This is a genomic window from Kitasatospora sp. NPDC033851 (genome assembly GCF_055576085.1).
This window is the reverse complement of the sequence record NZ_JBVIRL010000039.1, coordinates 1-56,644: the sequence shown is the minus strand read 5'-3', so window position 1 is coordinate 56,644 and position 56,644 is coordinate 1. Positions and strand designations below refer to the sequence as shown.

45 protein-coding genes and 1 rRNA gene are annotated in these 56,644 nt (G+C 74.0%); 36 read left to right on the top strand and 10 right to left on the bottom strand.

All coding sequences use genetic code 11. From position 1 onward, the window contains the following. From rrf to ACZ51D_RS39645, 10 genes are all read left to right on the top strand, one after another. Window positions 1–81, top strand: a 5S ribosomal RNA gene (gene rrf / locus ACZ51D_RS39690); the annotation flags it as partial. Between the two features lie 201 nt (window positions 82–282). After that, window positions 283–1,692, top strand: a complete 1,410-nt coding sequence (locus tag ACZ51D_RS39685) for a sensor histidine kinase (protein WP_465665114.1) — start codon at window positions 283–285, stop codon at window positions 1,690–1,692. After that, a complete protein-coding gene (locus ACZ51D_RS39680; RefSeq protein ID WP_465665112.1) occupies window positions 1,644–2,309 on the top strand; it encodes a response regulator transcription factor in 666 nt (221 codons plus the stop codon). The genes ACZ51D_RS39685 and ACZ51D_RS39680 overlap by 49 nt, the downstream gene beginning before the upstream one ends. A 220-nt stretch (window positions 2,310–2,529) precedes the next feature. Continuing rightward, the gene (locus ACZ51D_RS39675) at window positions 2,530–4,173 is read left to right on the top strand and encodes a DUF2637 domain-containing protein (protein WP_465665110.1); all 1,644 of its coding nucleotides are present in this window, start codon (window positions 2,530–2,532) and stop codon (window positions 4,171–4,173) included. A 113-nt stretch (window positions 4,174–4,286) separates the two neighbouring features. Next, window positions 4,287–5,576, top strand: coding sequence for a DUF6986 family protein (locus ACZ51D_RS39670; RefSeq protein ID WP_465665108.1), 1,290 nt, complete (start codon window positions 4,287–4,289; stop codon window positions 5,574–5,576). A gap of 188 nt (window positions 5,577–5,764) precedes the next feature. Then, window positions 5,765–6,421, top strand: a complete 657-nt coding sequence (locus tag ACZ51D_RS39665; RefSeq protein WP_360505340.1) for a YigZ family protein — start codon at window positions 5,765–5,767, stop codon at window positions 6,419–6,421. 216 nt (window positions 6,422–6,637) lie between these two features. Next, the gene (locus ACZ51D_RS39660; protein ID WP_396290261.1) at window positions 6,638–6,952 is read left to right on the top strand and encodes a cupin domain-containing protein; all 315 of its coding nucleotides are present in this window, start codon (window positions 6,638–6,640) and stop codon (window positions 6,950–6,952) included. A 255-nt stretch (window positions 6,953–7,207) separates the two neighbouring features. Next, window positions 7,208–9,097: a hypothetical protein gene (locus ACZ51D_RS39655; RefSeq protein ID WP_465665106.1), complete on the top strand. Its 1,890-nt coding sequence runs from the start codon at window positions 7,208–7,210 to the stop codon at window positions 9,095–9,097. A gap of 115 nt (window positions 9,098–9,212) precedes the next feature. After that, on the top strand, window positions 9,213–10,946 hold the full coding sequence (locus ACZ51D_RS39650; protein WP_465625263.1) for a restriction endonuclease: 1,734 nt from the start codon (window positions 9,213–9,215) through the stop codon (window positions 10,944–10,946). A gap of 249 nt (window positions 10,947–11,195) precedes the next feature. Continuing rightward, the gene (locus tag ACZ51D_RS39645) at window positions 11,196–11,963 is read left to right on the top strand and encodes a ZIP family metal transporter (RefSeq protein WP_360505334.1); all 768 of its coding nucleotides are present in this window, start codon (window positions 11,196–11,198) and stop codon (window positions 11,961–11,963) included. A gap of 58 nt (window positions 11,964–12,021) precedes the next feature. Here the strand turns inward: ACZ51D_RS39645 and ACZ51D_RS39640 are convergent, their stop codons facing one another. Further along, window positions 12,022–12,966: a LysR family transcriptional regulator gene (locus ACZ51D_RS39640; RefSeq protein ID WP_360505332.1), complete on the bottom strand. Its 945-nt coding sequence runs from the start codon at window positions 12,964–12,966 to the stop codon at window positions 12,022–12,024. A gap of 148 nt (window positions 12,967–13,114) precedes the next feature. Between ACZ51D_RS39640 and ACZ51D_RS39635 the strand changes: the two genes are divergently transcribed. Beyond that, on the top strand, window positions 13,115–14,056 hold the full coding sequence (locus ACZ51D_RS39635; RefSeq protein ID WP_465665120.1) for an EamA family transporter: 942 nt from the start codon (window positions 13,115–13,117) through the stop codon (window positions 14,054–14,056). Here the strand turns inward: ACZ51D_RS39635 and ACZ51D_RS39630 are convergent. Next, window positions 13,947–14,540, bottom strand: coding sequence for a MarR family winged helix-turn-helix transcriptional regulator (locus ACZ51D_RS39630; RefSeq protein WP_465665104.1), 594 nt, complete (start codon window positions 14,538–14,540; stop codon window positions 13,947–13,949). The two genes, ACZ51D_RS39635 and ACZ51D_RS39630, sit on opposite strands and share 110 nt — an antisense overlap. 166 nt (window positions 14,541–14,706) lie before the next feature. On the opposite strand from ACZ51D_RS39630, the gene ACZ51D_RS39625 reads away from it, so the two are divergent. Further along, entirely contained in the window at window positions 14,707–15,039 is a 333-nt protein-coding gene (locus ACZ51D_RS39625; RefSeq protein ID WP_360505328.1) for a DUF2218 domain-containing protein, read from the top strand. Here ACZ51D_RS39625 and ACZ51D_RS39620 read toward each other — a convergent pair. Beyond that, the gene (locus ACZ51D_RS39620) at window positions 15,012–15,683 is read right to left on the bottom strand and encodes a phosphatase PAP2 family protein (protein WP_465665102.1); all 672 of its coding nucleotides are present in this window, start codon (window positions 15,681–15,683) and stop codon (window positions 15,012–15,014) included. The two genes, ACZ51D_RS39625 and ACZ51D_RS39620, sit on opposite strands and share 28 nt — an antisense overlap. A gap of 547 nt (window positions 15,684–16,230) precedes the next feature. Beyond that, the gene (gabT, locus tag ACZ51D_RS39615; RefSeq protein WP_360505324.1) at window positions 16,231–17,586 is read right to left on the bottom strand and encodes a 4-aminobutyrate--2-oxoglutarate transaminase; all 1,356 of its coding nucleotides are present in this window, start codon (window positions 17,584–17,586) and stop codon (window positions 16,231–16,233) included. 241 nt (window positions 17,587–17,827) lie between these two features. On the opposite strand from gabT, the gene ACZ51D_RS39610 reads away from it, so the two are divergent. The 3 genes from ACZ51D_RS39610 (at window position 17,828) to ACZ51D_RS39600 (ending at window position 23,339) form a co-directional block, all read left to right on the top strand. Further along, window positions 17,828–19,900 (top strand): type IV secretory system conjugative DNA transfer family protein, encoded by a 2,073-nt coding sequence (locus tag ACZ51D_RS39610; RefSeq protein WP_465665100.1) that lies wholly within the window; start codon window positions 17,828–17,830, stop codon window positions 19,898–19,900. A gap of 186 nt (window positions 19,901–20,086) precedes the next feature. After that, window positions 20,087–21,655, top strand: coding sequence for a PucR family transcriptional regulator (locus ACZ51D_RS39605; protein ID WP_465665098.1), 1,569 nt, complete (start codon window positions 20,087–20,089; stop codon window positions 21,653–21,655). 241 nt (window positions 21,656–21,896) lie between these two features. Continuing rightward, entirely contained in the window at window positions 21,897–23,339 is a 1,443-nt protein-coding gene (locus ACZ51D_RS39600) for an aldehyde dehydrogenase family protein (protein ID WP_465625252.1), read from the top strand. Between the two features lie 93 nt (window positions 23,340–23,432). On the opposite strand, the gene ACZ51D_RS39595 is transcribed toward ACZ51D_RS39600, so the two are convergent. After that, window positions 23,433–24,101 carry an NAD(P)-binding oxidoreductase gene (locus tag ACZ51D_RS39595; protein ID WP_465665096.1) on the bottom strand — a complete coding sequence of 223 codons (669 nt, stop codon included), beginning with the start codon at window positions 24,099–24,101 and terminating at the stop codon, window positions 23,433–23,435. Window positions 24,102–24,186: 85 nt separating this feature from the next. Here ACZ51D_RS39595 and dxr point away from each other — a divergent pair, with 85 nt between their 5' ends. The 5 genes from dxr to ACZ51D_RS39570 all read left to right on the top strand — a co-directional run bounded on the left by dxr (window position 24,187) and on the right by ACZ51D_RS39570 (window position 29,772). Further along, window positions 24,187–25,431: a 1-deoxy-D-xylulose-5-phosphate reductoisomerase gene (gene dxr / locus ACZ51D_RS39590; protein ID WP_465665094.1), complete on the top strand. Its 1,245-nt coding sequence runs from the start codon at window positions 24,187–24,189 to the stop codon at window positions 25,429–25,431. Window positions 25,432–25,489: 58 nt separating this feature from the next. Further along, window positions 25,490–26,797 (top strand): M50 family metallopeptidase, encoded by a 1,308-nt coding sequence (locus ACZ51D_RS39585; protein WP_360505312.1) that lies wholly within the window; start codon window positions 25,490–25,492, stop codon window positions 26,795–26,797. 144 nt (window positions 26,798–26,941) lie between these two features. Next, window positions 26,942–28,102: a flavodoxin-dependent (E)-4-hydroxy-3-methylbut-2-enyl-diphosphate synthase gene (gene ispG / locus ACZ51D_RS39580; RefSeq protein WP_360505310.1), complete on the top strand. Its 1,161-nt coding sequence runs from the start codon at window positions 26,942–26,944 to the stop codon at window positions 28,100–28,102. A 169-nt stretch (window positions 28,103–28,271) separates the two neighbouring features. Further along, window positions 28,272–29,147: a GNAT family N-acetyltransferase gene (locus tag ACZ51D_RS39575; protein ID WP_465625276.1), complete on the top strand. Its 876-nt coding sequence runs from the start codon at window positions 28,272–28,274 to the stop codon at window positions 29,145–29,147. A gap of 76 nt (window positions 29,148–29,223) precedes the next feature. Beyond that, complete coding sequence (locus ACZ51D_RS39570) at window positions 29,224–29,772, top strand: GNAT family N-acetyltransferase (protein ID WP_465625247.1); 549 nt, start codon at window positions 29,224–29,226, stop codon at window positions 29,770–29,772. Between the two features lie 83 nt (window positions 29,773–29,855). Here ACZ51D_RS39570 and ACZ51D_RS39565 read toward each other — a convergent pair whose 3' ends face one another. Then, on the bottom strand, window positions 29,856–30,779 hold the full coding sequence (locus tag ACZ51D_RS39565) for an aminoglycoside phosphotransferase family protein (protein WP_465665092.1): 924 nt from the start codon (window positions 30,777–30,779) through the stop codon (window positions 29,856–29,858). A gap of 31 nt (window positions 30,780–30,810) precedes the next feature. Then, complete coding sequence (locus ACZ51D_RS39560; RefSeq protein WP_465665118.1) at window positions 30,811–31,800, bottom strand: ferritin-like domain-containing protein; 990 nt, start codon at window positions 31,798–31,800, stop codon at window positions 30,811–30,813. A 293-nt stretch (window positions 31,801–32,093) separates the two neighbouring features. Between ACZ51D_RS39560 and rimP the strand changes: the two genes are divergently transcribed. From rimP to ACZ51D_RS39510, 10 genes are all read left to right on the top strand, one after another. Next, window positions 32,094–32,633 (top strand): ribosome maturation factor RimP, encoded by a 540-nt coding sequence (rimP, locus tag ACZ51D_RS39555; RefSeq protein ID WP_360505304.1) that lies wholly within the window; start codon window positions 32,094–32,096, stop codon window positions 32,631–32,633. Window positions 32,634–32,687: 54 nt separating this feature from the next. Beyond that, the gene (nusA, locus tag ACZ51D_RS39550; RefSeq protein ID WP_360505302.1) at window positions 32,688–33,692 is read left to right on the top strand and encodes a transcription termination factor NusA; all 1,005 of its coding nucleotides are present in this window, start codon (window positions 32,688–32,690) and stop codon (window positions 33,690–33,692) included. Between the two features lie 104 nt (window positions 33,693–33,796). Then, on the top strand, window positions 33,797–34,090 hold the full coding sequence (locus ACZ51D_RS39545) for a YlxR family protein (protein ID WP_360505300.1): 294 nt from the start codon (window positions 33,797–33,799) through the stop codon (window positions 34,088–34,090). 230 nt (window positions 34,091–34,320) lie between these two features. After that, window positions 34,321–37,509, top strand: coding sequence for a translation initiation factor IF-2 (infB, locus tag ACZ51D_RS39540; RefSeq protein WP_465665090.1), 3,189 nt, complete (start codon window positions 34,321–34,323; stop codon window positions 37,507–37,509). 152 nt (window positions 37,510–37,661) lie between these two features. After that, complete coding sequence (locus ACZ51D_RS39535) at window positions 37,662–37,958, top strand: DUF503 domain-containing protein (RefSeq protein WP_360505296.1); 297 nt, start codon at window positions 37,662–37,664, stop codon at window positions 37,956–37,958. Between the two features lie 153 nt (window positions 37,959–38,111). Beyond that, window positions 38,112–38,555 carry a 30S ribosome-binding factor RbfA gene (rbfA, locus tag ACZ51D_RS39530; protein ID WP_360505294.1) on the top strand — a complete coding sequence of 148 codons (444 nt, stop codon included), beginning with the start codon at window positions 38,112–38,114 and terminating at the stop codon, window positions 38,553–38,555. Between the two features lie 2 nt (window positions 38,556–38,557). Next, complete coding sequence (locus ACZ51D_RS39525) at window positions 38,558–39,661, top strand: DHH family phosphoesterase (RefSeq protein WP_465625239.1); 1,104 nt, start codon at window positions 38,558–38,560, stop codon at window positions 39,659–39,661. A 57-nt stretch (window positions 39,662–39,718) separates the two neighbouring features. Beyond that, entirely contained in the window at window positions 39,719–40,648 is a 930-nt protein-coding gene (gene truB / locus ACZ51D_RS39520; RefSeq protein WP_465665088.1) for a tRNA pseudouridine(55) synthase TruB, read from the top strand. A 238-nt stretch (window positions 40,649–40,886) separates the two neighbouring features. After that, window positions 40,887–44,540: a serine protease gene (locus ACZ51D_RS39515; protein WP_465665086.1), complete on the top strand. Its 3,654-nt coding sequence runs from the start codon at window positions 40,887–40,889 to the stop codon at window positions 44,538–44,540. 65 nt (window positions 44,541–44,605) lie between these two features. Beyond that, window positions 44,606–45,550 (top strand): bifunctional riboflavin kinase/FAD synthetase, encoded by a 945-nt coding sequence (locus tag ACZ51D_RS39510; RefSeq protein ID WP_360505286.1) that lies wholly within the window; start codon window positions 44,606–44,608, stop codon window positions 45,548–45,550. A gap of 90 nt (window positions 45,551–45,640) precedes the next feature. Here the strand turns inward: ACZ51D_RS39510 and ACZ51D_RS39505 are convergent, their stop codons facing one another. The 3 genes from ACZ51D_RS39505 to eccE form a co-directional block, all read right to left on the bottom strand. Beyond that, on the bottom strand, window positions 45,641–47,764 hold the full coding sequence (locus tag ACZ51D_RS39505) for a MinD/ParA family ATP-binding protein (protein ID WP_465665116.1): 2,124 nt from the start codon (window positions 47,762–47,764) through the stop codon (window positions 45,641–45,643). Window positions 47,765–48,043: 279 nt separating this feature from the next. Further along, entirely contained in the window at window positions 48,044–48,811 is a 768-nt protein-coding gene (locus ACZ51D_RS39500) for a hypothetical protein (protein WP_360505282.1), read from the bottom strand. Continuing rightward, window positions 48,811–50,217, bottom strand: coding sequence for a type VII secretion protein EccE (gene eccE, locus ACZ51D_RS39495; protein WP_465625230.1), 1,407 nt, complete (start codon window positions 50,215–50,217; stop codon window positions 48,811–48,813). Before eccE ends, ACZ51D_RS39500 begins: the two co-directional genes overlap by 1 nt. 186 nt (window positions 50,218–50,403) lie before the next feature. On the opposite strand from eccE, the gene ACZ51D_RS39490 reads away from it, so the two are divergent. The 6 genes from ACZ51D_RS39490 (at window position 50,404) to ACZ51D_RS39465 (ending at window position 56,403) form a co-directional block, all read left to right on the top strand. Next, window positions 50,404–52,104, top strand: a complete 1,701-nt coding sequence (locus ACZ51D_RS39490; RefSeq protein WP_465625228.1) for a type VII secretion protein EccB — start codon at window positions 50,404–50,406, stop codon at window positions 52,102–52,104. A 203-nt stretch (window positions 52,105–52,307) separates the two neighbouring features. Then, window positions 52,308–52,592 (top strand): WXG100 family type VII secretion target, encoded by a 285-nt coding sequence (locus ACZ51D_RS39485; protein WP_360505276.1) that lies wholly within the window; start codon window positions 52,308–52,310, stop codon window positions 52,590–52,592. A gap of 102 nt (window positions 52,593–52,694) precedes the next feature. Continuing rightward, the gene (locus ACZ51D_RS39480) at window positions 52,695–52,985 is read left to right on the top strand and encodes a WXG100 family type VII secretion target (protein ID WP_465625226.1); all 291 of its coding nucleotides are present in this window, start codon (window positions 52,695–52,697) and stop codon (window positions 52,983–52,985) included. A gap of 101 nt (window positions 52,986–53,086) precedes the next feature. Beyond that, window positions 53,087–54,334: a type VII secretion-associated serine protease mycosin gene (mycP, locus tag ACZ51D_RS39475; protein ID WP_465625224.1), complete on the top strand. Its 1,248-nt coding sequence runs from the start codon at window positions 53,087–53,089 to the stop codon at window positions 54,332–54,334. A 176-nt stretch (window positions 54,335–54,510) separates the two neighbouring features. Further along, window positions 54,511–55,053, top strand: coding sequence for a SigE family RNA polymerase sigma factor (locus ACZ51D_RS39470; RefSeq protein WP_360505270.1), 543 nt, complete (start codon window positions 54,511–54,513; stop codon window positions 55,051–55,053). A 96-nt stretch (window positions 55,054–55,149) separates the two neighbouring features. After that, a complete protein-coding gene (locus tag ACZ51D_RS39465) occupies window positions 55,150–56,403 on the top strand; it encodes a hypothetical protein (RefSeq protein WP_465625222.1) in 1,254 nt (417 codons plus the stop codon). Window positions 56,404–56,644 lie beyond the last annotated feature (241 nt).

Genomic DNA, 56,644 nt, shown 5'->3' with positions numbered 1-56,644 from the left:
ATTCCGAACCCGGAAGCTAAGCCTTACAGCGCCGATGGTACTGCAGGGGGGACCCTGTGGGAGAGTAGGACGCCGCCGAACAATCTTTCAGAAGAGCCCCCATCCGGATCCCGGATGGGGGCTCTTCGCATTTTAAGGTAAGCCCAATGAACCGGGGTTGCTTCGACCACCGGCAGGTAGTCCTAGGTCCACCTCGAGATTGGGGTGCCATGGCCAATGTGCCTGGCGGGCGGTTCCTGAACACTGATGGAGGACGATCGGTACCGGCATCAGGAGCTTCCCGTGACAACAGTGAGTCGTACGAGCGGCACGTCCGTACGTGCTCGGGCCCAGGCGGCCTTCGCGGCCGGCGGTGAGGGGCTGGCGCGGCTCGTCGTGGTGGTGTTGGCCGCCGTGCCGGGGGCGGTGCTGCCGGTGGGCGCCGCGCTCTTCGCGGGGGTGGTGACGTCCCAGTTCCTGCAGGAGTACGACCTGGAGGTCTTCTTCGCCCTGCTGGTGGCAGCGGCTGTCGGCGTCGTCGTGGCGGCCGCCAACATCCGCCGCACCGCGAACCGTACGCGCGGGCAGCTGGAGCGCTGGTTCGGCGTACGCCTGCCGGCGGTGTACGAGCCGCGGCCGGGGCTGGAGTTGGACGATCGCGGGCACTGGTGGACGGGGTACTCGTATCACCGCTCGCGGACGGTGGCGAAGTACGCGCAGCTGGTCCACTGGGGCCTGCGGGACCGGACCACCCGTGGCGAGCTGGCCTGGCTGGCCGTGAACCCCTTCCTGACGCTGGCCCTGGCCGGGCCGGTGGTCGCCCTGCTCGTGCTGGGGGTGACCTTCATCCCGGCGGGGTCGGTGCCCACGCACGGGTTCGGCCTGCTGAGCCCGCGCATGGAGTCGATCCTGCTGAGGATCGTGTTCGGGGTCGCCATGATCGTCGTCGGGATACTCGCGGCACCGTTCGCGGTGCGCGCGTACGCGGAGGCGGCCCGCCGGGTGCTGGACCAGGACGGCCGGGCGACGAATGCCCAGCTGACCAGGCGGGTGGCTGAGCTGACCGAGACGCGGGCGGACGCGGTGGGCAACCAGGCAGCCGAACTGCGGAGGATCGAACGGGACCTGCACGACGGCGCGCAGGCGCGGCTGGTCGCGATCGGGATGACCCTGGGCACCATCGAGCACCTGATGGACACCGACCAGGCGGCCGCGCGGGAGCTCCTCGCCGAGGCCCGGCAGTCCTCGGCCCGGGCCCTGCAGGAGCTGCGGGACCTGGTCCGGGGCATCCACCCGCCCGTGCTCGCCGAGCGCGGACTGGGCGACGCCGTCCGGGCCCTGGCGCTGGACAGCGCGCTGCCGACCGAGGTGTTCGTCAGCCTGCCGGACCGGCCGCCGGCACCGGTGGAGGCAGCCGTGTACTTCAGCATCTGCGAGCTGCTGGCCAACGCGGCCAAGCACTCGGGGGCGGACCAGGTGTGGGTGGACATCCTGTACCGGGCCGGCTTGCTGCGGGTCACGGTGACGGACGACGGCGTGGGCGTGGCCGATCCCTCGCGGGGGACCGGACTGCGTGGAATCGAGAAGCGATTGGGTACCTTCGACGGTGTCCTCGCCATCGACAGCACGTCGGGCGGTCCCACCACCATCACCTTGGAGTTGCCGTGCGGGTTGTCCTCGCCGAGGACCTCTACCTCCTTCGCGAAGGCCTGATCAGGCTGTTGGAAGCGCACGGCTTCACCGTCGTCGCGGCGGTGGAGACGGGGCCCGAGCTGCTGGAGGCGCTGCTCACCCACCGCCCGGACGTGGCCGTGGTCGACGTCCGGCTGCCCCCGACGCTCACCGACGAGGGGCTGCAGGCGGCGCTCAAGGCCCGCCGGGAGATCCAGGGCTTGCCCGTCCTGGTGCTGTCGCAGCACGTCCAGCAGCTGTACGCGCGGGAGTTGCTGGCCGACGGCACCGGCGGGATCGGTTACCTGCTGAAGGACCGGGTGTTCAACGCGGGGCAGTTCATCGACGCGGTCCGCCGGGTGGCGGCGGGCGGGACGGCGATGGACCCGGACGTGATCGCCAAGCTGATGCAGACCACCTCGCGTCGGCCGGGTCCGCTGCTGCGGCTGTCCCCGCGCGAGCGCGAGGTGCTGGAGCTGATGGCCGAGGGCTGTTCCAATTCGGCGATCGCCGCCCGCCTTTCGGTGAGCGACGGCGCGGTGGCCAAGCACATCGCCAACATCTTCACCAAGCTCGAACTCGCCCCGGACGAGGACGCCAACCGCCGGGTCCTGGCCGTGCTGGCCTACCTCAACGGGACGGCGCGGCAGAGCAGCTGACGGTCCGGCCGGTCCGGAGGGGCAGGTCGACGCGGGCCGCGACTTCTGTTGTGCTGCCGCCCGTCACACCCCAGGCTGCGGGAACGCTTAAACAGGTGTACGAGTAAACTCCGGTGGGCCGAGCCCGGAGGTTGCTCAGCCGTCCGGCGGCCCGACCAGCGGGAACCGGCAGTCGAGGCAGCGTACGGCCGCAGCCGACATCCAGGGGTTGATAGACGTAATGGCACGCCCAACGCTCACCAAGGCCCATCGGGGCCTGCTCGGCCTGGTCGCGGCCGGCGCCTGCCTCATCTCGGGCATCGGTTTCGCGGGCTCGTACAACGCGGTGCGCGAGCTGGCCCTGGAGAAAGGTTTCGGCGCCTTCTCCTACGCCTTCCCGATCGGCGTCGACGCGGGCATCGTCGTGCTCCTCGCGCTCGACCTGGTGCTGACCTGGCTGCGGATCCCCTTCCCGATGCTGCGGCAGACCGCCTGGCTGCTGACCGTCGCCACCATCGCCTTCAACGCGGCCGCCTCCTGGGGCGACCCGCTCGGCATGGGGATGCACGCCGTCATCCCGGTGCTCTTCGTCGTCGTGGTCGAGGCCTCCCGCCACGCGGTCGGCCGGATCGCGGCGATCACGGCGGACCGCCACATGGAATCGGTCCGGGTGATGCGCTGGCTCCTGTCCCCGGTGCCGACCTTCCGGCTCTGGCGGCGGATGAAGCTCTGGGAGCTCCGCTCCTACGAGGAGGTCATCCGGCTGGAGCAGAACCGATTGGTCTACCGGGCGCAGCTGCGCTTCCGCTACGGCCGCGGCTGGCGCCGCTCGGCGCCGATCCAGGCGCTGCTGCCGCTCAAGCTCGCCAAGTTCGGCGTACCGCTGGACCCGGCGCTGCTCGACCGGCTGGACGACGAGGGCCGCGAGCGCGAGGCCAAGGAGGCCCTGACGGTGCAGGAGCCGCAGGGGCTCGCGTCCCAGGAGGGCCGCACCGCCGCCATCGCTCCGGCGGGAGCCGCCCCGGCCGGTCCGCCGCAGCAGCTGCAGCCCACGCTGCAGGCGCCGCACACTCAGCAGGTCCAGCAGGTCCAGCAGGTCCAGCAGGTCCAGCAGGTCCAGCAGGCCCAGCAGGCCTGGCAGGCCCCCGAGCCCCAGCAAGCCCAGCCCCAGCAGCCCCAGCCCCAGGCGGAAGCCCCCGCCGCCGTCGCACCGCTGCCCGCCGAGGTGGCCGCGCCCATGCTGGCGAAGCTGGCGGCGGTCCGCCTGCGTGCCGCGCAGGAGCCGGAGGAGGCGCCGGACGCGGCCCCGCAGCCGCGCCACGAGGAGCTGAACGTCTGGACCGAGCGCCCGGTCCGTACCACCGGTCACCCTGCCGACGCCGCCCCGGGCGGGCGGGTGCCCGGCCAGGCCTCGCCCTGGTTCAAGCCCCCGCGCCCGTCGGCGGAGGAGCCCGTCCCTGCCGCTGCCTCCCCTGCCGCTGTGCCCGCTGCCGCGTCCCAGCCGCAGGCCCAGCACCCGGCCGCGCCGCAGCAGGCGGGCCGACCCGTCGAGCCGCAGCAGCAGCACCAGCAGCCCCGCGAGGCCCGGCAGTCGGAGCATTCGGCCCAGCCGGACGCGCCGGTTCCGGCCGAGGAGCCCGTCCAAGCCGGGCAGTCCGAACCCCTCCCGGCGTCCTCGCGTCTCGACCCGGACCTCGCCTACGAGGCACTCGTCACGTACATGGACAACCACGGCCACCAGCCCGACCCGCAGCGCCTCGCCGACTGGCTGACCAGGGAGTACGGCGTCGCGGGCAAGGGCCCCGACGGCTCGGTCCACCCCAAGGAGGTCGCCGAGCTGTACCCGGAGCTGCGCGACCGCTACGCCGCCGCCGGGAGGGACTGACCGGAGCGGGGCCCGCCGTCCAGCGCTCGGTCGGCCATTGACGCCCGACCTCGCCGGAGCTACCTTCACCTCAACAAATTGTTGAAGTGCTGGTTCGGCGTGGAGGAGTGCGGATGTCGCAGGTCGAGGTCGACGGAAGCGGGCCGACGGACGGGGCCTCCTTCTCCGCTGCCGCCCGAGCCGCCGTGGAGGCGCTGCTCGCCCCGGTCGACGCCGACCTGGCGCGCCGCTACCCGGGCGACTCCGGGACCAGGCAGCCGGTGCACACCGTCTACGTTCCGGCCGATGCCTTCGCCGCCGACACCGTACGGGAGTGGGGCCGTCAGGCCCTGGCGACCTTCGACACCCACGCCGGCACCCCCGCCGAGCTGGCCCGCGCCCTCGGCGTCGCCGACGACGAACTGCTCGCCGACGTGCACGCCCGGGTCCGCGCCAAGCTGGAGCGCGAGCCGATCGAGGACCTGCGGATCGACTTCGAGGACGGCTACGGCCCCCGCCCCGACGCGGAGGAGGACGCGGCCGCCGTCCGGGCCGCCGGACTGGTCGCCGCGGCCGTGGCCGAGGGCAGCGCCCCGCCGTACATCGGCATCCGGATCAAGTGCATGGAGGCGGCGGTCCGCGCCCGCGGCATCCGCACCCTGGAGCTGTTCCTGGCCACCCTGCCGGCGGCCGGCGGCCTGCCGGAGGGCCTGGTCCTGACCCTGCCCAAGGTCACCTACGCCGAGCAGGTCACCGCGCTGGTCCGGCTGCTGGAGGACTTCGAGCGCCGGGCCGGGCTGCCCGCCGGCCGGATCGGCTTCGAGATCCAGATCGAGACCACCCAGGCCATCCTCGGCCCGGACGGCCGGGCCACCGTCGCCCGGATGATCGAGGCCGCCGAGGGCCGCGCCACCGGCCTGCACTACGGCACCTTCGACTACAGCGCGGCCTGCGGCGTCAGCGCCGCCCACCAGAGCATGGACCACCCGGTCGCCGACCACGCGAAGGCCGTCATGCAGGTGGCCGCGGCCGGCACCGGGGTCCGGCTCTCCGACGGTTCGACCAACGTCATCCCGACCGGCTCCACCGAGCAGGTGCACGCCGCCTGGAAGCTCCACCACGACCTGGTCCGCCGCTCACTGGCCCGCGCCTACTACCAGGGCTGGGACATGCACCCGGCGCACCTGCCGACCCGCTACGTCGCGGTGTACTCCTTCTACCGCGAGGGCCTGGCGGCCGCCGCCGCCCGGCTGACCGCCTACGTCGCCAAGGCGGGCGGCGACGTGATGGACGAGCCGGCCACCGCCCGGGCGCTCAGCGGCTACCTGCTGCGCGGCCTGGACTGCGGAGCCGTCGACCTCGCCGAGGTCACCGCGCTGACCGGCCTGGACCGCGAGCAACTGGACGCCCTGTCCGGCCGCTGAACCGAGGCCGCTGCCGCCGGGAACGACCGTTCCCGAGAACGACTGTTCCCCGGAACCGACGTTCCCGGGTCGCCGACCCCGCAGCCGCTGATCGCTGCGCCCGTGCGCCAACTAGGCTGGCGGTGCCGCCCCGGCAACCCGGGGCGCGCGCCGCCAGCCTTCGCCGTTCCCGGGAGAACCACCGCGCCATGTCCGCCACGCCGGAGCCCACCGCCAGGCCGTACCTCACCATCCGGCGGGCCGGCAGCCACGAGATCGAGATCAAGAAGTCCCGGTTCATCTGCCACCTCGCCCGGGTTACCGACGAGGAGGAGGCGCAGGCCTTCATCGCCGGCATCCGCAAGCAGTACTGGGACGCCCGGCACAACTGCACCGCGTTCGTGGTCGGCGACGAGCAGCGCCGCGAGCGCTCCAGCGACGACGGCGAGCCCGGCGGCACGGCCGGGGTGCCGATGCTGGAGGTGCTGCGCCGACGCGGCCTGACCGACACGGTCGCCGTGGTCACCAGGTACTTCGGCGGGATCAAGCTCGGTGCGGGCGGCCTGGTGCGGGCGTACGGGAACGCGGTGTCGGAAGCGGTGGACGGGATCGGCCTGCTGGAGCGACGGCCGGTCGCGCTGCTCGCGGTGACGGTGGACCACGTCCGGGCCGGGCGGGTGGAGAACGACCTGAGGGCGGCCGGGTACACGGTGAGCGACCTGGCGTACGAGGCAGCCGGGGTGCGGATCGAAGTGGGCGTGCCGGAACCCGAGGTGGCGGCCTTCCACACCTGGCTGGCCGAGGCGACCGGGGGCACCGCGACGGGGATCCCGGCCGGTCGCACCTACGTCGAGGTGCCGGTCTGACGGTCCCGCCCGGCAGCGCCGCCCGGCGGGGTCGGCGGGCGGGGTCGATGGGCGGGTCGGTGCGGTGGGCGCAGTCGGCGCGCCTGGATTGGGAGACACATCCGGCCACATCGCCGCCGGCCCGTTTGGGTGTCCCGAGGGGCCTGCCCTAGGCTGAACCGGCCGTCGGCCAGGCGCCGCCCGGCAACCTCAGGACGCCTCCAGGAAGCCGTCGCGATGCCCGTCGTCCAGACCATCACCCTGCCTCCGGGCGCCGACACCGGCTGGCACTACCACCCGGGCCGGGTCGACGTGGTGGTGCTCTCCGGGACGCTGACCCGGACCCTGCACGACGGCCGGGTCGAGGTCAGCCGTGCCGGTGACTCCCTGGTCGAGGAGGCGGGGCCGGTCCACATCCACCTCGGCCGCAACCTCGGGACCGAACCCGTGGTACTGATCGCGAACTACGCCGCCCCGGCGGGCTGTCCGCTGGCCGTACCGGTCACGGAACCCGCCTGGAGCCGCAGCTCAGCCGGGCCTGCCGGAGCCTGAGTGAGGTTCCGGAGGATCCGGACGGGACAGCCCGTACGCGTCGCCCGCGCCGCTCGCACGGGCGGCGTCGCGTAGCCCAGGCTCCGCGCCACGCGGAAGACGGCTTGAACAGATTCACCCGAACGTAGGGTCATGGCCCGGACTTGGAACTTCCGCTCCGGGCCGTGGCGTTTCCTGGGCAAGGATCCGGCAGAACCGGACGAAACCCATCGATGGAGGACACAGGACCCCACCCCGCACCACGGAGGTATGCGCATGACCTCAGACCGCTGGACTCCAGACCGTTCGACCTCGAACCGCTCCCGCTCGCACGCCGGTGCCGATCTCCCCGGCCCGCGCGGTCCCGCGACGCCCTACCGGATGACCGTCACCACGGCTCTCCCGCACGCCGAGGCGCTCGCCCTGGCCGACGAACAGCTCGCCTCCTGGCTGAAGCAGGAGGGTTGCGAGGAGCCCCCGCCGGCCGTTCACGCCCCCGCCGGCCGGCCCCTCACCGGCCAATCGTTTGCCGGACAACCCTTCGCCGGGCAACCCCCCGCCGCACCGGCGTTCGACGCACCGCCCCCCGAAGGCCCGGGGCTCGCCGAGCGCCTCCGCCTGGGCGAGCGCGTCCTGCTCGACCGTGACCACGGCCCGCTGCGCGGTGGCCCGGGCGCCGGCCGCTACGACCGCCGCCGCCTGCGCACCCCGGCCCCGCACGGCACCCGGCAGCTCACGCTCACCGTGGCCACCGGCGCCGACGGCCTCACCTGGGTCCGGCTGGAGGCCGAGACGCACAGCACCGGCAGCGGCGTGCGGACCCCGTGCCGGGTGCCGGTGCCCGAGCTGGCCCGCTCGCTGCTGCCGCTGCTCGACGCCACCGACGGCCCGGCCGCCGTCCACTCCGCACCCCGGGTGATCACGGCCGACGGGGTGGACGCCCTGATCGACGAGCTGTGCGACCCGGAACGCCGGCTGCCCACCGTGGTCGCCAGCGTCCCGGTGAACCTCCCGCTCGACCGCTGGGTGGAGGACGTGGTCGGCCCGCTCTGCCACCAGCTGCCCGGCCTCGCCACCGCCTACGTGCTGGATCCCGGCGCCCGCACCGGGTTCAACGTCGCGCTGGAGTACCACACCGTCTACGGCGGGGCGGTGCGCACCTACCTGCCCGAGGTCGACCCGGCCTCCCGGCAGGACGGCGCGCGGCATCCGGTGCTCGCCCGAGGCCGAATAGAAGAGGACCCGCGCCGCGCCGCCGGGCTGCTCGCCCGCGAACCGCGCCGCCTCGCCGCCGACCAGCCACTGCCGCCGCCGCTGGCGGCCGTCCCGGTGCTTCGCGTCCCGCCGCCGCTCCGCCCGGCCGCCGGGCAGGCCGTCGTCCGAGCCGAACTGGCCGACCTGGCCCACGAGGAGCAGCAGGACCGCGCCGATCAGCAGGCCAGGGCCGACGAGCTGGAGCAGGTCCGGCGCACCCTGCGCCTGGAGCGTCGTGACCGCCGTGACCGCCGAGAGGGGGGCGAGCGGGGGCAGAGCCGGGAGGGCCACGACACCCGGGACGCTCGGGAGGGCCGGCTCCGCCCCGGGGCCCGCTCCCTGACCGGCCGCCACTGCACCGCGTCGGGCACCGGCCAGGCCCTCGGGCAGCGCGCCGTCGCCCAGCCCGCCGAGCGCTGCGGAAAACCCGAGAGCTTCACCGAACTCATCGCCAGACTGGGCGAGTTCCCGCTGCTGAGCTTCACCGGGGACCAGAAGGCCGCACTCGCCCTGGACGAGCTCCAGCGCACCGGCGCCGGGTGGGCCCGGCTCGCCTGGGACGGCCTGACCGCCCTTCAGGAGTACGCCGAGGCGGCCGTGCGGGGCACGGCCGGCGGGGACTTCAAGCAGTGGTGCGAGCACACCCCGACGGGCTGCCACCGCTTCCCGCCCCGCAAGGCCGTGCGAGGGGAGTCCCGGACGGTGTTCAGCCACACCAAGTGGAAGCGCGAACGGATGCTGCCGGTGCCGGAATGCGTGGACGCCTCCCGGCGCGCGTTCATGGGCGCGCACCTGCGGATCGGCGGCGGCCGCACCGCGCCCCGGCTGCACTACCTGGACGACTGCTCCGGCAGTGGTCGGATCTACGTCGGCTACATCGGTCTGCACCTGACCAACACCCGGACCAACTGACCGGCTTGGCTGACCGCCGCGCCCGTTCGGTGGACAATGTCCGGCAGGGGGTGGGTCCGCGGGTTCGCCGACCGCCCCGGGCAGGCGCCGGACGAGCATGGGGGAACGACGACCGATGCAGCACTCAGCAGACGGCCGGTCCGACGGCACCACCACCGTCCGGGTCCCCCAACCGGGCTTCCTCGCCTCGGTCTTCCGCGACCTCGGTGTCGACGAGTCCCCGGCGCCGGACGGCGCCGCCACCGGTCGCCCCGGCGGGGGCCCGGCCGGTGACGGCCCGTCCGTCCCGGGCCCCGCCGGCGGCGCCGATCCCGACGCCGCCGACCCGGGCACGGCCGATCCCGGCACGGCCGACCCCGGCTCGGTCGATCCCGGCGCGGTCGACCCGGAAGAGGCCGTCGCGGCGCACGCCCGGGCCGCCGCCCTGACCCACCACCGCACGGTCACCGTGCGGGCCGAGCACGACCGGCTGACCGACCTGCTGCGGCGGGCCGCCCTGCCCGTCTCGGCCATGGACTTCGAGAGCCAGCTGCGCCACTACGAGGCCCGCCCCTACCCGGCCGACGGCCCCGGCGTCGCCGGCGTCCCGGAGCCCCGCTGGGAGGACTTCACGCCCGCCGAGCCTGCCTCGGCCGACCCCGAGCGCGGCCCGTCCCGCCGCCTGCTGGACTCCGGCTACCAGCGCGAACTGGCCCAGGCCCGGCTCTCCCACCAGCGCGCCCTGCGGGAGTGGCGCACCCGTCGGGCCGAGGCCGGCAGCCCGGCCGCCGACGAGTCCCGGCGCGCCCACGAGGCGGCCGAGGAGGCCCGCGCCCGCGCCGTGCGCGAGTACAACGAGAGCCTGGAGGAGTGCCGACGGGCCTACCGGCTGGCCGAGCCGGCCGCCGTGGAGTCACTGCTGGAGCGGGCGCTGGCCGCCGCCGAGACCGCGACCCAGGACCTGCCCGCCCCCTGCCGGGCGGTGTTCCGCCCGCTCACCCGCACCGCCGTGCTGGACCTCGACCTGCCGCCGCTCGACCTGGTGCCCTCGCTCACCGGCTACCGGCTCGCCCCGGACGGCGACATCGTCCCGGTGCCGCGACCGCCGGCCGACCGGGCCACCGACTACCTGCGACTGGTCGCCCGGCTCGCCCTGCGTGCCCTGCAGGCCGCCGACGCCGTCGACACCGACGAGATACTCGCCGGCGTCGTCCTCAACGGGTGGCTGCGCGAGCCCGGCGCGGCCGAGCCGCTCTGCCTGGTCAGCGTGGACGCCGACCGCGACGCGCTGGCCCGCACCCGGCTGCTGCCGCCGGAAACCGCGTACGAGGAGCGCGACGACGAGGGCGTCTACGCCGACTCCGAGCAGGACGAGGCCCTCGTCCGGCTGCGTCAGCTCGGCGCCGCCGTCACCCCGGACCCGTACGACCGGGCGGGCGTCCAGCCGGCCGCCCAGGCCGGGGCCACGGTGCCGGCCGCGCCCGACCTGTCCGCCAACGAGTTCGCCCAACTGGTGCGCGACCTGCTCACCCGGGGCGGGATCGCCGACTGGAGCGTCCGGCTGCGCGGACCGGCCGGGCTGGTGGCCACCGGCGCGGGCGCCCCCGGCAGCGCGCTGCCCGGCCGCTGGGTGGTCTGGGCCTCCCGGGGCCCCGAACCGGTCACCGCGGAGCAGATCACCACGCTGGCCGAGGCGGTCCGTGAGGAGTCCGCCGAGCGCGGCCTGCGGTTGACCACCGGCCGCTTCACCGACGAGGCCCTTGACCTCACCGCCGACGAGAGCCACCGTCACATCCACTTGGTCGACGGCGACGGAGTCCGCGAACTCGCCCGCACCCACCTCGGCCTGCCGCTCGCCGCCGGCCGCTGACCGTCCCCACCTGCCGGGACCACCCCGACGGCCCATCCGGCGGGCGCCCCACCAGGCCCGGACCGAGGCTGAGGAGCGGGCCCCGTCCGCGCCCGGCACCCCGGTCGACAACAGTCGAACGGCCGTCCGGTACGGTCGGCGGTCGGCCCGGTCACGGGCGGACCCCAGGGGGAGAGGAATGGGCAGAGCGCTCGGCAGACCACACGGCGGCACCGGCCAACCGGCCGCACCTGCGGCGGAGACGGCCCGATGACCGCCGTCCTGGTCGCCGCCGGGGCGTTCCTGATGACGCTGATCGGCGGCTTCGTCGCCCAGCGCACGGGCGACCGCCGCCACCTCGTGCTCGGCTTCGCGGCCGGCCTGATGCTCGGCGTGGTCGCCTTCGACCTGCTGCCCGAGGCGATCCACCAGGCGCCGGGCGAGGTGCACGGTGTGCCGCAGGCGCTGCTGATGTTCGCGGCCGGCTTCCTTGCCATCCACGTGGTCGAACGCGCGGTCGCCATCCACCGCGGCCACGAGGGCGAGTACGCCGAGCACACCCACGGCGGCCACCACCACGGACACGCCCACACCGCCGGGCACCAGGGCGTCGGGCTGACCGCCGCACTGGCCCTGGTCGGGCACAGCGTGATGGACGGCTTCGCGATCGGCGCCGCCTTCCAGGCCGGCACCACGGTCGGCACGGTCGTGGCCATCGCGGTCGTCGCACACGACTTCGCGGACGGCTTCAACACGTACACGATCACCCGGTTGTACGGGAACAACCGGCGGCGGGCGCTGACGCTGCTCGCGGCCGACGCGGTGGCCCCGGTGTCCGGTGCCGCGATCACCCTGGCGTTCACCATCCCGGAGCACATGCTCGGCCTCTACCTGGGCTTCTTCTCCGGCTTCCTGCTCTACCTGGCGACCTCCGACATCCTCCCCGAAGCCCACAGCCCGCACCCCTCGCGCAGCACCCTGCTGTGCACCGTCGCCGGGGTCGGCTTCATGTGGCTGGTGCTCGGCTTCGCCAAGTAGGACCGCTGAGGCGACCGGGGCCGCCGAGGGCCAGGGCCGGGGCCGGGGCTGCCGAGGGCTACCGCCGGCTCTGCCCCGTCCCCGTACGCCCCTGCTCCTGCTCCTGCAGCCGACCCCAGCACTTCCGCATCGAGGCCAGCGCCTCCGTGATGGCCGGCCGCCGGGAGGCCTGGGAGCGCCAGAGCGCGAAGACCCGGCGGCTCGGCTCCGGCGTCACCCGGCGGGCCGTCACCCCGGGCGGCAGCGGCCCCCGTCCGAGCCTCGGCACCAGGCCCATCCCGAGACCGGCCGCGACCAGCGCGATCTGGGTCTCGAACTCGCCGACCTGGTAGCGCACGTCCGGCTCCTCACCGGCCTCGCGCAGGGTGCGGACCAGCCAGTCGTGGCAGATGTTGCCCGGCGGCACGCTGATCCAGCGCTGCCCGCACAGCCGTTCCACCGGCACCGGGTCGAGCGCGGCCAGCTCGTCGCCGGCGGGCAGCAGCAGGTCCACCGGGTCCGTCCCGAGGTCCATCCGGGCGACCCCGTCCTGCACCGGCAGCGGCACGGTCGGCCAGTCCTGCACCAGAGCCAGATCCACCTCGCCCCGGGCCACCAGATCGGCCGCCGGGTACGGATCGCGCTCCAGCAGCCGCACGTCGAGCTCCGGGCAGCGCCGCCGCAGATCGGCGAGCACCCCGGGCATCAGCCCTCGCGCACCGGACGCGAACGCGGCCACCAGCAGCCGGCCGACCGCCTGGCCGCGCTGCTCCTCCAGCCGTACCTCGGCCTGCTCCACCAGCCCCAGCACGGTCTGCGCGGTGGCGGCCAGCTCGCGCGCCGCGTCGGTCAGCACCACGCCCCGGCCCTGCCGCTCCAGCAGCACCGTCCGGGTCTCCCGCTCCAGCTTGGCGATCTGCTGCGAGACCGCCGAGGGCGTGAACCCGAGCGCGGCCGCCGCCCCGCCGACCGAGCCGTGCACCGCCACCGCGTGTAGCGCCCGCAGGCGCCCCAGATCCATCATGCAGTGATCCTAAAGTGTCCTCTTCAGAATTCATCGCTAGTGCTACACGGTCCCGCGCCACCATGCTCGACCCATGACCGCGACACCCGCCGCCGCGAGCGGCACGAGCAGCACGACCACGAGCGGCAGCAGCACGAGCGGTACGGGCATGAGCGCGCCCCACATCGCGCTGGCCGTCCTGGTGGCCGCCATCTGGGGCCTCAACTTCGTCCTGATCCATGTTGGCCTCGACAACTTCCCGCCGCTGCTCTTCTGCGCCCTGCGATTCGCCGTCGTCGCCGTGCCGGCGGTCTTCTTCGTCGGCCCGCCCAAGGTGGCCTGGCGCTGGGTGGTGGCGGTCGGCGTGGTCCTCGGGGTGGTCAAGTTCGGGCTGCTCTTCCTCGGCATGCACGCCGGGATGCCCGCCGGCCTCTCCTCCCTGGCGCTCCAGGGGCAGGCCGGCTTCACCGCGCTGTTCGCCGCCGTGCTGCTGCGCGAACGCCCCGGCGGGCACCGGCTCCTGGGCCTGGCGATCGCCTTCGCGGGCATCGCGCTGAGCGCGTACGACCAGGGCGCCGGCGGCCCGCTGGGTGCCTTCGCGCTGGTCGTCCTGGCCGCCGTCGCCTGGGGTCTGGCCAACGTGCTGACCCGCAAGGCGGCGCCGCCGGACGCGCTGCGCTGGATGATCTGGGTCAGCGCCGTCCCGCCGCTGCCACTGCTCGGCCTGTCCCTGCTGGTCGAGGGCCCGGAGGCGGACCTGCGCGCGCTGCGCGAGATCACCCCCGCCGGGCTCGGCGCGATCGGCTACGTCGGGCTCGTCTCCACCCTGCTGGGTTTCGTCGCCTGGAGCTTCCTGCTGCGCAGCTACGACGCCACCGCCGTCGCGCCCTACTCGCTGCTGGTGCCGGTGTTCGGGATGTCCTCGGCCTGGCTGCTGCTCGGCGAGCGGGTCAGCCCGACGGCCGCCGCGGCCGCGCTGCTGGTGATCGCCGGGATCGGGATCACCGCGCTGCGTCCGGGGGCGTCGAGCGCCGCGGCGGCCCGGCTGCGAGGAACCGGGCCTCGGCGGAGCGCAGCACTCGCAGCAGCACCTCCTCGTCGGCGGGGCTGACCTCACCGAAGTACTCCTGCGCCACCTCGTCCCGGACCTGCCCGATCCGCTCCACGGCCGCGCGGCCGGCCTCGGTCAGCAGGATCCGCACGGCCCGCCGGTCGGCCGGGTCGGGGCTGCGCTCGACCAGGCCGGCCTCCTCCAGCGCGTCGACCACGGTGGTGGCCGAGCGCGGGGCGATGTGCAGCTTGTCGGCGAGGTCGCTCAACCGCATCGCGTGGTCCGGCGTCTCGCAGCCCGGCACGTGGGCGAGGGTGCGCAGCGCTCGGGCCTGGCCGGGGGTGATGCCGTACGGCTCCAGCCGCCGGCCGGTCTGGCGGCGGATCCGTTTGATCGCCCGGGTCATCGCGTCCGCCAGTTCGGCGGTGGAGTCGGTGGAGTCGGCGGCGTCGGCGGAGCGGGGGGAGTCGGGCGGAGAGTCGAGGGAGCCGGGCCGGGGGTCGGAGGAGGGGCCCGCCGGGTCGTTGGTCGGCGTGGTGGTCATCGGCGGTCTCCTCGGCTGGGGTCCGGCCAAGCGTAGCGACCGGGTCCGGCGCTCTCGGTGGTCGGCCGACGACGGTCGGGAAAATATGTTGAGCTTAGCTCAGTATCTGGGCTAGCGTAGGGCGAGTGAGGGGACCCTAAGTTCCCTCCCCGACCCTGGAGCCCCCATGCCCATTTCCACCGCACGTGTCGCCACCGACCGCCCCGGCCGCTACGCCAAGCAGCTCGCCGCCCACATGGGGCGCAAGATCGAGGCCGCCTACTCCGAGGAGACCGGCCGCGGCACTCTCGTCTTCAGCGCCGGCACCGCCACCCTGGAGGCACAGCCCGACGCCCTGCTACTCACCGTCGAGGGCGAGCGCGACAACCTGCCCGGCCTGGAGGACGTCGTCGGCCGCCACCTCGTCCGCTTCGGGGTCCGCGACGAACTCGTCGTCGAATGGCAGCGCGACAACGGCGAGGCGGGCCTGGTTCACCGCAACGAGGACCCCGAGGCCTGACGCCTCCCGATCCCGGCACCAGGCCGGGGCAGCCACCGGTCGAGCGGCCACACCACCAGGACGGCCAGGCACCAGCCGGCCACCACGTCCAACAGCCAGTGGAAGTCGCTCCACACCAGCCCCGCGCCCACCCCGAGTGCCAGCAGCGCCGCGCCCGCCGCCAGCCCCCGGGCGGCGCGCGGCCCCGACACCCGGGCCAGCAACAACGCCGCCACCCCGTACGAGATCGCGGCGGTCGCGGTGTGCCCGGACGGGTACCAGCCCCACTGCCCCGGCGTCAGCGGATCCCCGAGCGGACCCGGCCGGGCGAAGGCCGCCTTCGCCGGCACCACCAACAGCGGGATCAGCCCCGCCGTCAGCACCGCCACCGGCAGCGGCAGCCACCAGCGACCGGCAGCCCCGGCCCGGCGGCACCGCCAGGCGGCCAGTGCGCCGGCCAGCAGCAGCACCGGGATCGCCGGGACGCTGCTGCCCAGGTCCGACAGGGCGTGGCCGAGGTGGTCGAGCAACGCGTTCGGGACGTCGTGGCGTGCTGTGTGCACGGCCCGACGGATCCAGCGGTCCAGCCCGAGCAGCGGCCCGTCCACCGCCACCTGCCACGACACCGCCAGCAGCACCACCGCCGCCACCACCGGCACGGCCACCGACCGCGCCGCCCTGGCGGCGCGATCTGCCCCGGCCGTGCGATCCGCCCCAGCCGTCCGCGCCGTCCGCTCCGGGACAAAGGACAGCCGCCCCGGAGCAGGGGGGAGAGCTCCGGGGCGGCTCTGATGATCGCCGTTCCGCGCGCCCCGGGGGGTGTGGGTCGGACGGTCGGTCGATCGGCCTGCGGTATGCGCCGCCCCTCCCGGGGTGGCCTGGTTGTCCTCGCGGGGCACACGCGGACCCGCCCCCGAGGGAGGCTCCGCGGACGACTCCGCCAATGGCTGAGGCTCGCTGTCCATCTGCGATGACACTACGTCAACAGCCCTTCCGCGCCGAGCGCCTTCAGCGATTCCGCACATCATCTTCACCCCGCCCCGGGCAACCTCCCGAGCCCTCCGTCGATCATGCCCGGCCACCGCACCGAGCCGCCGCGCCGGGCCCGCGCACGGCCTCCGAACACAACCGAACGGCCCGTGCGGACCAGAGGTCCCCACGGGCCGTTCAGCGCTGTCCGGACATCCCTCCGGCAGGCAGATGGCGCCTGGATCAGGCGGCGGTGACACCCTGGAGCGCGAAGGCGCCCTCGATGATGTCCAGACCCTCCTCGAGCAGGTGCTCCGGGATCACCAGCGGCGGCAGGAAACGCAGCACGTTGCCGTAGGTGCCGGCGGTCAGGACCACCAGGCCCTCGGCGTGGCAGGCCTTCGCCACGGCGGCGGTGACCTCCGCGTTCGGCTCCTTGGAGCCCGGCTTCACCAGCTCGATCGCGATCATCGCGCCGCGGCCGCGGACCTCGCCGATCACGTCGAACTTCTCCTGCATCGCCCGCAGGCGGCCCAGCATGACCTCGCCGATCCGCTGCGCCTTGCCGTTGAGGTCCTGCTCCTTCATGGTCTCGATGGAGCCCAGCGCGGCGGCGCACGCCACCGGGTTGCCACCATAGGTGCCGCCCAGGCCACCCGCGTGCGCGGCGTCCATGATCTCGGCCCGGCCGGTCACCGCGGCCAGCGGCAGACCACCGGCGATGCCCTTGGCCGTGGTGATCAGATCCGGGACGATGCCCTCGTCGTCACACGCGAACCACTGGCCGGTACGGCAGAAACCGGTCTGGATCTCGTCCGCGACGAACACGATGCCGTTCGCCTTCGCGTACTCCACGATCGCCGGCAGGAAACCCTTGGCCGGCTCGATGAAGCCGCCCTCGCCCTGAATCGGCTCGATGATGATCGCCGCGACGTTCTCGGCACCGATCTGCTTGTTGATCATGTCGATCGCCTGCGCGGCGGCCTCGGCGGCGCAGTTCTCCGCGCCGGTCAGCCAACGGTAGGGGTAAGCCACCGGCACCCGGTAGATCTCCGGGGCGAACGGGCCGAAGCCCTGCTTGTACGGCATGTTCTTCGCCGTCAGGCCCATGGTGAGGTTCGTGCGGCCGTGGTAGCCGTGATCGAACACCACGACGGCGGTGCGCTTGGTGTAGGCGCGGGCGATCTTCACCGCGTTCTCGACCGCCTCGGCGCCCGAGTTGAACAGTGCGGTGCGCTTCTCGTGGTCACCCGGAGTCAGCTCGTTCAGCTGCTCGGCAACGGCCACGTAACCCTCGTACGGGGTCACCATGAAACACGTGTGGGTGAAGGCGGCCAGCTGCTCGCTCGCCTTGGCCACCACGGCCTCGGCGCTGTTGCCGACATTGGTCACGGCGATGCCGGAGCCGAAGTCGATCAGCGAGTTGCCGTCCACGTCCTCCAGCACACCGCCATTGGCACGGGACACGTACACCGGCAGGGTGGTGCCGACGCCGGCCGCCACCGCACCCAGCTTGCGGGCCTGCAGCTCCTGCGACTTCGGACCGGGGATCGCGGTGACCAGGCGGCGCTCCTGCGGGAGCGGCGTTGCGGCGCTCATGGGGTTTCTCCAGACTTCTCGGCTCGGTGCTTCGCAGGCTACGGCCGCCCTCCCCACCCAGGCATGCGCCACTCGGTAGCAGTGCGCCATCCGACTTGTCCGGCACGGCCAGCCCAGCCGACGCGACTACCCGCAGGCCCCGCTCCACTACCCTGAGCGCGGGCGTGTCGCCGGTACGGCGACATGGGTATGGCGGCACCGACGGCGGTCGGGCCGGGCGGGCGAGGGAGCGGGGCCGTACATGGCACACGACGGGTCACACCACCACGGCGAGCGCACCACCACCAGACCCCCGACCCCCCTGCCCCACCAGCGGCCCGGTACCTCCCCTTCCTCCTTCGACCTCCCCGGCTGGGCCTGCGCCCCGCGCCCCGAAGCCGAACCGGGCGTCTACCGGCTCGGCTACCGCCGACTCGACCCGGAGCGGGCGGAGGCAGCCAAGGTCGCGACCTGGCCGCTGCTGCTGCGGGCGGGGCTCAACGCGGTGGTGGCTTGGCTGGCCTTTGTCTACGGGGTGGAGTTCGCCACGGCCGGAACGACGATGATCGGTGTCCTTCCGTCGCAGTCGGCCTTCGTTGCCACGTCGGTGGTCCTGACACTGAACGTCCTGGTTCTCGGCATCGTCATCAAAGTCTTCGGCCGAATGGGCCGTTGGCCCGAGGTGTGGCGCCGGTACGTGTCGCCGCTGTTGTCGCGGACGGTGACGCAGGAGCAGCGCGCCGAGGAGGACGCCCCGGCGGCGGCCGAGGCGGCGCGGCGGCAGGACCCGTGGGACGGGCTGCGGCGGGGTGGGGCGGCGGAGGCGGCGGCGCGGCTCGACGGGGAGGCCGTGGGGGATGTCGACTACGTGCGGATCCAGCGCGCCTGGGAGTCCGCGCAGGCGGATCCGGTGTTCGTGCCGGCGTTCATCGAGCAGGTGGCCGCCCGCGGCGGGGCGGCTTTCGCTCATCCCTCCGAGACGCGCGAGTTGTCCGGTCGGGCGGAGGAGCACGATCTGCTGCTCGGCCAGGTCCGGCTCGGTACCGCGCAGGACGTGCCGAAGAATCCGGTGAGCCACCGGGCGGCCGGTTTCGCGCTGGACCCGGCGCTGCTGGGCACTTCGGTGCTGGCGGTGGGCCCGGCCGGGACGGGGAAGACCGCACGGCTGGCCCGGCCGGTCGCGGAGGCGCTGTGCCTGCAGGCGCTGGCCGGTACCGCCTGTGTGGTGGTGATCGGGGCGGCCGACGCGGATCTCGGCCCGGACGCCTGGTACGACGTGGTGATCGCGCCCGGCGACCCGTCCTCGGTGTACGGGCTGGACCTCTACGGCGCCGCGCAGGACCCCGACGAGGCGGCTGCCCGGCTGGCCGAGGCGCTGCTGCCGGACGAGCTGACCGCCCGTACGGAGAACGCCCGCACCGCGCTGCAGCAGGTGGTGGGTCCGTTCCACGCCGCGTACGGCCGTTACCCGGTGGTGCGTGAGCTGCGGGCGCTGCTGGGCGGTGATCAGGACGCGCTGGCGGCCTTGGTGAAGGCGCTCGGTACGGCGGGCCGGCTGGCTCTCCACGAGCGGGACCTGGAGTACCGCGAGCGCCAGCGCGACCGGGCGGACGATCCGGGGTCGCTGCTGGCGGACCGGTTGGCGCTGCTGGAGCGGCCCGCGTTCGAGGGCGCTTTCGCGACCGACGGCACGGGCCGTCCCCCGTTCGCGATGCGGGTGCTGGACCATCCGTTGCGGGTGCGGGTGAAGCTGCCCGAGCGCAGTCACCCCGAGGCGGCCCGGATGCTGTCGCGGCTGGTGGTGGGGCAGTTCGTGCAGGCGGCCGGGGCCCGCGAGGACCGCTCGCTGTTCGCGGGCCTGGTGGTGGACGACGCCTCGGCGGCGCTGGACGCCACCGCGGTGCGCGGGCTGCAGCGGATGCGGGGCGCGAACGCGGGCACGGTGCTGCTGCTGCGGACTCTGGTGGACCTGCCGGAGGCGCTGCGGGCACCGCTGTTCGGCGCGGTCGGCTGCCGGATGGCGTTCCCGGGGATCGCGCCGTGGGACGGGCGGCTGTTCTCGGAGGCCTGGGGGACGCATCTGGTGCAGGAGACGGCGGTCACCCACACCCCCGACACCTCCGGGGGGGTGATACGGCGCGCCGGTCGGGTCGGGCGGAAGGCGTTGTCGGGGACGACGGCGCAGACGGAGTCGGTGACGACGCGGGATGTGGAGCGGTTGCGGTGGTCGCCGTCGGATCTGGCGCACGCGTTGCCGGCGGGGCATGCGGTGGTGTCGCTGACGGCGGTGTCGGGGGAGCAGGTGCCGCCGTTGTTGGTGGACCTGCGGGGGTGAGACCGGGGCCGGGCCCGGGGCGGGACCGGGCGTGGTGGGGCCGGGCCGGAAGTCGCCTTCGAGGTGGATTCGGCAGTGCCGGTTGTCCGGTGCGTCCATAATGAAGGGGAGAGACCCTCACCACTCCCACGTCCCTCTCCTCGCCCGGCCGCAATGGCGCGGTCAGGTCGATCCCCCGAAGGTGCCATGCCCCCCACACTCGCCTCCGTTGTCCGCAACAGCTCGCTTCATCTGACGGTTCTCGCCGGTGCGGACCATCTGGAGCGGCAGGTCCGCTGGGTGCACACCAGTGAGCTGGACGACCCGACGCCGTTCCTGGAGGGTGGTGAGCTGCTGCTCACCACCGGTATCAAGCTGGGCCGTACGGCGGCGCAGTTGCAGGCGTATGTGCACCGGCTGGCCGATGCCGGGGTGGTGGGGCTGGGGCTGGGGGTGGGGCTGTCGCACACGGAGGTGCCGCAGCCGTTGGTGGAGGCGGCGGCGCAGCGTGGGTTGCCGTTGCTGCGGGTGCCGGAGCCGACGCCTTTCATCGCGATCAGCAAGGTGGTGTCGGCGGCGTTGGCCGCGGAGCAGTACGAGGCGGTGACGACGAGCTTCGAGGCGCAGGAGGAGCTGACCAGGGCTGCGCTGGGCAAGGACGGGACGACGGCCGTGGTGCGTCGGCTGGCGGCGCGCCTGGGGGGCTGGGCGGCGCTGTACGACGGCTCGGGTGCGTTGTCCGTGGTGGCGCCGGACTGGGCGGCGCGTCGGGCGGGGCGGTTGGCGGCGGAGGTGGATCGGCTGCGTCGGCGGCCGGCGCCGTCGAGTGCCGCGTTGCAGGGGCGTGCGCCGGGGATAGACACGGCGGACGAGGACTACGTGGTGGTCCAGTCGCTGGGGGCGGACCGGCGGGCGCGGGGTTTTCTGGCGGTCGGGACCGAGGACCGGATCACGCCGACCGAGCGGTATGTGCTGAACGCGGCGGTGGCGCTGCTGACTCTGACGCTGGAGCGCTCGCGCGAGTTGCGGCAGGCGGAGGAGCGGATGGGTGCGGCGCTGCTGCGGATGGTGCTGGCCGGTGAGGTGGCGACGGCCCGGCAGGTCGCGGTGGGGCTGTTCGGCGGCATGCCGGAGGGGACGATACGGGTTCTGGTGGCGGGCGCGGGGGCGGCGAACGCGGATGCCGCGGAGGCGCTCGGGGAGTTGGGCGACCGGGCGGAGCAGGCGGGTTCCCGGGTGGGCGAGAAGCTGCTGGTGGCGCGGGAGGACGGCGCGCACGGGCTGCGGCTGATGGTGTTGGCGCTGGACAACGGCGCGGTGCACCGGGCGTGTCTGGGTGCGGTGGAGGAGCACGAGGGCCTGTCGTTGGGCGTGTCGGCGCCGGCCGCGTTGGAGGATGCCGGGACGGCGTACGCGCAGGCCGAGCGGGCGCTGGCGGTGGCGTTGCGGGGTGGTCGCCGGTCGGTGGACCACGAGGAGGTCGGCGCGGGTTCGTTGTTGCCGCTGCTCGGGGAGGACGCGGTGACGGCGTTCGCGGAGGGATTGTTGCGGCCGCTGCGCGATCACGACCGGACGGCGCGTGGTGACCTGGTGGCTTCGCTGCGGGCGTGGCTGTCCCGGCACGGTCAGTGGGACGCGGCGGCGGCGGACCTGGGTGTGCACCGGCACACGTTGCGCTACCGGATGCGGCGGGTCGAGGAGTTGCTGGGCCGTTCGTTGGACGACACGGATGTGCGCATGGAGTTGTGGCTGGCGCTTCGTTCCGGCGAGGAATAGGCGCGGAGCCGATCCGGAACCGCGCGGAGCCGACCCGGAACCGCGCGGAACCGACCCGGAACAGGCGCCAAACAGCGAGGAGGCGCCAGGAACGGATCGGTCGGCTGGACGCGGTGGAGTGGCCTCGGGGCCGAACGCTCCTAGTCGGCCAATCCGGTCGGCGCGCCGACGCACCTACTCTCGGGTTCTGGTCCCACGTCCGTGCGGGCCGTACGACGACGAGGAGAGGGCCGGTACCACGGTGACCACCACGTACGATTTCTGGCTCGCCGGCCGCCGGGCGAGCGGTGACGCCGACTTCGAGGTGCACAACAGCTGGGACGGCCGTCTGGTCGGCAAGGTGAGCATCCCGACCGAGGCCCAGGTCGAGGAGGCGCTGGACGCCGCCGTCGCCGCCCTGCCGGTGTTCGCCGCGACCCCGGCGCACCAGCGTGCCGCCGCCCTGGACCACGTGGCCAAGCGGCTGGCCGAGCGCACCGAGGAGCTCGCCCAGCTGATCACCGCCGAGAACGGCAAGCCGATCAAGTGGGCCCGCGGCGAGGTCGGCCGCGCGGTGTCGGTGTTCCGCTGGGCCGCCGAGGAGGCGCGCCGCACCAATGGCGAGACCATGCGGCTGGACACCGACCCGGGCGGCGTGGGCCGTTTCGCGGTGGTGCGTCGCTTCCCGCGCGGTGTGGTGCTGGGCATCGCCCCGTTCAACTTCCCGCTGAACCTGGTCGCGCACAAGGTCGCCCCGGCGATCGCGGTCGGTGCCCCGATCATCCTGAAGCCGGCCCCGGCGACGCCGCTTTCGGCGATGGTGCTGGGCGAGATCCTGGCCGAGACGGACCTGCCGGCCGGCTCCTGGTCGATCCTGACCGTGCCGAACGACCGGATGCCGGCGCTGGTGCAGGACGACCGCCTGCCGGTGATCTCGTTCACCGGTTCGGACAAGGTCGGCTACCAGATCATGGATTCGGTGCCGCGCAAGCACTGCACCCTGGAGCTGGGCGGCAACGCCGCGGCCGTGGTCCTCGCCGACTGGTCCTCGGAGGCCGACCTGGACTGGGCGGCCACCCGGATCGCGATGTTCGCCAACTACCAGGGCGGCCAGTCCTGCATCTCGGTGCAGCGGGTGATCGCCGACGCGTCGGTGTACGACGCGCTGGTGGAGAAGGTCGTGGCCAAGGTCAGGGCCCAGGTCACCGGTGACCCGAACGACGCCGGGACGGACGTCGGCCCGCTGGTCGACGAGAACGCCGCGAAGCGGGTGGAGTCCTGGGTGGAGGACGCGGTCGCCAAGGGTGCCAAGGTGCTGACCGGCGGCACCCGCGAGGGCGCGACCTACGCTCCGACCGTGCTGGCCGAGCTGCCCGAGGACGCGATCCTGGCCAAGGCCGAGGTGTTCGGCCCGGTCCTGTCGCTGCACAGGGTGGACGGCACGGAGGAGGCCTTCGCGGCCGTCAACGACTCGGCGTTCGGCCTGCAGGCGGGCGTGTTCACGCACGACGTGCAGACCGCCTTCCGGGCCCACCGGGAGCTGGAGGTCGGCGGTGTGATCATCGGCGACGCGCCGTCCTACCGCGCTGACCAGATGCCGTACGGCGGTGTGAAGGACTCCGGTGTCGGCCGTGAGGGCGTCAAGTACGCGATGGACGACTACACGGTCGAGAAGGTGCTGGTCCTGACCGGCCTCGACCTCTGAGGGACGACCCCCGAAAGACCGCGTGACGAAGACCGCTTGACGCAAGACCGCTTGACGGAGGGCCCGGTTCGTCGAACCGGGCCCTCCGCGCGTTCAGCCGTCGTGCCCGGCCGCGGCGGCGACGGCCTCCTCGACGGTGGCGTTCCCGGCGACCAGCTCCAGGGTCAGTCCGGCGGTGCCGGGCTCGTGCAGCAGGGCGGCCAGGACGGCGGCCACGTCGGCCCGGTCCACCGTGCCGCGCCCGACCGAGGGGGCGAGGCGGACCAGGCCGGTGCCTGGGCCGTCGGTGAGCTGCCCGGGGCGCAGGACCGTCCAGTCCAGCGTGGTCCGGGCCCGTACGGCGTCGTCGGCGGCGCCCTTGGCCCGCAGGTAGGTCTCGAAGGTCTCGTCGGCGGGGTAGTGGGCGTCGTCGGCGGCGCCCATCGAGGAGATGATGAGGTACCGGCGGACGCCGGCGAGTTCGGCGGCGTCGGCGAGCAGTACCGCGGCGTCGCGGTCGACGGTGTTCTTGCGGGCGGCGCCGCTGCCCGGTCCGGCTCCGGCGGCGAAGACCACCGCGTCGGCGTCGGAGAGCAGTTCGGCGAGCTGCGGGGCGGTGGCGGCCTCCAGGTCGAGCAGAAGCGGCTCGGCTCCGGCGTCGGTCAGGTCCTGGGCCTGTTCGGGGCGGCGGATGATCCCGGCGGGGCGCTCGCCGCGTGCGGCGAGCAGCCGTTCCAGTTTCAGCGCGATCTTTCCGTGGCCCCCGGCGATGACGGTACGCATGGGTCCGACGGTAGCCCGAGGGGTGCCGGGTCGTCCTGGGGAAGTCCTGGGAGTGGCGCGGTCGCGGACAGGACACAATGGGCGCATGACTTCGCTCGCCCACCCGCAGCTGCGCTTCACGCCCACCGTGGCGGACCCCTCCGGCCCCCGGGAGCTGGTGATCCTCGGCTCGACCGGTTCGATCGGCACCCAGGCCATCGACGTGGTGCTCCGCAATCCGGACCGCTTCCGGGTGGTCGCCCTGTCGGCGGCCGGGGGCCGGGTGGAGCTGCTGGCCGAGCAGGCGCTGCGGCTGGGCGTGCACACCGTGGCGGTGGCCGACCCGGCGGCGGAGCCGGCGCTGCGGGACGCGCTGGCCGCGAAGGCGGCGGGCCGTCCGCTGCCGGCCGTGCTGGCGGGCCCGGACGCGGCGACCGAGCTGGCCGCCGTGGAGTGCCACTCGGTGCTGAACGGCATCACCGGGTCGATCGGGCTGCGGCCGACGCTGGCCGCGCTGGCGGCGGGCCGGGTGCTGGTGCTGGCCAACAAGGAGTCGCTGATCGTCGGCGGTCCGCTGGTGAAGGCGGTGGCGAAGCCGGGCCAGATCGTGCCGGTGGACTCCGAGCACGCCGCGCTGTTCCAGGCGCTGGCCGGCGGGACCCGCGCCGAGGTGCGCAAGCTGGTGGTCACCGCCAGCGGCGGCCCGTTCCGCAGCCGCACCCGCGAGCAGCTGGCCGGGGTGACCCCGCAGGACGCGCTGGCGCACCCGACCTGGGCGATGGGCCCGGTCGTCACGATCAACTCGGCCACCCTGGTCAACAAGGGCCTGGAGGTGATCGAGGCGCACCTGCTGTACGACGTGCCCTTCGAGCGGATCGAGGTCGTGGTCCACCCGCAGTCGGTGGTGCACTCGATGGTGGAGTTCACCGACGGGTCGACGCTGGCGCAGGCCAGTCCGCCGGACATGCGGATGCCGATCGCGCTGGGGATGGGCTGGCCGGACCGGGTGCCGGACTCCGCTCCCGCCTGTGACTGGACGAAGGCCGCCACCTGGGAGTTCTTCCCGCTGGACAACGAGGCCTTCCCGGCGGTCGAGCTGGCCCGGGAGGTGGGCACCCTGGGCGGCACCGCCCCGGCGGTGTTCAACGCGGCGAACGAGGAATGTGTGGAGGCGTTCCTGAAGGGCGGTCTCGCCTTCACCGGAATCGTGGACACTGTTGCCAAGGTCGTGGCCGAGCACGGACAGTACGACGGCGGGCCGGCCGCGTCGGGAACTTCCCTGACGGTGGAGGACGTCCTGCACGCGGAGGACTGGGCGCGCGCCCGGGCCCGTGAGCTGGCGGCGGGCTGACGGCCTCGATTGCGGTAGGACGAGACGATGAGTGGAGCGGCATGACGGAGGACCAGCGGTGGCAACGGTTTTGACGGTGGTCGGCATCCTGGTCTTCGTCATCGGGTTGCTCATTTCGATCGCCTGGCACGAACTCGGCCACCTCTCCACGGCCAAGCTGTTCGGCATCCGGGTGCCGCAGTACATGGTCGGCTTCGGCCCGACCCTCTGGTCGCGCCGCAAGGGCGAGACCGAGTACGGCATCAAGGCGATCCCGTTCGGCGGGTACATCCGGATGATCGGGATGTTCCCGCCGGGTGAGGACGGCCGGATCACCAAGCGCAGCAGCTCGCCCTGGCGGACCATGATCGAGGACGCCCGCGAGGCCTCCTACGAGGAGCTCCAGGAGGGTGACGAGCACCGGCTCTTCTACACCCGCAAGCCGTGGAAGCGCGTCATCGTCATGTTCGCCGGGCCGTTCATGAACCTGATCCTGGCGTTCGGGCTCTTCCTGACCGTCATGATGGGCTTCGGCGTCTCCATGAACGTGCCGACGGTCAGCACCGTCGCCCAGTGCGTGGTCAAGGCGGGCCAGCCCACCGACAACTGCCCGGCGGACGCCCCGCAGACGCCGGCTGCCCAGGCCGGACTGAAGGCCGGGGACAAGATCCTCTCCTTCGACGGCGACCGGATCCGCACCTACGACCAGCTCCAGGCGGACATCCGCCGCTCGGCCGGGAAGGCCGTCCCGGTGGAGGTCGAGCGGGACGGGCAGCGGCTCACCCTCAACCCGACCATCGCGGTCAACGACGTCCAGAAGTACGACGGGAACAACGTTCCGCTCAAGGGGCAGACCGTCAAGGCAGGGTTCCTCGGGTTCACTCCTGCGAGTGGCGTGGTCCGGCTGGACTTCGGGCAGTCCCTCGACCGGATGTACGACATGACCGAGAACGGGGTGAAATCGCTGGTCGCCCTGCCCGGCAAGATCCCCGGGCTGTGGAACGCCATCGTCGGCGACGCCCCGCGCGAGCCGGACTCGCCGATCGGCATGGTCGGCGCCGCCCGGGTGAGCGGTCAGGTCTTCTCCCTCCCCGACGAGACGGCCACCCAGCGGGTCGCGTTCTTCGTTAACCTGCTGGCCGGCATCAACCTGTCGCTCTTCCTCTTCAACATGCTGCCGCTGCTCCCGCTGGACGGCGGCCACGTCGCCGGCGCGGTCTGGGAGGCGGTCCGGCGCCGCTTCGCACAGCTGTTCCGGCGGCCCGATCCGGGCCCGTTCGACGTCGCCAAGCTGATGCCGGTGGCGTACGTCGTGGCCAGCATCTTCATCGGCTTCACGCTGCTGGTGATGGTCGCCGACCTGGTGAACCCGGTGAAGATCAGCTAGGGCGTTCGGGTACGGCGGGTGTGCTGGGGCCCGTTGCGGTGCCGTACCGTGGAGGCCGGGTGCGCGATCGTCAGCGCGCCCGGCCTCGGCCGTTCCAACGGCCGGGCGGTCGACCACACCTCTACCCCGGGGAACCCTGCGCACATGACCGCGATCTCGCTCGGTATTCCGTCCCTGCCGCTCAAGCCGCTCGCCAAGCGTCGTTACTCCCGGCAGATCATGGTCGGCAACGTGCCGGTCGGCGGCGACGCCCCTGTCTCGGTGCAGTCGATGACCACCACGGTGACCGCGGACATCAACGCCACGCTGCAGCAGATCGCGGAGCTGACCGCGTCCGGCTGCCAGATCGTCCGGGTCGCGTGCCCGTCGCAGGACGACGCCGACGCGCTGCCGATCATCGCGAAGAAGTCGAAGATCCCGGTCATCGCGGACATCCACTTCCAGCCGAAGTACGTCTTCGCCGCGATCGACGCCGGCTGCGCCGCGGTGCGCGTCAACCCGGGCAACATCAAGGCCTTCGACGACAAGGTCGGCGAGATCGCCAAGGCCGCCAAGGACGCGGGCGTGCCGATCCGGATCGGCGTCAACGCCGGCTCGCTCGACAAGCGCCTGCTGGAGAAGTACGGCCGGGCCACCCCGGAGGCGCTGGTCGAGTCCGCGCTGTGGGAGTGCTCGCTGTTCGAGGAGCACGACTTCCGCGACATCAAGATCTCGGTCAAGCACAACGACCCGGTCGTGATGATCAACGCCTACCGCCAGCTCGCCGCCGCGTGCGACTACCCGCTGCACCTCGGCGTGACCGAGGCCGGGCCGGCCTTCCAGGGCACCATCAAGTCGGCGGTCGCCTTCGGGGCGCTGCTGGCCGAGGGCATCGGCGACACCATCCGGGTCTCGCTCTCCGCCCCGCCGGCCGAGGAGATCAAGGTCGGCAACCAGATCCTCGAGTCGCTCGGGCTGCGCGAGCGCGGCCTGGAGATCGTCTCCTGCCCGTCCTGCGGCCGCGCCCAGGTCGACGTCTACAAGCTCGCCGAGGAGGTCACCGCCGGCCTGGAGGGCATGGAGGTGCCGCTGCGGGTGGCCGTCATGGGCTGCGTCGTGAACGGGCCGGGCGAGGCGCGTGAGGCCGACCTGGGTGTCGCCTCCGGCAACGGCAAGGGCCAGATCTTCGTCAAGGGCGAGGTCATCAAGACCGTTCCCGAGTCGAAGATCGTCGAGACCCTGATCGAGGAGGCGCTCAAGCTCGCCGAGCAGATGCAGGCGGCCGGCGTCGAGGCGGGGGCGCCGAGCGTCGTCGCGGGGGAGTGAACCCTTCGTAGTCCGTCCTGATGGCGCGGGGAAGCCTGCGTGAAGTTTTCCGGAAGCGGGGCCGTCCGTTCGCGGACGGCCCCGCAGCCGTAGCCGGGTGGGGCCACGGAGTAGGGTGCGGCCAGAGTCGTCTCAGTGAGGTGCTGTCTCGATGCTCGATCGAGGTGTGATGCTCCCGAGCTCCTTCCAGGCCGCCCGGGCCCTGGCCACCACCCGCGTGCTGGAGCCGCCCGACCTCGCGGACGCCCTGGAGATCCTCCACCGCGACCCGGTCGCCAACGCCTTCGTCGCGACCCGGGTCGAGGCCGTCGGGCTCGACCCGTGGCGGCTCGGCGGGGAGCTGTGGGGCTGGTACGACGGGGACGGCGTCCTGGGCGCGCTCTGCTACGCCGGGGCGAACCTGGTCCTGGTCGACGCCGGGCCGCAGGCGGTCGCGGCCTTCGCCGAGCGGGCCCGTCGGCAGGGGCGGCGCTGCTCCTCGATCGTCGGGCCGGCCGAGGCCACCGCCGCGTTCTGGGCGCTGCTGGAGCGGAGTTGGGGTCCTGCGCGTGAAGTCCGGGGCCACCAGCCGCTGTTGGCCACCTCGGTGCCCTCGGCGGAGATCGCGCCGGATCCGTTGGTGCGGAGGGTGCGGCACACCGAGGTCGAGGCGCTGATGCCGGCGTGCGTGGCGATGTTCACCGAGGAGGTCGGGGTGTCGCCGCTGGCGGGCGACGGCGGGCTCCTGTACCAGGCTCGGGTGGCCGAACTCGTTTCCACCGGACGGTCGTTCGCGCGGTTCGGGGAGGACGGGCAGGTCGTCTTCAAGGCGGAGGTCGGGGCCGTGACGGAGGGCGCCTGCCAGATCCAGGGGGTCTGGGTCGCGCCCGAGCACCGGGGGCAGGGGCTGTCCGAGACGGGGATGGCGGCGGTCCTGGAGATCGCGCTGCGGGAGGTGGCGCCGGTGGTGTCGCTCTACGTCAACGACTTCAACCTGCGGGCCCGGGCGGCCTATCGGCGGGTGGGGTTCCGGGAGGTCGGGGCGTTCATGAGCGTGTTGTTCTGAGGGCGTCGCTCCCGAGGGGCGGCTGTGTTGGGATCTTCGGCCGCGTTCGGGGGCCGCTGGTAGTAACGTCCGGGGCATGGATCAGCTGACCGGGGTGACGATCGAGGCCATCGACCTTGCGGACTGGGCGCCGCAGGCGCTGGAGGTCCAGGCGGTGGCGTTCGGGCTCACGCCCGAGGAGGTCGCGGTACGGCTGCACATCGTCGGGCGGCACGCCCAGCAGTCGGGGGTGATCGCGCTCGGGGCGATGAGCGGGGGGCGGCTGGTCGGGTTCGGGTACGGGATGCCCAACCAGCGGGAGCACTGGTGGAGCACGGTGATCGAGCCCTACCTGACCGTCCGGGGGCACGGGGGCTGGCTGGACGGGGTCTTCGCCGTCACCGAACTGCACGTGCTGCCGGAGTTCCAAGGGCAGGGCGTCGGTTCGCGGCTCATCCGGACGCTGTGCGAGCGGTCCGGGCTGGAGCGGAGCATTCTCTCGGCGATCGACGCGGAGACGCCGGCACGGCGGTTGTACCGGGCGTTGGGGTACCAGGACCTGGCGCGGGCGGTGCGGTTCCCGGCGACGGACCGGCTGTACGCGGTGATGGGGGCCCGGTTGCCGCTGCGCGGGTCGGGCGTCTGAAGTCGGGTCCTGGTCCCGCCGCGCGGGCCGGGGCTCGGAGCGGGCCGAGTCCCGGCGCGCCGGGGATCAGAGCGAGCCGGGGATCAGAGCGAGCCGGCGAGTTCGAGGTGGAGTTCGGCGTCCTCGCGGCGGTCCGCGGCGAGGGAGCGCAGGGCCAGGTCGACGGCGCGGAACAGGGCCCAGCCGCGGAGGCGGTCCCGGTCCACGTCGAGCGCGTCGGAGAGCTGGTGGAGACGGCGGCGGACGGCGGCGGGTACGCCGGGGGAGCCGAGCAGGGTGTCGGCGCGGTCCAGCGCGAGGCGGGCCAGGTCGTAGGCGCGCTCGCCGACGACGGGGCGCGGGTCGATGGCCAGCCAGGGGGCGCGGTCGGCGGCGAGGACGTTGCCGTGGTGGAAGTCGCCGTGCAGGAGGAAGGACTCGTCGGTGGAGCCGGTCAGGCCCCGGGCGGTGTCCAGGGCCTCGGTGATCAGGGACTGCGCCTCGGTGGCGGCGGGGTGGGAGCGGTGTTCCTCGACCCGCTCGGCGGTGGCGGCGACCCGCTGCGCGAGGGTGGGGAAGGGGTGCTCCGCGGGGAGCTCCGCCCAGAGCCGGTGCAGCAGGCTGGTGGCCTCCAGCATGGCCTTGGGCTCGGCGAGGGAGCGCAGCGGGATCTCGCCGTGGAGGCGTTCCAGTAGGAGGACGCCCTCGGAGGGGTCGGCGTCGAGGAGGAGGACGGCTCCCCGGCCGGCCCAGTGTCGGAGGGCGGCGTGCTCGTGGGTGGTCTCGGGGGTGAGCAGGCCGGTCTTGAGGACGGCGGGCGAGAGGTCGTCGCGGTGGACGTACGCGATCAGGCTGAGGCTGCCGCCGGGGTCGAGGACGCGTTCCAGGGTGAGGTCCCAGGCGGCGAGGTGGGCGGCCGCCCTGGTGGGGAGGGCGGCGAGCCATCGACGGCCGGCGTCGCCGTGGGTGGCGGTGACGGTGTGCGTCAGCCAGGTGGGGACGGTGATGGTGGGTGCGGCTCCCGACATGGGTCCATTGTCGGGGGTCGGGGGCGGAGTCTCAGCCGGTGGTGGCCGTGGGGGTGGGGATCCGGTCCGGTATGCCCGGGAAGGGCTGGTCGGGGGCGCCCCAGCGGTGGGCGCGCAGGGCGCACTCGCGCAGGGCGAGGGCGGCGGTGAGGCGGTGCGGGGTGGGGACGGCGGCGACCAGGTCGGCGTAGACGCCGGTCAGGCGGGCTTCCAGGTGGGCGGCGAGTCTGCCGGCGTCGGCGGGGGAGGTGACCGGGAAGGGGAGCCGGTAGCCGCCGGCGGCGGGCGTGGGGGCGCTGCCGAGGGAGTTGAGCAGGCGTTGCCAGGTGTCGCGTTGGGCCTGGTGGGCGGCGTAGGCGGTGCGGGCGTCGGTGCGCTGGGGGTCCTCAGGGAGGTGGGCGCCGACGACGCCGTAGCCGTAGACGGCGGCGTGTTCGGCGCCGAGCGCGTTCTGGAGGGCGGTGAGGGCGGCGGCGCCGGGGGTGGGGGCCGCCGAGGGGGAGGTGGCGGGTCGGGCGGTGACCGGTGGGGCGGGGGCGCCCAGGACCGTCGCGTGGAGGGTGTGGGCGGCGGCGATGGAGGCGAGCAGGCGGGCGAGGGGCGGGCCGGCGGCGTCGAGGTCGGCGAGGTGCGACTCGGCGGTCCGCAGTTCCAGCGCGGCCAGGCCGTCGGCGGCGGGCGCGGGAGTGACGGGCGTGGGAGTGCCGGGGGTGGGGGTGGGGCCGGTGGTCACGGGCGGTGACGGAAGGGCCGAGGCGGGCAGGCCCTCGGCGAGGGCGGCGCGGTGCCGGGCGTTCTCGGCGCGCAGGTCCGCGCTCCGGCCGCCGGGGGGTGCGGGCTGGGCGTCGTACCCGGCGAGGAGGACGTCGGTGGCGGCGATCGCGCGGAGGCGGATCGGGGCGTCCGGGTCGGGGCGGGGGCCGGTGGTGCCGGGGGTGGGGCCGGGGTGGTCGGTGGTGCAGGCGGCGGTGAGGGTGAGCAGTCCGAGGGACAGGAGGGTCCGTCGGCTGGGCGGCTGCATCGGGGTCACTCCGGGGCGTGTACGGGAGGACGGACTCCCCGCCTGCCCTCGTTGGCGTGAATGATTACAGAATCCCCACGATCTCGGGCCTGGTTCGGGCACACCGGGTCCCGGGCGGGCAGGTGTGAGCTTGCTCGCAGTGGGTGGTGTGCGAGCGGCCGGGGGTGGTCCGGAATCGGTGGTTGGGGGCTTCACCGGATAGGCTTTGGGCCGAGCTGCCGTGACCTGGTGTGGCGCCGGGGGCGCGGGGCGACCTTCTGACAACAGCAGACGCGGCCGAGGAGTCCACCCGGATGAGCACCACCCACACCGACCGGCTGCGAGCGTTGCTGGAGCCGCTGGCCGTGCAGGCCGGACTGGACCTGGAGGACGTCAGGGTCACCAAGGCGGGCAGCCGTCGGCAGGTGCAGATCGACGTCGACACCGACGGCGGTGTGGACATGGACGCCATCGCCGAGTTCAGCCGGGTGGTCGGCGAGGCCTTGGACGAGTCGGACCTGATGGGGGACGACGCCTACCTGCTGGAGGTCGGCTCGCCGGGTGCGGAGCGTCCGCTGGTGCTGCCCCGGCACTGGCAGCGGGCCGAGGGTCGGCTGGCCAAGATCCACCTGGTGGACGGCGGGGAGATCGTCGCCCGGGTGCTGGAGGCCGACGAGGACGGCGCGCTGGTCGAGGTGCAGCCGGTGAAGGGCCGCGGCCGTCCGAAGGAGCGCCGCCTGGAGTACGGCGAGGTGGCCCGGGCACGGGTCCAGGTCGAGTTCAACCGCAAGGACGACGAGAAGCTCCTGGACGAGGCCGCCGATTTCGACGAGGGGGACGACGGCGCCGAGTGATCCCGGGTGCCGTACGACCATGACGAACGTGACGAAAGACGAGGAGGCGTAGCCGTGGACATCGACATGAGTGCCCTGCGCACGCTGGTCAACGAGAAGAACATCCCTTTCGACCTGCTGGTCGAGTCCATCGAGTCCGCCCTCCTCACCGCGTACCACCGCACCGAGGGCTCGCGCCGCCGGGCCCGGGTGAACCTGGACCGCAAGAGCGGCCACGTCACCGTGTGGGCGATGGAGGACCCGACGGAGCTGGACGAGGGGGTCGAGCCGAAGGAGTTCGACGACACCCCGAACGGCTTCGGCCGGATCGCGTCCAGCATCGGTATCCAGGTGATGATGCAGCGCCTGCGTGACGCCGCCGACGACCAGACCTTCGGCGAGTACGCGGGCAAGGAGGGCGACATCGTCACCGGTGTCGTCCAGCAGGGCAACGACCCGAAGAACGTGCTGGTCGACATCGGCAAGCTGGAGGCCATCCTGCCGCCGCAGGAGCAGGTCCCGGGCGAGGACTACCGGCACGGCACCCGCCTGAAGTGCTACGTGGTGGCGGTCCGCCGCGGGGTCCGCGGGGCCTCGGTGACGCTGTCGCGCACCCACCCGAACCTGGTGAAGAAGCTGTTCGCGCTGGAGGTCCCGGAGATCGCGGACGGCAGCGTGGAGATCGCCGCCATCGCCCGCGAGGCCGGCCACCGCACCAAGATCGCGGTCTGGTCGCGCCGGGCCGGGCTGAACGCCAAGGGCGCCTGCATCGGTCCGATGGGCGCCCGGGTGCGCGCGGTGATGGGCGAGCTGCACGGCGAGAAGATCGACATCGTCGACTGGTCGGAGGACCCCCGGGACATGGTCGCCTCGGCGCTGTCCCCCGCGCGGGTGACCAGCGTGGAGATCGTGGACGCCGTCCAGCGTTCCGCGCGGGTGATCGTGCCGGACTACCAGCTGTCGCTGGCGATCGGCAAGGAGGGGCAGAACGCCCGTCTGGCCGCCCGTCTCACCGGGTGGCGGATCGACATCCGGCCGGACACCGAGGGCCAGTCGGAGGACGGCGACCGTCCTCAGTAGGAAAGAAATCGGGTGGCGGCCGACCGGTGGTCGGTGTTCTCCTGGCCGTCCCGTGGTCCCCTGGGATCTGCGGGGCGGCGCCATGTCGCTTCGGAGGGGTAGACTTGCCTTCGTCTGGCCGGACGCACGTCCGAGCACGCCCGGAACGCACCTGCGTGGGCTGCCGCAAGCGGGCGGCCAAGCATCAGCTGTTGCGTGTCACGGCGGTCGAGGGCGAGTGCGTCCCTGATCCCCGTGGCGCACTGCCGGGCCGGGGCGCTCACCTGCACCCCGATCCGGCCTGCCTCGACCTCGCGGTCCGCCGTCGGGCGTTCCCTCGGGCCTTCCGCCTCCAGGGCCCGCTCGACACGGAGCGGCTCCGCGAGTTCATCGGGGAGCGGGCAGGCGGAGCCTCCTAGGCGGGCCACCTCCCGTGACGGCCGTCGCTCCACGCGGCGGAGAACCACCGCAACAAGCACAGCGCGCGGGCAGCCGCGCGCCGTGCCACCAGTCAGGTACCTCGCGATGTGGAAGTAGGTCGAGATTGCGATGAGCACTCGATGAGTACGCGATGAGTACGCGATGGGTACGCCCATGAAGTAGCGACAGTCCGGCGGACGAGACCCCCGGACTCATAGACAGGAGTGAAGTGGCTAAGGTCCGGGTTTATGAACTCGCCAAGGAGCTTGGCTTGGAGAGCAAGGCCGTCATGGCCAAGCTCACCGAGCTCGGCGAGTTCGTCCGTTCGGCGTCCTCGACGATCGAGGCGCCGGTCGTGCGCAAGTTGACTGACGCGCTTGGTGTGGCCCCCACCGGTGGTGGTTCCGCTGCCAAGCCGGGTCCGCGGAAGTCCGCGGCGCCCTCCCCCGCTGCCGGCTCGGGTACCCCGAAGCCGGGTGGCCCGACCCCGGGTCCGCGCCCCAGCGCGACCCCTGGTCCCCGTCCGACCCCGGCCGCCGCGGCTCCCGCCGCTCCGGCCGCTCCCGCCGCTGCGGCGGCGGCCCCCGCGGCCGCCTCGAAGCCGGGCGCGCCGACCCCGGGCCCCCGCCCGGCCGCGCGTCCCGCTGCTCCGGCGGCCCCGGCCGCTCCCGCGGCCGAGTTCTCCTCGCCGGCTCCGGCCGGTGACACCCCGCGTCCGGCCGCCGATGCCCCGCGTCCGGCCGCCGATGCCCCGCGTCCGGCCGCCCAGGCCCCGCGTCCGAGCGGCGGCCAGGCCACCGGCGGCGCCCGTCCGGGCCCGCGTCCGGCCGGCCCGCGTCCGGGCAACAACCCGTTCACCTCGGGCAGCGCGACCGGCATGGGTCGCCCCGGCGAGCGCCGTCAGGGTGCGCCGGGTGCGCGTCCGGCCGGTGCGGGCGCCCAGGGTGGCGACCGTCCCCGTCCGGGTGGCGACCGTCCGCGTCCCGCCGGTGCCCCGGGTGCCGGTGCGCCGCGTCCCGGTGGCGACCGTCCGCGTCCCGCCGGTGCCCCGGGTGCCGGTGCGCCGCGTCCCGGTGGCGACCGTCCGCGTCCGGGTGGTCCGGGTGCCGGTGCTCCCCGTCCGGGTGGCGACCGTCCGCGTCCCGACGGCATGCCGCGTCCGGCCGCGCCGCGTCCCGGCGGCCCGACCCCGTCCGGCATGCCGCGCCCGAACCCGGGCATGATGCCGCAGCGTCCGGCTCCGGGCCCGCGTCCGGGCCCGGGTGGCCGTGGTCCCGGTGGCCCCGGCGGTCGTCCGGGTGGTCCGGGTGCCGGCGGTGCCCGTCCCGGCTTCCAGGGTCGTCCGGCCGGTCCGGGCTCGCGTCCGGCCGGTGGCGGCGGCTTCGGCGGCCCGCGTCCCGGTGGCGGTGCCCCCGGTGGCGGCGGCGGCTTCGGCCCGCGTCCCGGTGGCTTCAGCGGTCGCCCCGGCGGCCCGGGTGCCCGTGGTGGCACGCAGGGTGCCTTCGGTCGTGGCCCGGGCGGTCGCCCGGCGCGCGGTCGCAAGTCGAAGCGGGCGAAGCGCCAGGAGTACGAGGCCATGCAGGCCCCGTCCGTCGGCGGTGTGATGCTGCCTCGCGGCAACGGCCAGACCGTTCGCCTGTCGAGCGGCGCCTCGCTGATGGACTTCGCGGAGAAGATCAACGCCAACCCGGCCGCGCTCGTCTCCGTCATGTTCAACCTCGGTGAGATGGTCACCGCGACCCAGTCGGTCTCCGACGCGACCCTCGAGCTGCTGGCCGGCGAGATGGGCTTCATCCTGGAGATCGTCAGCCGGGACGACGAGGACCGCGAGCTGCTGGAGTCGTTCGACATCGACTTCGGTGCCAACGAGGGCGACGAGGACCAGCTGGCCCCGCGCCCGCCGGTCGTCACCGTCATGGGTCACGTCGACCACGGTAAGACCCGCCTGCTGGACGCGATCCGCAAGTCCAACGTGGTGGCCGGCGAGGCCGGTGGCATCACCCAGCACATCGGTGCCTACCAGGTCGCCACCGTGGTGAACGGCGAAGAGCGCCCGATCACCTTCCTCGACACCCCGGGTCACGAGGCGTTCTCCGCCATGCGTGCCCGTGGTGCCAAGTCCACCGACATCGCGATCCTGGTGGTCGCGGCCAACGACGGTGTCATGCCGCAGACGGTCGAGGCGCTGAACCACGCCAAGGCCGCCGGTGTGCCGATCGTGGTCGCGGTCAACAAGATCGACGTCGAGGGCGCCGACCCGACCAAGGTCCGCGGTCAGCTGACCGAGTTCGGTCTGGTGGCCGAGGAGTACGGCGGCGACACCATGTTCGTCGACATCTCCGCGCGCCAGGGTCTGAACATCGACCAGCTGCTGGAGGCCGTGGTCCTGACCGCGGACGCCTCGCTCGACCTGCGGGCCAACCCCGAGCAGGACGCGCAGGGTATCGCCATCGAGGCGCACCTCGACAAGGGCCGCGGCGCCATGGCGACCGTGCTCGTGCAGCGCGGTACGCTCCGCGTCGGCGACTCGATCGTCGTGGGCGACGCCTACGGCCGCGTCCGCGCGATGCTCGACGAGAACGGCAACCACCTCACCGAGGCCGGTCCGTCCCGTCCGGTGCTGCTGCTCGGTCTGACCTCGGTGCCCCGCGCCGGCGACAGCTTCATCGTCGTCGACGAGGACCGCACCGCGCGTCAGATCGCCGAGAAGCGCTCGGCCCGCGACCGCAACGCCGCCTTCGCGCAGCGCCGGGTCCGGGTGTCCCTGGAGGACCTCGACAAGGCCATCGCGGCCGGCGAGATCGAGCAGCTCAACCTCATCATCAAGGGTGACGTCTCCGGTTCCGTGGAGGCCCTGGAGGACGCCCTCGTCAAGCTGGACGTCGGCGAGGAGGTCGAGCTCCGCATCCTGCACCGCGGTGTGGGTGCGATCACCGAGTCCGACGTCAACCTGGCGATGGGCTCCGACGCCATCATCATCGGCTTCAACGTGCGCGCCGAAGGCCGTGCCCGTACCGCGGCCGACAAGGAAGGCGTGGACGTCCGGTACTACTCGGTCATCTACCAGGCGATCGAGGAGATCGAGAACGCCCTCAAGGGCATGCTCAAGCCGGAGTACGAGGAGGTGCGCCTCGGTTCCGCGGAGATCCGCGAGGTGTTCCGTTCCTCCAAGTTCGGCAACATCGCGGGTGTCATCGTCCGCGAGGGCCTGCTGCGCCGCAACGCCAAGGCACGCCTCATCCGCGACGGCAAGGTCGTGGCGGAGAGCCTCACCATCGAGGGCCTGCGTCGTTTCAAGGACGACGCGACCGAGGTCCGCGAGGGCTTCGAGGCCGGTGTGACCCTCGGGTCGTTCAACGACATCAAGACCGAGGACGTCATCGAGACCTACGAGATGCGCGAGAAGCCGCGCGCGTAAGCGGGTGGCTGCCGGGGCCGGTCGACGGGTGGTATTTCCGTCGACCGGCCCCGGTCTCGCTGTGTAGGGTCCCGGGGTAAGTCAGATGTAGCAGTACCAGCCCGGTTCAGGGCTGTCCCCGAGGCCTTCCAGGTCGGCGAGACCTGTCATACATGTTCGTGGGAACACTCACCTTCGACCTGCTGCTGGGCGACGTCCACTCGCTCAAGGAGAAGCGTTCGATCGTGCGGCCCATCGTGGCCGAACTGCAGCGCAAGTACAGCGTGTGCGCTGCCGAGACCGGGAACCAGGATCTGCACCGCCGGGCCGAGATCGGCCTCGCGGTGGTGTCCGGCGATGCCGGGTACATCACCGAGATCCTGGACAGCTGTGAGCGGTTGGTCGCCGGCCGCCCCGAGGTACAACTCCTCTCCGCGAGGAGGAGGTACCACAACGACGACGATGAATGAGAGCTGTGGAGCCGGTCGGCGGAAGTCGCCGTTCTCACACAGATCAGGACCGAGAGCGCCCGCAAGGCCGGGCGCGGGCCGGTACTTTGGGGCGTGGGCCCCGACGGGTGCGCAGCTCGCCCGGGTACCGGGCCCACTGCACGAGGAGGCAACGTGACCGACACCGCAAGGGCGCGCAAGCTCGCCGACCGCATCCAGGTGGTCGTCGCCCAGACCCTGGAACGGCGGATCAAGGACCCCCGACTGGGGTTCGTGACCATCACCGACACCCGGGTGACCGGCGACCTGCGCGAGGCCACCGTCTTCTACACCGTCTACGGTGACGAGACCGAGCGCCAGGCCAGCGCGGCCGCGCTGGAGAGCGCCAAGGGCGTGCTCCGCTCCGAGGTCGGCAAGCAGACCGGGGTGCGTTTCACCCCGTCGCTGACCTTCGTCGCGGACGCGCTGCCGGAGAACGCCCGGAACATCGACGACCTGCTCGACCGGGCCCGGAGCTCCGACGCCGCGGTGCGCACGCAGGCCGCCGGGGCGAGCTTCGCCGGCGACGCGGACCCGTACCGGGTTCCGGCGTCCGAGCGTGACGACGAGGACGAGTAGTCATGGCGGGTGAGCCGGCGCAGGCCGCCTCGCGAGCCGGAACGACCACGGGGGCGTCTTCCACCAGCACGGTGGAGGGTGCCCTCGCGGCGCTTCCGGGGCCGCGCGCCGAGGAGAGCGGGTTCGAGCTGCTCTGGCAGCAGGTGGTGGCGGAGATCGGGCGAGCCCGTTCGATCGACCTGATCTGCCACATCTGCCCGGACGGCGACGCGCTGGGTTCCTCGCTGGCGGCCGCGCTGGCGCTGCGCGCGCTCGGCAAGCAGGTGCGGGTCTCCTTCGGTGACGACCCGCAGATCGTGCCCGAGTCGCTGTCCTTCCTGCCCGGCCAGGAGCTGATCGTGCCGGCCGCCGAGGTGCCGGACGTGCCCGAGCTGGTGCTCTGCTTCGACGTGGCCGCGGAGAGCCGGCTCGGCCTGCTGCACGACAAGGCCTTCGCCGCGCCCGTCCTGGTGGTGTTCGACCACCACGCCTCCAACCCGGGCTTCGGCACCCACCAGCTGATCGACCCGGCCGCGCCGGCCACCGCCGTGCTGGTCGACGAACTGCTGCGCCGGCTCGGCGTCGAACTCGACCGGGACCTGGCCACCTGCCTCTACACCGGCGTCGCCACCGACACCGGCTCGTTCAGGTACCGGGCCACCACGCCCGCCACCCACGAATTCGCCGGCCGGCTGCTGGCCACCGGCATCCGGCACGACCTGATCTCCCGGCAGCTGTGGGACACCTCCTCCTTCGGCTACCTCAAGGTGCTCGCGGGCGCGCTCGACCGGGCCGTCTACGAGCCGGAGGCGGCCGGCGGCCTCGGCCTGGTGTGGACCTGGGTGCCGTACCAGGACCTGGCGCTGTTCAGCGTCACGGTCGAGGAGATCGAGGGGCTGATCGACATCCTGCGCCGCCCGGCCGAGGCCGAGGTGGCGCTGGTGCTCAAGCAGGACCCGGACGGCACGCTGCGCGGTTCCTCGCGCTCCAAGGGGGCGGTGGACGTCGCCGCGGCCTGCGCCGAACTGGGCGGCGGGGGGCATGTCTACGCGGCCGGATTCAGCGTCCGGGAGGACGTGGCCGGCGTGGTCGAGCGGTTCCGGGACGCGCTGCGGCCGGTACGTTGATCATCTCCTGACGTTTTCCGACGCTTTCAGGTCCGACGCTTTGAGAGAAAGAACCCGATGAAGCGCAAAGGCACCGGCCCGGACGGCCTGGTGATCGTCGACAAGCCCGAGGGCATCACCTCCCACGGGGTCGTCGCCAAGATGCGGTGGCTGGCCGGGACCCGGAAGGTCGGGCACGCCGGCACGCTGGACCCGATGGCCACCGGCGTACTGGTGATCGGTGTCGAGCGGGCCACCCGGCTGCTCGGCCACCTGATGCTCACCGCCAAGACGTACGAGGCGACCGTCCGGCTCGGCCAGACCACTGTCACCGACGACCGGGAGGGCGAGATCACCGCCTCGACCCCGGCCGACGCCGTCACCCGGGAGGCGATCGACGCCGGGATCGCGGCACTCACCGGCGAGATCATGCAGGTGCCGTCCAAGGTCAGCGCGATCAAGATCGACGGCAAGCGCTCGTACGCCCGGGTGCGCGAGGGCGAGGACTTCGAACTCGCGGCCCGGCCGACCACGATCCACTCCTTCACCGTGCACGAGCAGCGCCCGGCGGTCGCCGAGGACGGCACACCGGTGATCGACCTGGACGTGACCGTCGAGTGCTCCTCCGGCACCTACATCCGGGCGCTGGCCCGGGACCTGGGCGCCGGGCTGGGCGTCGGCGGGCACCTGACCGCGCTGCGGCGCACCAAGGTCGGGCCGTACGGGGTGGAGTCGGCGCGCACCCTGGAGCAGCTCGAGGCCACCGTCACCGGCGACTCCGCCACGGGGCTGGAGGTGCTGCCGATCGCGGAGGCCGCGGCGGCCGCCTTCCCGCGCTGGGACCTGGACGAGGCCTCGGCGCAGAAGCTGTCGCACGGCTCCCGCCTCAAGGCGCCCGGGCTGGGCGTGGACGGGCCGATCGCGGTGTTCGGGCCGGACGGGCGCTTCCTCGCCCTGGTCGAGGAGAAGGACGGGCAGGCGAAGCCGGTCGCGGTGTTCGTCGGCTGACCGCCCTTGGCGCCGCCGTCGGCTGACGGCCCGCAGTGCCGCTCGAGATCCCCCGTCGGGAGTCCTCCCGACGGGGGATCTCCGCTTTCCGGGGGCCCCATCACCCGACCGGGAAAGGTCACCCGCACGAGGGAGCGCGCGAGGTGAACGCCCGTGGTGAGCGGCGTGGGCGCGGTCGGGGCGCCGCCCCGGCGGGCAGGCTCCCGGCGGTGGGCGAGCGACGGGCGAAGGGGCACTCATGCCGGGGTTTCTGGAGGGCGATCCGGGGCGGTACCTGCTGCGGATCCGCGACCTCAACGGGCGGCTGCACGGCTTAGGGTTCGTCGCCGACCCGCAGGGCGGGGTGCTCACCGCGCACGAGAGCGTGGCCGGGCTGGACCGGGTCGTCCTGCACACCCCCGGCGGACAGACCAGGGTGCTCGGCCCGGACGCCGTCCTGTTGCTGCCCGAGCACGGGCTCGCGCTGCTGCGCACCGACGCGGTCGGCGGGCTGCCGGTGCCGCCGCTGCCGGTGGCCGCCCTCGGGGGCGGGCACGAGGTGCTGCTGCCCGCGCTGGCGGGCGAGGACGGCCGGGCGGTCGCACTGCGCTGCGGGCTGCTCGGGGTCACCGGCGCCGGGTACGGCGGGCACCGGCGGGGCGGGGTGCTGCTGCTGGACATGCCGGTGGTCGGCGGCGTCGTGGTGCCGGCCGGCTCGCCGGTGCTGGACGCCCGCAGCGGGGCGGTGGTCGCGCTGGCCGCGCCCGCCCTCCGGGGCCCGCAGCACGGCGGGGCGCTGCCGGCGGTGGCTGCCGGCGGTGGGGTGGAGGTCGCCGAGGCCTTGGCCGGGCTGCTGGCCCGCAACGCGGCGGCCGTGCCCGCGTACGGGCCGGCGCTCAACCTGGCCGGGGTGCTGCGGCTGACCGCGGCCCAGCTCGCGGCCGCCGGCGCCGGACCGGGGCGGGTGGCCGGGCTGGCCGCGGACCGGGTGGACCGGCCGGACGGCCTGGCCGGGGACGAGCCGGCCGCGACCGTCACCGCGCTGGTCGGTGCCCCCGGCAGCGGGCGCTCCACCGAACTGGCCGCGCTGGCCGCCCGCCGCTCCGGCGGCGCCCACCCGCTGCCCACCCTCTGGCTGCGCGGCGCCGACCTGCGCGCCGAGGACCGTTCGCTCGCCGAACCGGTGGAGCGGGCGCTGGCCGCGGCGGCGGCCGAACTGGGCACCCCGGCGCCCGCGCCCGAGCCGGTGGCGGCGCTGTGCGCGGCGGCCGGGCGGGCGCTGCTGGTCGTCCTGGACGGCCCGGAGGAGGCCCCGGCGCGGCTGGACGCGCGCTGGCTGCGCGGCGCCGGGCAGTGGCTGACCGGCTGCGGGGCGCGGCTGCTGACCGCCTGCGGCGAGGAACTCTGGGAGCGGCTGGCCGCCGAGACCTGGGGGAGCGGCACGTTCGGCGCGGGCCGCGCGGAGGAGGCGCACCCGGACGGCGACCTGAGCAGCGCCCCCACCGTGCGGATGGACGGCGGCGGCCCGGGCGGGCCGAGCCTGGCCGGGCACCGGCTCGGCCCGCTGCCGGTCGAGGCCGCCGAGCGGGTGCGCCGCCGCTACGGGCTGCCGCCCGGCCGCCCGGCCGCCGCCGAGGACGCCCGGCACCCGCTGGCCGTCCGGCTGGCCGGGGAGCTGTGGGCCGAGGGGTTGCATGACGGGCCGGTGCGCCGGGGCGAGCTGTTCGGCGCCTTCCTGGACCTGCGCTGCCTGCGGGTGGCCCAACGGCTGGCCGAGGACGGCCGCCCTCGCCGCCCGGGCGCGCACCGCCGGGGCGCTGCCCGACCGGTGGGACCGCGCCACGGGCGGGTGCGCCGGCTCGCCGCGGCGGTGGCGGGCCGGGTCCACGAGGCGGCCCGGCGGATGCTCGGCAGCGAGCCGGGCGGGCTCGGCCGGGCCGCCTTCGAGGAACTGTTCCCGGTCGACGGCGGCTGGGCCACGGCGGTGCTCGCCGAGGGCCTGTTCGTGCCCGCCGGGCCCGGATACCGGTTCGCGCACGGGGAGTTCGCCGACTGGTTGCAGGGCCTGCACCTGGACCTGGACGCGGCGCTGCGGTTGCTGCTCGGCGAGGCCGAGGACACGCCCCCCACGCCCGCCTCGCCCCCCACGCCCGCCGACGCAACGGTGGGGCCCGGCCGGGCCGCGGGGGCGAACACCGTCCCCCGGCACCGGATCGGCCCGGTCGCCGCCGCACTGCGCCGGGTGGCCGAGACCTGGGGCGCGCCCGCCCTGGACCCGTGGCTGCACCGGATCTGGCGCGCGCTGGACCTGCGCCCGCCCGGCAGTGAACCCGCCTGGTGGGCGGGGCGGCTGCTCACCGCCGGCCTGGCCGCCAGCCCGGACCGGGCCGAACACCGGGCGCTGCTCGACCAGTTGGCCGGCCGGATCGCCGAACGGGCTGCTGCGGCGGGCGGGGCTCCGGGTGGGGCGGCGGTCGGGGCGGCGGCGCTCCCGGCCGCCGGGCTCGGCCGCTTCGGCCCGGCGTTCTGGACCGGCCTCGGCCTGCCGCTCGAGGCCGAACTCGCCCTGCTGCGAACGCTGGTGGCGGCCGACGGCCCCGGGCAGCGGTTCCTCGGCGCGGTGGCGGAGCGGCTGCGGAACGATCCGGTCGCGGTGTTCCCGCTGCTGTGCGCCTGGTTCGACGACCCGCGCGGCCTGCCGGGCCGCCCCGGCTGCACCGTGGCCGACCTCGCGCACGACCTGCTGCACGCCCACCGCTGGCTCGCCCTGGACGAGTTGGCCGACGCGCTGGCCGACGCCGCACACCCGAGGGCCGACGCGCTGCTCACCGTGCTCGCCGCCGAGGAGCCGTCCGCGCTCTGCCGCGCGGTGGACCGCTGGAGCCACGACCGGCGGCCCGAGCGGCACGTCGCGGCCGCCGTGCACGCGCTGCGGACCGCCCCGTACGCGACCGGGGCCGCGGCCGAACTGCTGAGGTTCACCGCGCTGACCCTGCTCGCCCGCGAGGACGAGCCCGGCCTGCACGGCGCGGCGCTGGCCCTGCTGGTCGGCGACCCGGCGACCCGGGCCGAGCACCTCCCGGCCGCGCTCGCCCTGCACCGGGCGGGCGGTGACGCCTTCCTCACCCCGAGGGCGCTCGCCCCGGCCCTGGAGAGCGACCCGGAGCCCGTCCTGGCCGCACTCGCCGACCGGCTGGCGGCGCCCGGCACGGCCACCGCCGAGACGCTGCGGGTGCTGGCCGACGCCGCCGCCCCGGTGGCCGTCCGGCGGGGCGCCGAACTGGCCGCCCGGCTGCTGCGCGCGCACCCGGGGCTGGCCGGGCCGGTCGCCGTCGACTACCTCGGCCGCCGGCTGGGGCGCACCGCGGCCGTCGGCCCGGCCGACCGGCTGGAGCTGCGGGTGCTGCTCGGCACCGCGCTGGCCGCCCGGACGGCGGCGGTGCGGCGGCCGTTCGCCGAGGCGCTGTCCGTCCCGGTGGCCGACCCGGCGGCGGACGCGCTGCGCTGCGAGCTGCTGGACATCCTGCTCGCCACCGAGGCCGACCCGGTGGTGCTGGCCGCCGCCGTGGAGCGGCTGGCCGAGCACTGCGCGGCCGAGAATCCGGCCCGGGCCCGCGCGGTGCTGGCCCGGACGGCCGCCGCGCTGCCGGGTGCCGACGAGTTGCTGGTGCGCTGCGCCGGACGCTCCGCGGCCTTCGCCCGGCTGCTCGCCCGGTGGCCGCGCGACGCCGCCCCGACCGCGCCGGACGGCCCCCGGCTGGCCCGGATGTGGGCCCTGACGGCGGCCGGACGGGACCCGCAGTACGCCGCCGCGGAGGCCGAGCGGACCTCGCCGGAGCGGGTCGTACGGCCGCCGGTGCGCTCAACCCGTATTCCGGTGCCTGAGCCGGGGCAGGCGCATGGCACGCTATAGGGGTTCGGGTTTTGAGCGTTTGAGCGTACAGAGGGTACGCGCCGTACGGAACAAGGAGCGGTCAGGTGCAGCGCTGGCGTGGCCTGGAGGAGATCCCCGGTGACTGGGGACGCAGCGTCGTCACCATCGGCTCGTTCGACGGGGTGCACCGCGGGCATCAGCTGATCATCGGACGGGCGGTCGAGCGCGCCCGCGAACTCGGCCTGCCCTCGGTCGTGGTGACCTTCGACCCGCACCCGCGTGAGGTCATCCGCCCGGGCAGCCACCCGCCGCTGCTCGCGCCGCACCCGCGCCGGGCCGAGCTGATCGCGGAGCTCGGGGTGGACGCGGTGCTGGTGCTGCCGTTCACCACCGAGTTCTCGAAGGAGTCCCCGGAGACCTTCGTCCGGCAGGTCCTGGTGGACGCGCTGCACGCGCGGGTCGTCATCGAGGGCCCCAACTTCCGCTTCGGGCACAAGGCCGCGGGGGACGTCGCGCTGCTCGCCGAGCTGGGCCGGGCGGACGACTACGAGGTCGAGCTGATCGACCTGCAGGTGTGCGGCACGGCCGGGGACGGCCAGCCGTTCTCCTCCAGCCTGACCCGCCGGCTGGTCGAGGCCGGGGACATGGCGGGCGCCAACGAGGTGCTGGGCCGCCCGCACCGGGTCGAGGGCGAGGTGGTGCGCGGCGCGCAGCGCGGCCGCGAGCTGGGCTTCCCGACCGCCAACGTCGAGACCGTCCCGCACAGCGCGGTCCCGGCCGACGGCGTGTACGCGGGCTGGCTGACCGCGGACGGCGAGCGGATGCCGGCCGCGATCTCGGTCGGCACCAACCCGACCTTCGACGGCACCGCCCGCACCGTCGAGGCGTACGCCATCGACCGGGTCGGCCTGGACCTGTACGGGCTGCACGTCGCGGTGGACTTCCTGGCCTACCTGCGCGGGATGGAGAAGTTCGACTCCATCGAGGCGCTGCTGGACCGGATGGCCGACGACGTCAAGCGCGCCCGCGAGCTGACCGACGGGATCTGACCGAGCGGAGCGAAGCTTCGGCAGGGGCGCCTGAGCCCCGGTGACGCCGGAAGGGCCCGCCGACTGGTGTCGGCGGGCCCTTCCGTGTCGTCACTGCTGGGGTGCCTGCGGCGGGTAGCCGTAGCCCGGCGGCGGGGGCCGGTACCCGTCCGGCTCGGCGGGCGGGGCGGGCACCGGCGGCTGCCCCTGGGCGGACGGGTAGCCGTAGCCCGGGTTGGGCTGTGGAGCGCCCTGCTGCGGCGGCCAGGGCTGCTGCTGCGGGTAGCCGTACCCGGGCGGGGGCGGCGGGGCCTGGCCGGGCTGCGGCGCCCACGGCGCACCGGGGGCGGGCGGCGGGGCCTGCGCGGCCTGGCCCTGGTAGGGCTGCGGCTGCGGGGCCTGCGGCTGCTGCCAGGTGGACTGCTGGGCGGCGGCCTGCTGGGCCCGGATGATGTCCTCGCCGACCAGGGTGGCCAGCTCGAAGTACGCCTCGCGGACCTTGGGCCGCATCATGTCGAGGTTGACCTCGGCGCCGGCCGCCAGGCTCTCGTCGAACGGCACCACGACCACGCCGCGGCAGCGGGTCTGGAAGTGCGCGACGATGTCCTCGACCTTGATCATTTTGCTGGTCTCGCGAACCCCGGAGACCACCGTGATGCTGCGCTGCACCAGATCCGCGTAGCCGTGCGCGGAGAGCCAGTCCAGGGTGGTCGAGGCGCTGGAGGCGCCGTCCACGCTGGGGGTGGAGACGATGATCAGCTGGTCGGCCAGGTCCAGCACCCCGCGCATCGCGCTGTACAGCAGGCCGGTGCCGGAGTCGGTCAGGATGATCGGGTACTGGCGGCCCAGCACGTCGATGACCTGGCGGTAGTCCGAGTCGTTGAAGGTGGTGGAGACCGCCGGGTCGACGTCGTTCGCCAGGATCTCCAGGCCCGAGTTCAGGTCCTGCGAGGTGAACTGACGGATGTCCATGTAGCTGCGCAGGTGCGGGATGGCCGTCACCAGGTCGCGGATGGTCGCGCCGGTCTGGCGCTTGACCCGGCGGCCCAGGGTGCCGGCGTCCGGGTTGGCGTCGATCGCGATCACCTTGTCCTGGCGCTCGCTGGCCAGGGTCGCGCCGAGCGCGGTGGTGGTCGTCGTCTTGCCGACCCCGCCCTTGAGGCTGATCACGGCGATCCGGTAGCAGCTCATCACCGGGGTGCGGATGATCTCCAGCCGGCGGGCCTTCTCGGCCGCCGCGGCCTTGCCGCCGAACTGGAACCGCGGCTGCTGGCGCTGCTGCTTGGGCTGGCTGCGCAGCAGCCGGTCCGAGGACAGCTCGACGGCGGCGGTGTAGCCGAGCGGCGCGCCGTGCGCGGTCTGCTGCGGGGCGGCGGACTGCTGGAACGCGGCGGGCTGCGACGCCGGCGGCTGCTGCTGCCACGGCTGCGCGGGGCCCGGCGGCTGCGCCTGCTGCGGCTGGACGGGCTGGCCCGGGAGCGGCTGGCCGGGCTGGGGCTGCGCGGGCTGCGGCTGGCCCGGCTGCTGGTACGCGGCGGGCTGCGGCCACCCACCCTGGCGCGGGTCCACCGGGCCGGGCTGCGGGGCCGGAACAGGCTGCGGGGCCGGGACGGGCTGCTGCTGGGCGGCGGGGGCAGGCTGGGCCTGGGCCGCCGCCTGCTGGGCCGCCCACGCGGCCTGCGGATCCCAGGCGGCCTGCTGGTCCTGCGGGCTCTGGGGGTTCTGGGGGTTCTGCGGCGGGACCGGCTGGGCGGGCGGCTGCGCGTACGACTGCGGCGGGACGGGCTGCCCCGGCTGCGCGGTCGCGGGGGGCATCGGGGCCGCCGGGTACGGCTGGGGCGCGGGCGGCTGCGCCAGGGCCTCCGCCGTCGGCCAGGCCGGGGCGGCGGGCTGCGGCTGCTCGGGGGTGGGAACGGGCGCGGGAACAGGCGCGGGGGAGGCCGTCGGGAACGGGACGTGCTGGGCCTCGGCCTGCACGGGCGCCGGGGCGGCGGCAGGCGCGGCGATCGGCGCGGCCTCGGCCGTCGGAGTCGGGACCGGGGCGGCCGTCGGATCCTGGGCCTGGTACGGGGCCGGAGCCTGGACCTGCGCCGGAGCCTGCGCCGCCACCGGAGCCGGGGCGGCCGGGTACGCCGTCTCCGCAGCGGGCGCGGGCATGGACTTGAGCGCGTCGGCCGGACCGGCGGCCGGGCTCACCGGTGCCGCCGCCGAGGCCGTTGGGGCCGCCGCGGCCATGGGAGCCGTCGGAGCCGCCGGGGCCTCCGTCTGCACGTACCAGGACGGGGGAGTGTAGTCAGGCGCGTCCGACCAGTCGTCGTCGTCCTCTGCCGCGTTGTCGCCGACGTAGACGCCGTCCCGATCGCTACTCACTCTGGCTCCCTCGTGTTCGCCGCCGCTTGTTCAGCGGTGCCGTTGCCGCATCAAAGACTAGGCCGTACGGCAACCCCCGTTGAAGGCGGCTTCGGTTCCGCGGCGGCCCGCCGGGTGCGGCGAGCCGCGGCTCAGTCCGTCCGGTCAGTCCATCCGGCGCGGGCCGCCGAGCACCTGCTGCTCGGCCTGTCCGGCCACGGCCCGTACGTACTGGCGCCGCATCCGGGTCGCCCACAGGGTGAGGTCGTCGCCGAGGGTGGGCAGCGTGGCCACGTCCTCCGGCGGGAGCGACAGCACCCGGCCGGTCAGTTCCGCCTCCTGCGGGGAGATCCGCTGCACGCCGACCAGGTCGGCCGCGTTGAGCACCCGGGCGGCGTTCGGGCCCAGGTACGGCAGCAGCGTCAGGGTGGTCTGCCAGGGCGCGGCGGAGAGCCGGCTGCGCGGCGGACGGGCGCCGAGGTCGCGCACCACCAGCACCGGCGAGGCCACCGAGGCGCCCTGCGGGCCGAGCCTGCCGACCTGGTGGATCGTCACGCACGGCTGCCCGCCGCCGGCGGCCTGCGCCATCGGGCCCCACAGCTGCCCGCGGGCGGTCTCCACCGCGACCCGGGCGCCGATCGCGGCCGCCCGCAGCGCGATGACCTGCGCCGTCCACATGCCGCCGACCAGCACCAGGTCGTACGCGCTGGGGCGGAAGAGGCCGAGCACCGCGGGCAGTCCCTGCGGGTCGACGCCGATGACCACGCCGTCGTCGCCGACCGGGAAGGCCAGCGCGGCGAGGTCGGCGGGTTCGAGCACGTGCTTCTCCCGGCGCGGGCCGCGCAGCCCGAAGCCGGGCAGGATCCGCGGCCGGGTCCGGCGCTGCTCGGCGCCGGGCTGCGGGCCGACGGCGGGATAGCTCTGGTACGCCATCAGGACGCTCCTCCCAGCGGCAGGGTGGCGAGCATGCCGGGGGCCTGCTCCAGGTCGAGCCGGACGAGGCCGAGGCCGGCGCTCTGCGCCCGGGTCTCCACCTGGCGGCCGACCTGGCCGACCTCGCTCTCGCTGCGCCCGGTCACCCGCAGGTGCCCGCTGACGGTCACCGAGTCGCCGGTGCCGTGTCCGGCGGTCAGGCTGAAGGTGCTGGCCAGGGCCGGGGATCCGGTCATCAGGTTGACCAGGTCCGGTGCGGCGATCCGGCCGGGGGCGCCGCCGGGGCGGCTGAGCTGCGGCCAGCGGGAGATCCAGTAGGTGGTGTGCCAGCGGTCGTCGATCCGCCAGAACCGGTTGCCCTCCTGGGTGCGGCGGTTGGTGCCGCCGCCGCTGCCGGTGCCCTGGCGGCCGGCTACCGCGATCGGGTTGGCGCAGGCGGAGATGGACAGGGCGGCGATCAGCTCGCGCTCGTCCAGCACGGTCGCGTTGAAGCCGGCGCTGTTGAGCCGGCCGGCCAGCTGGTCGGTCACCCGCTGCAGCGCCTTGCGGGCGCCATCCTCGCCGCCGCCGCGGGCCCGGACGGCGGTCGCCGCGCGTTCCGGGTCGAGCTTGAGGGCGATCCAGGTCAGCCGCAGCCCGGGGGTGGAGGTGCCGTCCGGCAGCTCGCGGTAGGCGCGGGCGGCCAGGGACTGCTCGGGCAGGTGCGGGGCCGGGGCGGGCTGGGTGTGCTGGACCAGCTGCACCGACTCCAGGGTGATGTCGTCCACCGTGAGGGCCGAGCAGATCACGTCCAGCGGCAGCGGCAGCGCGGTGCGCACCGGGCGCAGCGGCTGGTCCTTGGCCTGGACGAGCAGGACCGAGCTGAGGAAGGTGCCGTCGCCGACCATTCCGGTCTCGCGGCGCACCGGGCGGCCGCCGAACTCGGCCTCGGTGGCGTGGGTGCAGGTGCGCAGCCCCGGTTCGAGCTCCAGCGCCGGCGCCAGTGCCGGGTCGGTGCCGGCCGGCGGCAGCAGCGTACGGGCCTGCTTGCGGCGGGACTTGAGGGCGGAGCGCACCCGGAGCAGCTCGGGGATGGTACGGCCGCGCACCGGGATGGCGGCGAGGACGAGCAGCACCAGCGCGACCGCGCCGAAGCCGGCCGCGACCGGGCGGCTGATGGTCCAGCCGACCGCGACCAGTGCCACCGCGACCTCGACCAGGACGAGCTGCTGGAGCTTCAACCGGCCGCCGAGCAGCCCGGGTCGGGGATTGACGCGGACCTGGACGGCACCGCCGCCACCCGCGTTCGGCGGTGACTGGACGGGCCCCGCCTCGGCGGCTCGGCCGCCGCGCTGCGGCCGGCCGGACCGGCGCGACCTCCCGCCGCCCGCGCTGCGCCGGCGTCCTGGAGCGGTCTGGCTTGGCATCCCCCGGTGGCCCTCTCTGATCCTTTGTCGCGGCCCGGCTGGCTGGTTCGCGGACCGTACCCGTACCGTACTCACCGTCTGCTGCCGCATCGTAGAGGGTTCGCACCGGTTCGCGCCCGGCGGGTGGACCACGGGGCAGGTCGGTCTGACAACGTCCGACAACGTCTGACTAGGGGGACGACGAGGATGGCATCGCGCCGGGACGAGCTCAACGCGTACACCTTCGCCCGCAAGCGAACGGTGGGCGCCTTTCTGCTGCCCGCCGGCGGCGGGAGTGACGAGGACGCGCCGCGTCCGGTGAAGGCGGTGCTCCCGAGCATCCTGGCCGGCGCCGTGGTCGTGGCCGGGTTCGGGGTCTGGGGGGTGTTCAAGCCCAGTGCCCCGCTGAAGTGGGACGACGGCAAGAACATCATCCAGGGCAAGCAGTCGACCACCCGGTACGTGGTGCTGACCGACCCGGACGGCACGACCAAGCGGCTGCACCAGGTGCTCAACATGTCCTCGGCGCGGCTGGTGCTGCCCGTCGACGCCAAGGTCGTGGTGGTCGACGACGGGGTGCTCGACCGGTACCCCAACCACGGTCCGACCATCGGTATCCCGTACGCGCCGGACAAGTTGCCGACCAAGGACAACGCGAGCCAGTCGATGAAGTGGGCGGTCTGTGACCGCCCGGGCTCGGACGAGAAGCAGGAGACCGTCAACCAGGCGGTGTTCGTGACGGCCGGCCCGGACGCGGCGACGCTGGCGGCCAAGGACCGGATGCTCGGCCCGGACCAGCTGATGCTGGTGCAGCAGGCGGACGAGCAGCAGGTTTCGGCCGCGCCGGCGCCGGGTCAGCAGGCCGCCTCGGGGGCGAAGGTCTACCTGGTCGACGCGCAGGGCCGCAAGCACGAGATCGGCTCCCCGCAGTCGGACGACAAGGAGCGCAAGTCGCTGATCACCGCGGTCTTCGGGCCCAACGCGGTGCCGCAGCGGGTCAAGCGGGACTGGCTGGACACCCTGGTCAACGGCACCCCGATCACCTTCCCGCAGATCGCGGAGATGGCCGACAGCCCGAACCCCAACTCCACGGTGCAGCTGGGGAACGCCGCCGACCGCCGGATCGGCCGGCTGGTGCACTACCAGGACCGCCAGTACGTGGTCGGCAAGGACCGGCTCTTCCTGGTCACCCCGTTCCAGGCGGAGCTGATCCGGCAGAACCCGGCGTTCCAGATGCTCTACAAGTACGACCAGGACAAGAAGCCGCGCAGTGACGAGATGACCCCGGCCGACCAGTCCCAGGTCGGCAGCGAGACGCCGCTGCCGGGCACCGTGGCCGACTGGCCGATGAAGTCCGGTGCGCCGGTGAACAACTGGCAGGACCGCCAGGGCGCCCGGCTGGTCGTGTGCAGCACCTTCGACGGCGTCGCCGAGGACGGCAAGACGCCCAAGCGCAGCGTCTGGGCCGGGACCTCGTACCCCGCGCAGTACAACAACGGTGCCGGCGCCGCGTACGTGACGCCCGGTCACGGCCTGTTCTACCGCGCGCTGAACAACACCACCGGCGGCTCCGGCACCGACTTCCTGATCACCGAGACGGGGCTGCGGTACGCCGTCCCGGCCAACGGTGACGGCGGCCGCGGCGCCACCCCCGCGCCGGGTGCGCAGCCCGGCCAGAGCGGCGCCCCGAAGACGCCGGCCCCGCAGCCGGGCACCCCGACCCCGGCGTCGCCGGACCAGCAGTCCGGCCAGCAGCCGGGTCAGCAGCAGGACGAAACCGGCGGCAACCAGGCCCGGTTGGGCTACCAGGGGATCCGGCCGCTGCCGGTGCCGCACGAGTGGTCGGACCTGGTGCCGGCCGGCCCGCCGCTGACCGCGAAGAGCGCCGTCCAGCCGCAAAACGCCTGACCGGCCAAGCGCGGCAAAGGAATTGGCCGCAGTGTCATGGTCTGGTAACTACTCAGTGCTCGGTGTTGGGCGAGCTGCGTGTGCCGACTACAGTGCTGCTGGGCATCACACAGGTGATGCGGCGGTGGGGCCCTTCGGGGCTCTCCGTGTACGCAATGTTGTCTCATGGGGGACGGTGGAGCATGGCTCAGGGTCAGTTCACGATGACTGCTCAGGAGATGCTGGCTTTCGCCAATCAGATCGAGCAGGCGATCGGCAAGATCGAGGCTGAGAAGAACAAGCTGAACAGCACGGTCACGGGCATCACCAGCGGCTGGCAGGGTCAGGCGGCGACCGCCTACACGAACCTGCAGAACCGGGTCAACGGGGACATCGCGAAGCTCAAGGAGTCGCTGTCCGCGATCAAGCACGCGATCGAGCAGACCACCAAGCACTACGCGAGCACCGAGGAAGAGCAGAAGGCGATGTTCGCCGACTCCCAGGGCTGATCGCCGCAAGCGCGCTGATCACCGGTCTGTTCCGAACCGCCGCTCGGCGGGGTGTCCGCCACTGACCGCGGGACGCTCCGCACCCTCGTCAAGGGAGACAACGTGTCCGACCACATTCTCGTCAACTTCGAGACCGTTCACCACGCCGCCGAAGAGGTCAAGGCCTCGGCGGCCCGCATCGAGCAGCTGCTGAGCGACCTGAAGAAGGACGTCACCCGCATCGCCCAGAGCTGGCAGGGCAAGGCCCAGGAGGGCTACAAGGTCCAGCAGGCCAACTGGGACTCGGCGGCCAACGACCTGCACTCGGCCTGCACGCAGATCGCGACCTCGCTGGAGAACGCCGCGCAGAGCTACCGGACCACCGAGGACAGCAACGCCAAGCTCTGGCACTGACCAGGCGTTCCCCCAGCGGGAACGACAGGGGGCGGGTACCCGGACTCCGGGCACCCGCCCTTCGGCGCGTGGCACGGGTAGACGACATGAGGGGTGGCAGGGTGTCCGGACGCGGGTACCGGAAGACGGCTGCGGCACTGGCCGCGCTCGCGGTGCTGGGCGGCCCGCTCGCCGCCCCGGCGTACGCCGACAGCGGAACCGGGCTGGCCGCCGCGGGCGACTGCCCCAAGAACGCGCCCGACGTGCAGACCGTGCCGTGGTCGCTGCAGCGCCTGCTGCTGGACGAGCTGTGGCAGGGCGGGCGGACCACCGGCAAGGGCGTGTTGGTCGCGGTCATCGACACCGGTGTGGACGACCGGAACCCGCAGCTGGCCGGAAAGGTCGTGCAGGGCTCCAACCTGCTGGTCGACAAGGAGACCAAGCAGCCGGTCGGAGGCACCGCCAAGGACGACCCGGTCGGCCACGGCACCAAGGTGGCGGGCATCATCGCGGCCGGCCGCAACGACAAGACCGGGTTCGTCGGCCTGGCCCCCGACGCGCAGATCTACTCGATCCGGCAGAACGACAGCGAGGGCAACGGCGACGTCTCCACGCTCGTGAAGGCCATCCAGGAGGCGGTCGCGGCCAAGGCCAAGGTCATCAACATCTCCCAGGACGTGCGCGGCGCGGGCGACGCCCACTTCGGCGGCTTCCAGGAGCTGAAGGCCGCGATCCAGACCGCCGAGCAAGCCGGCACCGTGGTGGTCGCCTCCACCGGGAACGACGGCAAGGAAGGCGACACCTACCCGGGCGCCTTCCCGACCGTGCTGGCCGTCGGTGCCTCAGACCGCAACAACGAGCGCGCCCCGTTCTCCCAGTACGGCTCCTTCGTGAAGGTCGCCGCGCCCGGCGTCGACATGCTCTCCACCGTGCCCGGGAGCGGGCAGTGCGTGGACAACGGCACCAGCTTCGCCGCCCCGTACGTCTCCGGGCTGGCCGCGCTGCTGTTCGGCGCGCACCCGGGCTGGTCGCCGGCCCAGGTGCGGGCCTGGATCGAGCAGACCGCCCAGCGCACCCAGCGCGACCCGGACCAGTTCGTCGGCTGGGGCGTGGTGGACCCGGTCAAGGCCGTCACCACGGCCCCCGACGACGCGCCGTCCGCCCCCACCCCGGACGCCCCGGTGCAGCTCGCCTCCGCGCCGATCGTGCCGCGGCCGGTCGGCCTCGGAGAGACCCAGGCCGACCGCGACGGCCGCACCGCGACGTACGTCCTCGGCGTCGGCGCGCTGCTGGTCGCCCTGCTGATCGGTGGCGGCGTGGTGCTGCGCGACCACCGGCGCAAGTCCGCCGACCGAGCCGGACGCGACTGACCCGGCCGCGACCGAGCCGGACGCGACTGACCCGGGCGCGGCCGATCGTGCCGCGGCCGATCGGGGCCCCACCGATCGGGACGTCTCGAAAGTTCCTCCGGAACGGCTGTAACACCGCCGCCCGCCCACCGCATCGATGAAGTGTCAGGGAGGGCGGACCGCGGGGGGCAGCGCGCATGGGGTGGATCGGGGCGGGCCGGGAGGCCAAGGACGCCGAGTTCCTGGAACTCGTCGCAGGCCGCACCGGCCACCTGTACCGCTCGGCCTGCCTGCTCACCAGCGGTGACACCCACTACGCCGAGGACCTCGTCCAGGAGGCCCTCGGGCGGATGTACGTGCTCTGGCGGCGCAGCGCCTTCACCGGCGGCCGGGACCGGATCGCCAACCCGGCGGCCTACACCCACACCGTCATGGTGCGCACGTTCCTCGCCCAGCAGCGCCGACGCTCCAGCGGCGAGCGCCCCACCGACGCCCTTCCGGAGGCGGCGGGGCAGGACACCGACAGCAGCCTGCGGCTGACCCTCCTCGACGCACTCGGCCGGATGCCGCCCAAGGACCGCGCCGTCCTGGTGCTGCGCTACTGGGAGGACCGCAGCGTCGAGGAGACCGCCGACGTGATGCGGGTGTCCTCCGGCGCCGTCCGGACCCGCACCACCCGGGCGCTGGCCCGGCTGCGCACCCTGCTCGGCGACTCACTGGGCGAGCTCGCCACCCGCTGAGGGCGGTGGCGGTCGGTGGCCCTCCCGGGGCGACGTGGCGGTCGGTGGCCCTCCCTTTCAAATACTGCCCGTGACGCAAGGAGACGGTGAACACCCATGCCCGAGCCGGACAAGTTCGAGGACGATCTTCTCTACGCCCTCACCCGTACGGGTGAAGGCTTCCGCACCGAGCAGGCCGAGCTGGTCGCGGGCGGCTACCAGCGCGGGCGCCGCCGCTGGCGCCGCCGCTCGACCGCCGCCGTGGTGGGCGGCGCGGCCGCGCTGGCCCTGGTGGGCACCGGCGCGGTGTACCTGGCCGGTGCTCCGGGGGCGAAGGGCGCGGGCACCGTGGCCGCGGCCTCCGCCCCGACGGCCGCCGCCGGCAGTGGCAGCGGAAGTCCTGCGGCCACGCCGACGACGGCGGGGTCCTCGGCCCCGACCGTGATCAGCGGTGACGAGGTGCTGGCGACCTTCCGGGCCCTGCTGCCCAAGGGCGAGACCACCGACGCGAAGGGCCGCGGCACCGACGACGACAAGGCGAACGGCACCTTCGTCGGGGCGGACGTGGTCTTCGACGACGGCCAGGGCAAGTCGCTGGTCGAGATCGGCATCCAGAAGCACCGGCCCGGTCAGGGGCAGCCGCGCAGCTGCCCGACGGACTTCAAGCTCGCCCGGGTCGACTCCTGCGCCGTCACCACCCTGGCGGACGGCTCCCAGCTGATGCTCGAGCAGGGGTACGAGTACTCGGACAACCGGGCCGACACCAAGGAGTGGAGCGCCTCGCTGGTCGGTCCGGACGGCCGGGAGATCAACGTGAGCGAGTGGAACGCGCCTCAGGAGAAGGGCGCGCCGGACAGCCGCCCGACCCCGCCGCTCACCCTCGACCAGCTGAAGGCGATCGTCGTCGACAAGTCCTGGGACCGGGTCGTGGCGGCGGTCAAGTTCGACGGCATCGACGTGACGGCGGTCGACCCGGGCCTGTCGCTGGCGGACCGGGAGGCCGCCCTGGCCGGGCTGCTGCCCGCCGGGGTGACCGTGACCGGCCGCACCGGCAGCCCGCTGGTGGCCACCTTCCAGCTCGCGCAGGGCCAGACCACCGGCTCGGTGGTGCTGCGGGTGGAGAACTGGGCGAAGTCCGTGGACAACCCGGGGCAGCAGGCGTTCAAGGACGCGCTCACCCTGCCCGACGGCAACAAGGTGCTCACCAGGGGCGGCCCGGACACCAAGGAGAAGATGCCGCTGACGGTGAACGTCCTGCACCCGGACGGCACCGAGGTCATGGTCGCCCAGGGCCCGACCGGGAAGCCGCTGCTCACCCTGGAGCAGCTGAAGGCGATCGCCACCGGCGCCGTGTGGAAGGCCAAGAAGTAGCACTGGCCCGGAAGTAGCACTGGCCCGGAAGTAGCGGTGGCTCAGAAGGAGGTGGCGGCCTGAACGCGGCGGGGGGGGGGGGGGGGGGGGGGGGGGGGGGGCCCGCCCCCGGGGGGGGGGGGGGGGGGGGGGGGGGGGCCCCCGCGGGGGTGTCGTGGGCGGGGGCGACTGCGGACGGAGTGTACGTGGGGACGGTGGTCATGGCGGACCCTCCAGGGCAGCACGATCGGCGGTGCCGTGG

What these genes read in the sequence shown, in the direction of transcription:
- dxr (WP_465665094.1), top strand. Translation starts at nt 24,187, where the DNA reads ATGACTTCGCTCGCCCACCCGCAGCTGCGCTTCACGCCCACCGTGGCG.
- ACZ51D_RS39525 (WP_465625239.1), top strand. Translation starts at nt 38,558, where the DNA reads ATGGCGGGTGAGCCGGCGCAGGCCGCCTCGCGAGCCGGAACGACCACG.
- ACZ51D_RS39560 (WP_465665118.1), bottom strand. Translation starts at nt 31,800, where the DNA reads ATGCAGCCGCCCAGCCGACGGACCCTCCTGTCCCTCGGACTGCTCACC.
- gabT (WP_360505324.1), bottom strand. Translation starts at nt 17,586, where the DNA reads ATGAGCGCCGCAACGCCGCTCCCGCAGGAGCGCCGCCTGGTCACCGCG.
- ACZ51D_RS39485 (WP_360505276.1), top strand. Translation starts at nt 52,308, where the DNA reads ATGACTGCTCAGGAGATGCTGGCTTTCGCCAATCAGATCGAGCAGGCG.
- ispG (WP_360505310.1), top strand. Translation starts at nt 26,942, where the DNA reads ATGACCGCGATCTCGCTCGGTATTCCGTCCCTGCCGCTCAAGCCGCTC.
- ACZ51D_RS39635 (WP_465665120.1), top strand. Translation starts at nt 13,115, where the DNA reads ATGAGCGCGCCCCACATCGCGCTGGCCGTCCTGGTGGCCGCCATCTGG.
- ACZ51D_RS39595 (WP_465665096.1), bottom strand. Translation starts at nt 24,101, where the DNA reads ATGCGTACCGTCATCGCCGGGGGCCACGGAAAGATCGCGCTGAAACTG.
- ACZ51D_RS39610 (WP_465665100.1), top strand. Translation starts at nt 17,828, where the DNA reads ATGGCACACGACGGGTCACACCACCACGGCGAGCGCACCACCACCAGA.
- ACZ51D_RS39625 (WP_360505328.1), top strand. Translation starts at nt 14,707, where the DNA reads ATGCCCATTTCCACCGCACGTGTCGCCACCGACCGCCCCGGCCGCTAC.
- ACZ51D_RS39670 (WP_465665108.1), top strand. Translation starts at nt 4,287, where the DNA reads ATGTCGCAGGTCGAGGTCGACGGAAGCGGGCCGACGGACGGGGCCTCC.
- ACZ51D_RS39500 (WP_360505282.1), bottom strand. Translation starts at nt 48,811, where the DNA reads ATGGCGTACCAGAGCTATCCCGCCGTCGGCCCGCAGCCCGGCGCCGAG.
- ACZ51D_RS39630 (WP_465665104.1), bottom strand. Translation starts at nt 14,540, where the DNA reads ATGACCACCACGCCGACCAACGACCCGGCGGGCCCCTCCTCCGACCCC.
- ACZ51D_RS39465 (WP_465625222.1), top strand. Translation starts at nt 55,150, where the DNA reads ATGCCCGAGCCGGACAAGTTCGAGGACGATCTTCTCTACGCCCTCACC.
- ACZ51D_RS39570 (WP_465625247.1), top strand. Translation starts at nt 29,224, where the DNA reads ATGGATCAGCTGACCGGGGTGACGATCGAGGCCATCGACCTTGCGGAC.
- ACZ51D_RS39660 (WP_396290261.1), top strand. Translation starts at nt 6,638, where the DNA reads ATGCCCGTCGTCCAGACCATCACCCTGCCTCCGGGCGCCGACACCGGC.
- eccE (WP_465625230.1), bottom strand. Translation starts at nt 50,217, where the DNA reads ATGCCAAGCCAGACCGCTCCAGGACGCCGGCGCAGCGCGGGCGGCGGG.
- truB (WP_465665088.1), top strand. Translation starts at nt 39,719, where the DNA reads ATGAAGCGCAAAGGCACCGGCCCGGACGGCCTGGTGATCGTCGACAAG.
- ACZ51D_RS39650 (WP_465625263.1), top strand. Translation starts at nt 9,213, where the DNA reads ATGCAGCACTCAGCAGACGGCCGGTCCGACGGCACCACCACCGTCCGG.
- ACZ51D_RS39490 (WP_465625228.1), top strand. Translation starts at nt 50,404, where the DNA reads ATGGCATCGCGCCGGGACGAGCTCAACGCGTACACCTTCGCCCGCAAG.
- ACZ51D_RS39655 (WP_465665106.1), top strand. Translation starts at nt 7,208, where the DNA reads ATGACCTCAGACCGCTGGACTCCAGACCGTTCGACCTCGAACCGCTCC.
- ACZ51D_RS39605 (WP_465665098.1), top strand. Translation starts at nt 20,087, where the DNA reads ATGCCCCCCACACTCGCCTCCGTTGTCCGCAACAGCTCGCTTCATCTG.
- rimP (WP_360505304.1), top strand. Translation starts at nt 32,094, where the DNA reads ATGAGCACCACCCACACCGACCGGCTGCGAGCGTTGCTGGAGCCGCTG.
- ACZ51D_RS39665 (WP_360505340.1), top strand. Translation starts at nt 5,765, where the DNA reads ATGTCCGCCACGCCGGAGCCCACCGCCAGGCCGTACCTCACCATCCGG.
- ACZ51D_RS39675 (WP_465665110.1), top strand. Translation starts at nt 2,530, where the DNA reads ATGGCACGCCCAACGCTCACCAAGGCCCATCGGGGCCTGCTCGGCCTG.
- ACZ51D_RS39645 (WP_360505334.1), top strand. Translation starts at nt 11,196, where the DNA reads ATGACCGCCGTCCTGGTCGCCGCCGGGGCGTTCCTGATGACGCTGATC.
- ACZ51D_RS39565 (WP_465665092.1), bottom strand. Translation starts at nt 30,779, where the DNA reads ATGTCGGGAGCCGCACCCACCATCACCGTCCCCACCTGGCTGACGCAC.
- ACZ51D_RS39505 (WP_465665116.1), bottom strand. Translation starts at nt 47,764, where the DNA reads ATGGCCGCGGCGGCCCCAACGGCCTCGGCGGCGGCACCGGTGAGCCCG.
- ACZ51D_RS39515 (WP_465665086.1), top strand. Translation starts at nt 40,887, where the DNA reads ATGCCGGGGTTTCTGGAGGGCGATCCGGGGCGGTACCTGCTGCGGATC.
- ACZ51D_RS39575 (WP_465625276.1), top strand. Translation starts at nt 28,272, where the DNA reads ATGCTCCCGAGCTCCTTCCAGGCCGCCCGGGCCCTGGCCACCACCCGC.
- ACZ51D_RS39640 (WP_360505332.1), bottom strand. Translation starts at nt 12,966, where the DNA reads ATGATGGATCTGGGGCGCCTGCGGGCGCTACACGCGGTGGCGGTGCAC.
- ACZ51D_RS39470 (WP_360505270.1), top strand. Translation starts at nt 54,511, where the DNA reads ATGGGGTGGATCGGGGCGGGCCGGGAGGCCAAGGACGCCGAGTTCCTG.
- ACZ51D_RS39535 (WP_360505296.1), top strand. Translation starts at nt 37,662, where the DNA reads ATGTTCGTGGGAACACTCACCTTCGACCTGCTGCTGGGCGACGTCCAC.